The organism is Fibrella aquatica, from assembly GCF_041321135.1.
GTDB classification, from domain to species: Bacteria; Bacteroidota; Bacteroidia; order Cytophagales; family Spirosomataceae; genus Fibrella; species Fibrella aquatica.
This window is the reverse complement of record NZ_JBGGWF010000002.1, coordinates 230,687-288,357: the sequence shown is the minus strand read 5'-3', so window position 1 is coordinate 288,357 and position 57,671 is coordinate 230,687. Positions and strand designations below refer to the sequence as shown.

The window sequence follows — 57,671 nt, the reverse complement described above, 5'->3', positions numbered from 1 at the left end:
TAGCTACAACACAAACAGCGTAGGTATAGGCACGTCGGCGACAACGCCTTCAACTACTACTGACTACAACACGGGTACATCGAACACGTATTCGACACAGACAACAACAACTACCCGACCAGAGCGTACTAAAGACTATAAGAACTTTGCTTATGGTATTTATGCCGGACTGAACTCGACTCGTTTCCGGGGCGAAGACCTTAATGCCGATGATCCAGTTGGTCGTGTAGGTTACCAAGCTGGTTTCTTTGTGCGGGGCGGTGGTCGTTTATACGGACAGATTGGTGCTGAGTACTTCGCATCGAGTTCGAATTACTTCCGTCCGGGCGATGGTCAGTCGGTTGAAGCCATTCGTGACCAGATCAACATCCAGTACATTCAGGTTCCTGTTTACATCGGTTACAAGCTAACTGAGTCAGATCGTGGTATTTCGGCCATTCGCGTGCAGGTTGGTGCTGAGTATGCTAACCGTATCAGCTCAAACAGCGGTCAATTTGACTTGAGTAATTCTGAGATTAAGAGTGGTTCATTTAATGCGCTCGGTCAATTAGGTTTCGATATCGGTCCATTCCTGATTGATTTAACCTATCACCATGGCTTGAGCGATGCCGTTCGGATCGATACATTCCAGGGCTCAACGCGCCGGATTCTGAGCGCTAGCGTTGGATTCAAATTCTAGAAATTGTCTGTATTACAGACAACTAGATTCTTATTGATAGTGCATAAAGGTCGTTCTCTCAAAGAGCGACCTTTATTATTTCTATAGAGTCAGTAGATAACTCTACAAACATTCTGGCAAATCTGTAGGTTGTCAAAGTAGTAGTAAGCTTACCAACTCAACAACGTTATGAAAAAGCAAGTACGGGCTATTGCGCTGGTAGCCTTCTCAATCGGGGCCAGCGCGCTTTGCGCCACAAACGCTGTAGCACAGCGCTATGATGACAACAGAACCGATGATCGCCGTCGGATGGAAGAACAGTATGACCGCCGCGACGACAAACGCGATGAGCGCTCGCGGGAAAACGACGTCGATATGCGCATCGAGAGACGTCGGGAGTTTAACACCCGCAAGATGGATGAGCCACGCTATGATAATGACTATCGTGGCCGCTCTTCGCGCCAGTCGTATCGGTTAGAAGATCTGAGCAAGGCCTACGACGAAGGTTTTGATGATGGACAAAAATCGTTCGAGAAACAGCAGAAGGAAGAGCGTCGTGAAGACTATAAAAACTTCACATTCGGCATCTACGCCGGGGCCAACTCGACGCGCTTTCAGGGCGAAACCATCGATACTGACGGCAATGGCTCGGCTTTGGCGGGTCGGTTAGGCTATCAGGCTGGTTTCTTTGTGCGGGGCGGCGGCCGTCTTTTCGGTCAGATTGGTGCTGAATACCAGACGTCGAGTTCTGAATTTTTCCGTCCAGGCGATGGGGCCTCTATTGAAGACATTCGTTCGAATATCGACCAGAAGTACCTGCACGTACCTGCCTACGTAGGTATCAAACTGGCGCAGTCAGAACGGGGTGTGTCGGGCATTCGTTTACAAGTTGGTGCTGAGTTGGCTACTCCACTGGGTGGCAACAACAGCGTATTGAACCTGCAACGCAGCGATTTCAACGATGCAACATTGAATGGTCTGGCCAACATTGGTTTCGATGCAGGTCCGTTACTGATCGACTTCGTGTATCACCACGGTTTCCAGAACGTACTCCGCGACAATACGTCAGGTTCGCAACGTCGGGTACTAGGCGTTAACTTAGGATTTAAGTTTTAATCGGGTAATAGCCAAAAACGGCTTTTCGGGTTGCACTACGTGAAACCTGAAACTAAAAAGGGTGGTTCATCAGGCAGACAAGTCAGATGGATCACCCTTTTTGCATGAATACACTCTTCCCCATTTTCGTCAAACTCGACCAACTGCAAACATTGATTGTGGGTGGCGGCTACGTTGGCCTGGAAAAGCTAACCGCTGTGCTAGCCAATTCACCTGAAGCACCTGTCACCCTTATTGCGCCCGAAATAAGGGCCGAAATTCATGAACTTGCCCAACAACATCCGGCCGTTACCCTCGTATTAGGTACGTACCAACCTGACTACCTGACGGACAAAGACATTGTCATTGTAGGTACCAATGATAAAGCGGTCAACCGGCAGGTACAGATTGATTGTAAAGCCCGAAAAATTCTGGTAAACGTGGCCGATACACCACCACTTTGCGATTTTTACCTAAGTTCGGTCGTAAAAAAAGGCGATCTGAAAATCGCCATTTCTACCAACGGAAAGTCGCCAACCTTTGCCAAACGTCTGCGCGAAGTACTTGAAGAGATGCTTCCCGAATCACTTCAGGAAACCCTTGATAACCTGACGGCCATTCGTAAACAACTCACCGGCGATTTCCAGGCCAAAATGGACCGCCTCAATGAGATTACGAAGGTGTTGAAGTAAGTTTTGGGTTTGATGTTTAGTGTTTGATGTGCGCTGCTGGTTAACCATTTGGCAGCCAAGCAGCGCACATCAAACACTAAACATCAAACCCAAAACTCTAATTTACCTGCGTATAAGACTCCACCATTCGTTTGATTGTGGTCCAACGGCGACGGGAGATAGAGAGGCGCTCACCGGTTGTCAGCAACACATAGGGGCCAGTTTCGTCACGCTCTACCCCAACAATATAGCGGGCATTAACCAGGCAATTCCGGTGTAGCCGCAGGAAAAATTGGGTGGGTAATTTAGGCTCATAAAATTTCAGTGTACGAGGCATAAGCATCCGCTTCCCCTCTTTCCAGTTCAACCAGGTATAGTTTGTCTCAGACTGGAGATAAACCAGGTTGGCTACAGAAAAAGTCTGTTGACCGCACTCCCGCTGATACAGACGCAGCGAAGGCCATTCGTCTGAACCAGTTCGATTAGTAGCACTTAAAACAGGGATAGATGATGCCATAGTAGTTTTCAATGTTATGAGTTAGTTAAATAGATGTATCAAATCTATAAAAAACTATAACTGAAAACTACTGTAACTGCCGCAGTTGTAGGCTATTGAGAACTATCCGTATGTAAACGAACCTTGTTTGTATGCCAAAAGCAGCCGTTCAGAACGAGAGCCAGTTAGGAATAACCGGTGACTTATTACCCAGTACGACAAAATAGATAAGAGCGGCCAGCAGGGTATAACCTATAGCAAGCCACTTTTTTTTCTGGGTAAAGAGTACTGCATTATGGTAATAATCGTAGACCATCGAAGCGCTTAGGCCAGCCACCATCATGAAGAAAGAAAGAATACCCAAGTCGGTTCGGTAGAAACGTAGGCTCGCCATAATGGGTGCCCCGGCCAACAGGTAGAGCAGCCAGCAACCAAAACCGGCCCTGTACAGATAGACACTGAGCCGAGGGTCGTTTTTTAGGTCGAATAAGTCATTTGAAACTTTTTCGGACATGCGCTTTGTCTGTTTAACAGATTGAAGATACGTTCTTTTTACGATTGTGTCAAAACCGTTACTCATGAACAGCACAGATGCTACACCCGTAGCCCCCACCTATAACACAATGACGGTCGATTTAGTCCGCGTTGATGATGCCTTTCATTTCGCCGCTACCGGTGCCTCGAGCGTTACCCTCGACATTGATGGTTCAGTCGACATTGGCGGTCATAATGCCGGCGCACGGCCCATGGAGATGCTTTTGATGGGCTTGGCCGGTTGCAGTGCCATTGATGTGATCGTGATTCTGAATAAGCAAAAGCAGGTGATCGATGACTTCAACATTCAGGTACGTGGCGAACGTGAGGCCGGAGCGATGCCTTCTCCTTTCAAAACCATTCACATCGAATATCGACTAAAAGGTGAGCTCGACGAAGCCAAAGTGCGCCGCGCCATTGACTTATCGATGGATAAATACTGCTCGGCCACCGCTCAGTTACGCCCCAGTGCCGACATTACTTGGTCGTTGGTACTTAACTAGTTTGTGGTTTGTTGTGTGAGGTTTGTGGTTGCGCTGCAAATCCACAAGTATCTGGGCATGGCAGCGCAACCACAAACCTCACACAACAAACCACAAACCATTTTCTGGTCCAGAATTTGTAGTTTACAATCCGTAACAAACCAAACTTACTACCATGAAAAATATGCTGATGGGCCTTGCCCTGATTGCCACACTCTCTACGGTTGCTTTCGCCGGCAGCAAGGATAAGGCTAAGAAAGAGAAGAAAGCCAAAACAGAGAACTGCGAAAAAAAGTGTGAGAAAGGCACCAGTGGCCCCTCATGCTGCATGAAAAAAGCGCAGGCCTGATTTACGGACAAATCGAGTCTGAGAGGCTCATTACATCATTTGCAAGCCGTGCAAATGATGTAATGAGCCTTTTGCGTTGGTTTTTGCTAACTTTCAAGCCCCTTTAGAGTTCATTTCCTAAGCACATTAATCTACCTATGGCCAAGCGCAAAACCACCGCGGCGGCGGACAATACCCCAACACTTCCTGAATCGACCTCTGTTGAACAGCCCGTTGACGCACCAACAGGACCCTACTCGCGCTTCACTGATCTTGATATTCACCTGTTTCGCGAAGGAAAGCATGCCCGACTTTACGAAAAATTTGGCTCTCATGTAGTAAACCACAACGGCGTGCAGGGAACGTATTTTGCCGTTTGGGCACCCTCGGCCAAATACGTCTCGGTAATCGGCAGCTTCAATGGCTGGGACCGGGGCAGCGCCTCGATGAACGTTCGCTGGGATTCGTCGGGCATTTGGGAGGTGTTTATTCCCAACATCGGCAATGGCGAAACGTACAAATACTTCATTGTACACGAAGGCGGCCGCGAGATGGAAAAAGGCGATCCGTATGCTCACCTCTGGGAGGTGCCGCCTCTTACTGCCTCTCGTATCTGGGATACGTATTACGAGTGGGACGACCAGGAATGGATGAACACAAGGGCCGAAAAAAATGCCTTGAACAAGCCTGTATCTACCTACGAAGTACACATGGCTTCGTGGAAACGCGACCCATCGAACCCGGAGCGTGAGTTGACTTACGACGAAATTGGGGATACCCTCGTTCCTTACGTGCAGGATATGGGCTTCACTCACGTGGAGTTTATGCCGGTGATGCAGTATCCCTACGCGCCTTCGTGGGGGTATCAGGTAACTGGTTATTACGCACCAAGCAGCCGATTTGGCCACCCGCAGGATTTTATGCGGCTGGTAGAACGGTTGCATAAGGCGGGTATTGGCGTTATTCTTGACTGGGTACCGGCCCACTTTCCCGGCGATGCGCACGGCCTTTACGAATTCGATGGCACGCATTTATATGAACACCCCGATCCCCGGAAAGGCTACCACCCCGACTGGAAATCCTACATCTTCAATTACGGCAGACCTGAGGTACGTTCGTTCCTGCTCAGCAACGCCATGTTCTGGCTCGACCGTTGCCATGCCGATGGACTTCGGGTTGATGCCGTAGCGTCGATGCTGTACCTTGACTATTCGCGTAATGCGGGTGAATGGGAGCCAAACATCTACGGAGGCCGCGAAAACCTGGATGCCGTTTCTCTCTTCAAGGATATCAACGAAGCCATTTACCGCGACTTCCCCGATATTCAGATGATAGCCGAAGAATCAACGGCTTTCCCAGGTGTATCACGCCCTATCTATACGGGTGGTCTGGGCTTCGGTATGAAGTGGATGATGGGCTGGATGAACGATACCCTCCGGTATTTCGAGCACGAGCCAATTAACCGCAAGTACCATCAGAATGAACTGACCTTTAGCACGATATATGGCTTCTCTGAGAATTACGTTCTGCCGTTGTCTCACGATGAAGTGGTGTACGGTAAGCACTCGCTGGTAGGTAAGATGCCCGGCGACGAATGGCAGCGTTTTGCCAACCTTCGCCTTCTGTACACTTATATGTTCACTCATTTCGGCACCAAACTGCTGTTTATGGGTGGTGAATTCGGTCAGACCTCGGAGTGGAATTTTGAGCAGAGCCTCGACTGGCACTTGCTTGACCACGCTCCGCACAAAGGCATGGCTCAGTGTGTAAAAGCCCTGAACCATCTGTACCGATCGGAGCCCGCCATGTATGAGCGCAGCTTCAGCCCCGAAGGCTTTCAGTGGATCGATACCAGCGATCATGAAAACAGCGTGATCACCTACCTGCGCCGGGGTGAGAAACCCGAAGAAACCCTCATCATTGCGCTGAACATGACGCCTGTTCCACGCACCGACTACCGGGTCGGCGTACCGGCCAGAGGATCATACGGCGAAGTGTTCAACTCCGACCGGCTTGATTATTACGGCAGTGGTCTGGCAAACGCAGAGTCGGTGCATACTGACGATGCAGGTATGCATGGGCACCCTTATTCATTGCCGCTGACATTACCCCCACTGGCCGGTATTGTGCTGAAATGGATGCCCGGCACCGAATAGTAGACAAGTAATAACCCTTTTTGCGAAAGCCGCCCGAACTGAGTTCGGGCGGCTTTCGTGTCTTTTGGTGTATTGACATCCCTAAATACAGTATGCAACCGCCTGAAATTACTTCGATAAAAAGTAGCTTTGTTTCTATGGCAGTCTAACGTACCTGATGAAAAAAAACGATCAACATCCAGCCTCTACTGACCCGTCGGCCAATTCACGGCGGTCGTTTCTTAAAACGCTTGGCGTAGCGGCCACGGCTCCCGCTGCGCTCGCCCAATCGGCCAAGGCCGCGCCAACTACGCAGTACCTGAACCTGATAAAAAGCCACGCCAGTTCGTCGGCCAACAGCAAAGTCAGAATGGCGTTGATCGGCACCGGCGGCATGGGTATTGGCGACATGCAAACCGCCTTAACGATCGACGGCGTTGAGATGGTGGCGGCCTGTGACCTGTATGATGGGCGCTTGCGTAGAGCCAAAGAGTTGTGGGGCAATGACCTGACCGTCACCCGCGACTACCGCACCCTGCTCGACCGTACCGACATCGATGCCGTAATTAACGCTACCACCGACCATTGGCATGAAAAAATATCGTCGGACGCCATGCGCAAAGGAAAGCACGTGTATTGCGAGAAGCCGATGGTGCAGAAGGTCGAAGACGGCCATACGCTCATTAAGGTAGCCAACGAAACGGGCAAGGTTTTTCAGGTCGGCAGTCAGTTTGCGTCGTCGATCATTATCGCTAAAGCCAAAGAGTTGCTGAAAGCCGGGGATATTGGTGACCTGGTTTTTGTAGAGGCTATTTATGACCGGCACAGCGCGATGGGAGCCTGGCAGTATTCGATTCCACCCGACGCCTCTCCCCAAACCGTTGACTGGGATACGTACTTGGGCAGCGCGCCCAAGCGTTCGTGGGACCCGCTCCGATTTTTCCGCTGGCGCAATTATCAGGACTACGGCACCGGCATTGCAGGTGACCTATACGTGCATCTACTTACGACGCTGCACACGGTGACGGGCTCGCTCGGGCCAAATCGCGTGTATTCGAGCGGGGGCACACGCTATTGGAAAGACGGTCGCGACGTACCTGACATTCAATTAAGTATCTACGACTACCCCAAAACAGCCGAACACCCTGAGTTCAACCTCACCACACGCTCTAACTTTGTCGATGGTGGCGGTGGTAATTATCTGGTCCGGCTCGTAGGCACCGAAGGCGACCTGTCGATAGGCTGGGATAGCCTGACGGTACACCGAAATAAATTCCCGAAAGCACCCGGCATGTCGATCGATAATTTCCCGAAAGATCAGAAAGAACTGTTCATTGCCGATTACAACAAGCTATACCCGTCAATTCCGGAAATGGATGGGCCGAAGGAGTTCAAGTACACCGTACCCAAAGACTATAAAGGCGATCGGTACGAACACTTCGTTAACTTCTTCAATTCGGTCCGCGACAAAAAACCAAACATCGAAGACGCCACCTTCGGCCTCCGCGCCTGTGGACCAACGCAGTGCGGTAACATGAGCCTGTTCCAGAAAAAAGTTATGACCTGGGATCCCGTCAAGATGAAAATCGGCAACGCTGTATAACAGCGGTCGCACAAGCATTAGCGTCTGTTTAGGTAGGGAGTATCGTCAGATCCCCGACCTGACGATTTTTTGGGTCCCCGACCCGATTAGAGGCTACTCAACGCTTGAAGAGCAAGCAAGTAGTGATCCACCTGCGGTGGTTGAGTGTACTGTAGCGGGGCCGGGGACCCCTATAACTGTCAGGTCGGGGACCTGACAACACATTACCTAATTTTAGCCTTTACTTACCTAAAAAATGCTCCAAAGCAGGCAGTAGAAGCTCGCTCTGGGGCATTTTTTTGAATAAAACAGTCTCATTACTGTGCAAATAAAATCCGTCTTTAGTCGCCTCCTGCTCTTGCTGCTGCTGCCAGCCACCCAGTTACTGGCGCAATCAACGCCAATGAGCCAATTACGCGTTCAGGGCAACCAGTTCGTCACCGCTGATGGCCAACCAATTGTTTTTAGGGGTCTGAACGCCAGCGACCCTGACAAACTGGAACGAAATGGCCATTGGGACAAAGCGTATTTCGAAGAAATGAAACGCTGGGGTGCTACGCTGGTTCGCTTGCCGGTGCATCCCGCCGCCTGGCGCAGTCGAGGTAGCGCGCAGTATTTACAACTGCTCGACAAAGGGGTGGCCTGGGCGGGTGAGCTGGGCCTATACGTGGTCATCGATTGGCACAGCATCGGCAATCTGAAGAACGAGATGTACCAAAGCACTAATTACGAAACCACCCACAAGGAATCGTTCGAGTTCTGGCGTACCATGTCAGATCATTACAAGGGAAACACCACCGTTGCCTTTTTCGAGTTGTTCAACGAACCAACCGTCATGAACGGGAAACTGGGTACGTGTAGCTGGGCCGAGTGGAAAGCGCTAATGGAAGAAACCATCACCATCATCAGGGCCAACGGCAGCAAAGCCATTCCGCTGGTGGCGGGTTTCAACTGGGCGTATGATTTGAAAGAGGTGGCTCAAAACCCCATCAACGCCGAAGGCATTGGGTACGTTAGCCACCCCTACCCCATGAAGCGCCCTAAACCGTGGGAGGCCCAGTGGACGGCCGATTGGGGATTTGTTGCCAAAAAATACCCGCTTATGCTGACTGAGATTGGTTTCTGCGGACCCGACGATAAGGGCGCTCACGTGCCAGTCATCAGCGATGAATCGTACGGCGATGCTATTACGAATTACTGCACCACCAACGGCATCTCGTACATCGTCTGGGTGTTTGATCCACAATGGGCACCCATGCTTTTCAGCGACTGGAACTTCACCCCTACCCGTCAGGGGCGATACTTCAAACAGGCCATGCAAGCCCCACTAAGAAAGCAATAGTTCACGTAAAAGCGACAACTTATCTGCAATTCAACACTTTATACCCCTATGTCTTACAAAAAAATTACGGTTGGTCTGGTTGGCTTTGGCCTGTCGGGTCGCTATTTCCATGCGCCTTTCTTATCCGTTCACCCAGGATTTGACGTGACGACGGTGGTGACCAGCCGACCCAATGAGGTAACAGCTTTCAACCCTGCCATCGCCACCGTTGCAACAGCCGACGAATTACTCGCCGACGATTCTATCCAACTGATTTTTATCTGCTCGCCCAACGAAACCCATTTCCACTACGCCCTATCTGCGCTGGAACGAAATAAGCATGTGGTGATCGAAAAACCATTTGCCCTTACCGAAGCAGAAACCAATCAGGTGCTGGAACTGGCCGCCTCGCGCAACCTGGTAGCAACGGCCTACCACAACCGCCGCTGGGATGCCGATTTCCTGACCGTCAACCAGCTCATTGCCGACAACAAACTGGGGGCCGTACTTGATTACGAAGCAAGGTATGATCGATTTGTGCCGGTCGACAGCCGGAGTACGTCCTGGAAAGAACTTCCGGGCAACGGGCGGGGCAGTTTGTTCAACCTGGGTCCTCATCTCGTTGATCAGGCGTTACACCTGTTTGGCACCCCAACTACCGTTTCGGCCGATATCAGGATCATTCGGCCCAACAGCCAGATTGAAGACTGGTTCTCGATCCGGCTCGGTTATGCCGATAAAGAAGTCACGCTGAAATCAAGCCTGATGGCCCACCAAAACCATCGCCGGTTTACCATTCACGGCACTGCTGGTTCGTTTAGCAAGGGGGGACTGGATGTGCAGGAGCCTACGCTCAAGCTAGGTACGTTGCCCAACACGCCCAATTGGGGGTATGAACCCCTGGAAAACCGGGGTCTGCTCACCACCAACGATCAAACAGAACTCGTTGACAGTTTACCCGGTAACTACGCCGCTTTTTACGCCGCGCTCTACGAATCCATTGCGAACGGAGCCGAGCTGGCCGTAAAACCCCATGAAATACAGGCAGCTACCCGCGTCATTGCACTCGCCCAGCAAAGCAGCCGCGAAGGTCGAACACTGTCTTTTTGAGATTGCCACATCGTGATGGGCCTGTTGTCAGTATGATCGGGGCCAGTAGTTCTTTGACAACCATACCCTACTACAAACACCCCCGATGCAGCATAATCGCCGCCATTTTCTACAACAATTGGGCTTCGGAGCCCTCGGCCTCACCGTTGCCACTACGGGCTGGGCCAACTCAGGTACGTTGGCCGAAAGCCTGCTATCCCCTTCACGCAGCCTAAAACTGCCGCGCAGCCTGCCCACAGCGCAGGGAGTTGCTCCGGAAGGCCTGGTCAATTTTGTGAATGCGATTGAAAAGGCGAATCTGAATGTGCATAGCGTCATGGTGGTCAGGCATGGGCAAGTAGTGGGCGAAGGCTGGTGGGCACCCTACGCACCCCAGCTCAAACACACCCTGTACTCTCTAAGCAAGGCATTTACCTCGACGGCCGTGGGCCTGGCCGTTGACGAAGGGCGGTTGACGGTAGACGACAAAGTAATCTCTTTTTTCAAGGATCAATTGCCGGCTACCGTCAGCGATAACCTGGCAGCCATGCGGGTGAAAGACCTGCTGACCATGTCGACGGGGCACGATAAAGAACCCACGCCTGATATGCGGGCCAACGGCAACACCAACTGGATTAAGGTCTTTCTGGCGCACCCTGTCGAGCACAAACCCGGAACGCACTTTGTGTACAACAGCGGGGCCACCTACATGCTGTCGGCTATTGTGCAGAAATTGACCGGACAGCCCTTGATCACGTACCTGCAACCTCGCCTCTTTGGCCCCTTAGGCATTGAGGGCGCCGATTGGGAAGTTGACCCGAACGGCATTAATGTGGGTGGTTGGGGCCTTCGACTGCATACCGAAGATATCGCCAAGTTTGGACAGTTGTATTTACAGAAGGGCGTATGGAATAGCAAACGAATTTTGGCCGAAAGCTGGATTACCGATGCCACCAAATCTCACGTTCAATCGGCGGGTGGGAAACGGAAAGCAGAAGAAAACGACTGGCTACAGGGCTATGGCTACCAATTCTGGCGCTGTCGGCACAACGCCTATCGGGGCGACGGTGCCATGGGCCAATACTGCATCGTTATGCCCGATCAGGATGCCGTGATCGCCATTACATCGGAAACGGGCGATATGCAGGCCGTTATGGATGCTGTGTGGAACCATATCCTCCCTGCTTTTAAGTCAGATAAACTCCCTGCCGACGCGGCTGCAACAGCCGGTATGACCAGAAAGCTGAGTAACCTGGAGCTAACCTACCCACAAAAGGCCGCCACGTCGCCCGTTGTGGCGAAGGTCAGCGGTAAAACCGTGGCCTTCAGCGATAACAGTACTACTATCAGTACGATGTCGCTTACGTTTGGCGGCGATAAATGCGTGGTGAAACTCCGCGATGAGAACGGTGCGCACGAGCTTATCTGTGGTATCAACCGATGGGCAGAAAGCGTATCGACCCTGTCGGCAAAGCCCATCAAACTAGTTGCAACGCCCGTTCCCGGCGAGCGTAAAACCCGCATTGCCGCCACCGGTACCTGGCAGGATGAGAACACGTTTCTGATGACATGGCGATTTATTGAAACGGCTCACTACGATAGTGTCACCTGCCGTTTTAGCCCAACGGGTATGACGGTTGACTTCGAGAGCAGCATTGCTCACCTGAACAAAACGAAAGATGCCCGCCCTACCCTTCAGGGCACAATCAGCTAACGGCTAAGCAATTATAACCAACGTATCATTTATAACAGTCAATGCACGCGAAGCACTACTTTTTTTAGGTAGTTGACTAAACGTTTGACGACCAAATGCATCCAACAGTCATACAAGCCCAAACAAGTAAGGCGATGAATGCATCAGGAAATTTTCGGATAGTGGCTTTTGGCCTGGCTATGAGCCTGGCAGTCGTACTCTCATCATGCGCACAGGGCGGCTATGGTCAGCAGGGCAACAATTACCCGCCCGACTATGGTCAGCAACAGCCTCCCAACCAGCAACCCTACGATCAGGGATATGGTCAGCAGGGCTATGACCAGCCCTACAATCAGCAAGGCTACGGGCAACCCGATTTTTATACGAACCTGGCCCCCCATGGCCAATGGGTAAATACGCCCGAATATGGCCGCGTCTGGATTCCAAACGCCGGTCCCGATTTTCAACCCTACGCCAGCAATGGGCATTGGGTAGTCACCGAGTATGGCAATACCTGGGTATCAGACTATGCCTGGGGCTGGGCTCCTTTCCATTACGGACGCTGGTATCAGGACCGTGTGCGGGGATGGGCCTGGGTACCGGGCAACGACTGGGGTCCGGCCTGGGTTTCGTGGCGGTCGGGCGGCGGCTATTACGGCTGGGCTCCATTGGGCCCCGGCATCAACATTAACGTCAACGTCAATATTCCGGCCAATTACTGGGTGTTTGTCCCTCAGATGTATATCACCAGCCCGCGCCTGATCAGCTATTGCGTGCCCCGGCCGCGAGTGGTGAATATTTACCAGAACACGACGATCATTAACAACGTGTACCGGACCAACAACCGTACCTACGCCTATGGTCCCCGTCGGGATGAGATTGAGCGAGTAACCCGCCAATCGGTACCGGTCTATCGGATCGAGAACCAGGGACGGCCCGGTCGGGATGTGGTTGGCAGTGGCTCAGTCGGTATCTATCGGCCCACAGTGAGTCGCAACAATGGCCGTGGCACTGAGAGCCGCGTTTACGATGCACCGTTTGATAACAGCCGGAATACCAACAATCGGAACGAGCCTTACCGCAGCGGAGCGCGAACGAATAACGCACCGAGCACCAACGTACCCAACACCAACGTGCCAAATACGGGTACGAATAGCAGCAGAGGACGTGGAGGCAGCTACGGAAATTACGGCGAAACTCCACGGTCAACGCCAAATCCATCGCCTCTATCAACACCAAACCCAACACCTGATGTGCGGCCGTCTGCTCCCAGAGAGTCGTCGCGTGGTGGCGGTAGCTATGGCCGCCCTAACTACGAAGCCCAGCCCAATCGGCGGGTCGAGCCGCAACCTACTCAGACTTACCAGCCGCCTACGCAGACCTACCCGGCCCCCAGCCGCCAGGAAGCACCTGTTCAGGTACAACCAAGCCGGGGATCACGTCAGGAGTCGGCACCGCAGCGTGAAAGTGGTCGTGGAGGCAGCACACAGCCACAAGTGCAACCACAGCCTCAGCCACAACGGTCAAGTGCGCCAGAGCAGCGCGCTCAGCCACAGGGAAATTACAACTCCGGCCGGGGCAGTTCGCGCGGTAACAACTAGTTTCAATTCCAGACTTACAATAAAAAAAGCCAGCCCTGTTAACAGGGCTGGCTTTTTTTATTGTAAGTCTGGAATTGCTTACTTCACTGGCCCGGTCTGATGGGCCGCTACCTTCCATTGGTTTCCCTCCAGCGTCAGCACTTCCGTAAACTGGAACGTACCTGTATCGGGGGTGGCACGGGCTGCTGTTCCCTGCGCCATAATCACATTTTCGGCCAGCGCTGCGGTTGAATCAAACCGAACCGTCTGTACATCTGCTTGTGTGGCACTGACCACCATCTGCCGGGCAATGGAATCAATAGCTGTTTTCGATAACTCTTTTTTGGGTGGTTTACCGGCACCAAACGCTTTCTTACCCGCATTGGCCAGGTCTTTGAAAACGGGCAAGTCAGCCGCAATACCACCCACAAATACCAGCACCACCACCACTGCAACAATCAACTCCCGCTTCACTCCACCCGATCTCCGGTCGGTTGAATAGCCTTTAATCGATGACCAGTTATTAATGATATGGAACACCGCGGCCGAGAAAAATAACATACCAAACCAGGCATGGGTGTGATCAATGGTGTGGTTACTCCGCCCAAAATAAATGAGCAATCCCGAAATAGAGAGTACAGCAAATACGGCCGACACCATCAGGCTGACCAGGTTTTTCTTCTTCATAGTTTTAGGTTATGCACAGAGGCAGTGCAATGAGCCTGCAAGGAAGCGTTCTTTAGGTACGTATCCAAAAAGCGTCGCATTTTCAGATAGAAGACGCAACGATTCTAACCCGTTGATTTACTTAGACTTTCGTCGGAAGCGAATCAGTATGAACAGACTACCAACCAACAAAACCAGAACAACCAGGATCATACCGGCCAGATAAACCAAACCCGCCCCTTTTCCAGTAAACGCCAACAGCGCTTTTTGCATCGAACCGTGTGCGCCCACAAGACTCGCTATCCAAACCCGAAGCAATAGCCAACGCTTTTCAACATCGGGAATATACCAGGCAAAAAACGCCATCCCTGCCACACTAGGCATCCCAATTGGCAAGCATTTAATCAGCAAATCGATGAGCACGTGCGGCATTCCGTTTACGTCAATCAACCAGGTTATGACTCCGTAAACAAGTAGCCACAGTAGTTCCGGGCCAATCAATACAGCCAGCCAGCGGGGCAGCAATTGTATATTCATCAGAGGTGTGTTCCAGCCATCAATAGGGAACTACGCGAAAACGGTGTTGCCCGATTGCCAGCCTAAACAGACGATTCAGCGCAAAAAAGTAAACTCAACCGGGGAACTTGTCAAGCAATTTTTGACAGAATGGCCTGCTCTACGACGAAGTCTTAGCAAACGGTTTAACAAATAAACAATTGAGTAACAAAACAAGAGTTGCTTTTCCGGCGTTGAAAACCGACAACCTGTGCTTCTTACCGACTCCGCTTGCGGTCGAATTGCCGATCAGGCCTTTCAAAACCGTACATTTGACCATTCACACACAAGCCTCCGCCACAACCCCCAGTATGAAACCCACGACCGTTTACGACCTGCTGATCGACGCCATGGAAGAACACCTTCCAACAGGCTGGACCATTGCCCGACTTACTGTACAATTCCTTACCAATGGTGAAGATGTTGAGTTTGCTGGCACGTACCTGGATCAGCAAGGCGAACCACAACCCCTGACTACTGATTTCGCCGACGACGTAACCGATGCGGTGCAGAGTCTTTATGCGTCTCGAAAGGCAGAAGGGCAACCCCGCGCCAATACGTTTCAACTCGATCTGACCGCTGCGGGCCAGTATACAACCACCTACGGCTGGGATCAGGAAATTCAGGATGAGGATGACCATTTCAGCAACGGTGGTACCGCCCGTGATTGGAAGGCCATTCGGGAGGCCAAGTATGGTCCCATTACCGACGACGAACAGTAACCCTTACCTTTTTAGTTATACTCAATTAACACTCAACTCAATGGAAAAACTACGCCTTGCCCTCGACTGGACACCCAATACCAATCATACCGGCTTCTTTGTAGCCCGCGAATTGGGCTACTACGCCGACAATGGCATCGAGCTCACCCTGGTTTCGCCCAACGAAGACAACTACCAGACAACGCCCGCCAAGAAACTCGAACTGGGTCAGGTAGACTTTGCCCTAGCTCCTTTCGAGAGCATTATTAGTTTACATACAAAGCCACAGCCATTTCCCGTCAGGGCCATTGCGGCGTTGCTTCAGGAAGATATCAGTGCCATTGTTGCCCTCCGTTCCAGCGGCATTACCCGGCCCAGTCAACTGGATGGGCGTACCTATGCTTCCTACAAGGCCCGCTATGAAGATGAGATTGTCAAGCAAATGATCATCAACGATGGCGGTACTGGAGCCATCAACGTTCAGTATCCCGACAAGCTTGGTATCTGGAACACTCTCCTGACCAATGCGGCCGATTCGACCTGGATTTTCGAGAACTGGGAAGGCGTAGAAGCGGACGGGGCAGGTATTGACTTGATCCGGTTCCGCCTCGCCGATTACCAGATTCCCTACGGCTATTCCCCCGCACTAATCGCCAGCCAGCACGGCATAGACCAGCATCATGACTTATATAGCGCCTTCCTGAGCGCTACTAAAAAAGGCTTTCTGTTTGCGCAGGAAAATACCCAGTCGGCCGTGGCTATCCTGACCAACTATGTGCCGGCCCGAGATGTGAATCACATTGACCTGGAGAAAAGCCAGCAGTATACCTCGGCTCATTATGGCGACCAAGCCAGTTGGGGCAAAATGGATGTCGGTCGCATAAAACGCTTTGTTGACTGGCTGTATGCGCAGGGCCTGGAAAACAAAGAACAGCCTATTGATGCGTTGTTTACCAACGATCTTATTGCCTGATTACGGCTCAAATGAGGTTCGTATATGTGTAATTCGCTCATCTCTCCGTTAGTAGTGAAATGGAAAAAACACCCAATCGGTTTTGGGATCAGCTGGGAAGCCTGCTGGTTCCCAAACGCCGGGCAACTACACCCCGCACGGTTACCAATGAACAACTTTTGGCCGAGCTGATCCGCTGTTTCGATACCTCGCTTGAGCGGGAAAGCATCGGCACCAGTTTGCTTTTTGATGCCCATTACGTCATCATTCTGCACCCTGCCAGCTATGCTGAACGCCTGGCAGCACTGCCCGTCATTGTCAACGAAGCGGTACAAGCCTTTAACGAACGGCTCAAACAACGCAACCGAGAACCAAACCGGATTGTCACAGTGGCCTCGCACTGGCATTTCAAATTCGGTCCGGGCACGGAGTTTGATGGGAAGGCGATCACGCCCACCGATGTAGAAGTGATTGGCTCACTAACGGGACCAACCCTCGAAAATGACAGCCTTGCCGGCCCCAAAGCTGGGGCAGTGAATTTGAAGGCCACCCGAAAGGTGAAAAACACGAACGTCTACGAAAAACTAGACCTTAACTTACCGGCTTTCAGCCACATAGACTTTCGCGAGTCGGGAGCATTTGCGGTTCGTATTGATCCGGCACTGCTGAATCCACCTGTTGAAAAAGCAGCCGATACCCAGCCCGTTTCTCAACCTGTAACTATAGCACCCAGCCCGGTGCGCCCCGATGCGCTGGCCCGCATTGACTGTTACATGGCCGATCAGAACACCGAAGAAACGTATTGGATGAAAGACCGGGAAGTGGTGATTGCCCGCCGGGAACCAGACAATGAACTGTTTACCAATTACATACGACTAACCTCGCCTTATGTATCGAATCCGCATGCGCGTATCCGGCATGACGCGAATAGTGGTCAATTTCAGTTGGCTTCATTCAGTAGGCACGAAACACGCCTGAACGAACAAGTGGTAGCCCGCAGTGAACCCGGTAGTCCGGTATGGGTCGACTTGCCAAACTCGGCACAGATTCTGCTTAACGGAGTGGTAACACTGACTTTCCAAAGTAACCTATAGGCTATGCTTGATTTTTTAACAGCCTTACTACTTAGTGTCTTTGTAGTGATACTGCTGGTCCGCCACTTTCGTAATCTTCCCCGATAAAGAATTAGTCAACACACATACGCTTTCCTGTTTGTGCTGACAGTAACGTAACCAATGACTAAATCTATGCGCATTGCCGGTCAAACTGACGTGGGTCGCGCACGTCGCGATAATCAGGACACGTTCATAAGCCAGCCCCTATGGTCGGCCAATGATGCGTTGCTGGTTGTCATAGACGGAGTGGGTGGCTATGCTGGTGGGGCCGAAGCCGCCGCGCTGGCTAAAGAATCCATTATACAATACATGGCCACTCCTACCGGCGATACCCTGACCATGTTGCGCGAAGCGGTTGTTCATGCCAACAATCAGATTGTCAGGCAGCGGCAGCAGGAGCCGGCACTGGGTCGGATGTGTTGTGTATTGACGGCAGCGGTAGCCGATACGGCCCTGAACAAACTCCTGTATGTGCATGTGGGCGACACCCGACTGTACCGTTTCCGGCAACTGGAACTGGAGAAGCTGACACACGATCATTCGTTGGTGGGCGTTCGGGAAGACGCTCATCAACTCACCGAACGTGAAGCCATGCACCACCCCCGCCGCAACGAAATTCTACGCGACATTGGCTCTGTAACGCACCGGGTCGATGATCCTGATTTTCTGGAATCGGGCGAAACCAGTTTTATGCCCGGCGACGCCCTGCTGCTTTGCAGCGATGGCCTTACCGACATGCTTACCCGGTCAGAAATCTCCGACGTACTCAGTCAGTCGCTGCCCATTGATCAGCAGATCATCGAATTGATTCGTCTGGCTAATGAACGGGGTGGTCAGGACAATATCACCATCGTCATGGCGCAGCACCCGGCAACACTACCAATAACCTTGGCAGAAGCGCCTAAAAAACAGATTCGCACCACGGAGCCACCCCCGAAAAATACTCTGACCACAACAGAAAAGAGCCCACAACGTACCTGGAAATGGGTAGGTCTCGTTTTAGGAGTACTTGTTTTACTGGCACTATATTGGCAGAACTTACCCTCAACCGGCTCTAGCGAACCCATTAGAGCAGCCGATACGGTTACTGCCGATACAGTGGCAACAAGTACTCAACTTATTCGGTCAGATACTGCTGGCGCCACTAATGCACCTCATCAACCCGATACCACCCGCAAAACGCGGTAGACCATGTCAACTGTTAGTTTCAATACAAATTTTCCGGGCTACGACGTACTGGGCGAAATCGGGCGAAGCAACGCTCGTGTGCTGAAAGCTCGGCATCTTGCCAGTGGCGACCTTGTGGCCATCAAACATTTTGCCATCAACACCGACGCCGATACCCTTCGCCGGTTTGAACGCGAATCGGAGATCATGACCCGCATGGCGCACCCCAACATTGTGCGGGTACGCGAAGTACGTCTGGAAGCGGATCTGCCTTATATTGTGCTCGATTACATCGAGGGTGGCAGCGTTCGGCAGTTGCTGACGGAACAGGGTTGCCTTTCCATCGAATTAACCATCCGGCTTGGGCTTCAGATCATCAACGCGTTTCGCCTCATTCATGCTGAAGGCATTATTCATCGCGATGTAAAACCCGAAAATATCCTCTATCACCGGCTGGCAAGTGGTGAACTCCATTTCCTGCTCACCGATTTTGGCGTAGCCCGACTTCACGAGCAACCCGTAACCATGACGGGGCAGTCGCTGATGACCTACGAATATGCAGCTCCTGAACAGTTTGATAACCCACGAAACCTCAACGAATCGGCTGATTATTATGCACTTGGCGTTGTTTTATACGAATGCCTGACTGGCAAAGTCCCATTCGCCATGCGCGGCGAAACAGGCATTGTCACGTTCATGAACGCGGTATTAACCACCGCCCCGCCAACCCCCGTTCTGTCTTCTACCCAACCGATACCCGGTAGCTTAGCTACTTTAATCCGGCAGTTACTGGTTAAAAATCCAACAGAGCGGATTCATAATCCGGACGAAATAAGGCTGGCCCTTAAACAGGCAGAAGTAGAGCAGCTTCATTTTGAGTCAGGGCAGCCGGGGCCTGTTCCGGTTTCGGTATCACGCACGGAAACGTACCGTCCCGCTCTATCACCGGTTAGCCCTCAGTTGACCAATGCGAGCAGTGAACCCCACCAGTCATCGTCTGCCAATCAGCCACCAGCCCGTCGACAATGGCTCCCGATCGCGTTGGTCGTTTTTGCGTTGGTACTGGCCGCTATGGGCGCGTACTGGTACGCCAACCGGGCAACGGAATCAACCGTACTGGAGCCCGATACGATCACTCTCTCGGACCAACAGCAACCCGTCGATTCGCTGTTGACCGGCCCACCCGAGGAAACCATCCTGTCGCCAATGACATCAGATTCAGATTCGGTTGTTTCGTCAATTCCACTACCGGCTACGCCCGAAAAACCACAAACAGAAGCTGAACGACAGCGGTATGAAAAGCAGGTAGTTGAGGCGATGAAACTCCTGGAAGCCGAAACGTTTGGTGGTAAAAGCGGGTTGTTGGGTGGCGTCAGGGGCTTGAACGTGCGGCTACGCAATAACTCTGCCATTACCTTTAAACAAGTAGCTGTTCAGGTGAACTACATTAAAGAAAACGGACAGATACTTAGGTCAAAAACAATGTATTTTAACAACATTGGCCCCAATGCGAGTATCGTCCGCACCGCGCCCGATAGCCAGCGCGGGACGCAGTTTAACGCAGAAGTGCTGCGGGCCGATGCGGCAGACCCAACCAGCCTTACCAATTCTACGCCAGTAACGTACTAACCCCCCTCAATGCCAACCGTTAGTTTCAACACGCATCTTCCCGATTATGAAGTACTGGCCGAATTAGGCCGCGGTAATACGCGCGTTCTGAAAGCCCGGCATCTGCTCACAGGCGACATTGTAGCCATTAAGCAATATGCGTTTGCTACCGACGCCGAAACGCTGGCACGGTTTGAACGTGAATCACAAATCATGACCCAGATCAATCACCCGAATGTTGTGCGGGTGAGGGAGGTACAGCTGGGTGCAGCTATGCCCTATGTGGTCATGGATTTTGTGGAAGGCGGCGATCTGCGCAGCTTACTTCGGCAAACGGGACATCTGGACGTACCCACCACCATTCGGCTGGGCCTGCAACTGACGGAAGCTTTCAGAGCTATGCACCCGCTACACGTCATTCACCGTGATATAAAACCGGAGAACGTGTTATATCGGAGGCTGGTCAGCGGTGAACTTCACTTTTTGCTAACTGACTTCGGCATTGCCAAACTGCGCGCTGATGAAAGTACCCGGACCCGCACCGGACAGTCGCTAATGACCTATGAGTATGCGGCCCCCGAGCAGTTTGACAACCCGCGGCAAGTAGATCAGGCGGCCGATTATTACGCCCTCGGCGCGGTACTGTACGAATGCATTACGGGTCAGGTGCCGTTTGTACTACACCACGAAAATGGTCTGGGCGGCTTCATGAATCAGGTACTCACAGCCCCGGTACCCGCCCCGGTACTCCCGTCAGGACAGCCCCTTCCCCCCAGTTTGGGTACGCTACTGCTGAGCTTACTGACCCGAAACCCAAGCGAACGCCTGCGCGACCCCGATCAGTTGGAACTTCTACTGGAACAAAGCCGGGTTGAACACCTAAGGGCCAACCGGACCGGACAGTCCTTGCCCGTTTCTCGTCACCAAACAGTAGCCGGTCCAATAATTTCCTCGCCAGGAACATCTAACGAGGTTCAGTATCAACAGACCGACGTACCTGAACCGGACAACCAGACGCTGAGCAGCGGTGCATGGTGGGGCATTGGCGGTATTATCCTGGCCATTGGCCTTGCCGCTGGCCTGTATATCTATTCGGATCGGGAAATACCCGAAACGACCAACGACCAGATTGATTCGACCATGCTCATGCGGCCAACCCCCATGCAGGAGGTAGAATCTGTAGTGGATTCAACTACAATCGACGAATCCGCGGAGGAGGAAACCACCGACGAAGCGCCCGTTTCGCAGTCCCCAGCCGATACCGCAACCAGTATGCCTGCCGATTCAGGGGCCACCATGCCACCAGACAGCACCGACTAGGCTTATCTTCGTATCGTCTTTATTTTGACGGAAGTTTTTTTGCCTCAACGTACCCAACCCTCCATGAAATTTCTTAATACAGAACGCGGATACTTATCGGTAGCGACGGTGCTGTTGTTGCTGCTTTTTGTCAGGCTCTATGTCAACCGGCACCCCATGCTCGAAGCTGCCGGACAGGACTATACGTCGGGCCTCAAGCTGAATCTGGAGCCGGGCTTGCGCGCAGAATCAATAAAACGCCTGCTTCGTCAGGGAAACTACCTCTCCGACCCGCGGGACATTGACCTTGTTGCGGATTCGTTGCGGGCCAAGCTCACGCAAAACGGCACGCCCGACAACCTGGGAGCCATCAACAAAAGAGCCTTTGCTATTCATACCCCGGTAAATTGGAAAAGTCATATTGGTGGAAATGATTTCCAAAGCCGACTCCGGGTATCGAGACAACAGATTGGCTTCGATTCTGTATTGTATAACCAGGAGCTAACCAGGCCCAATACGTACCCATCGGTGGCCGGAACAGGTGGCCTGCAGATGGCGGGGCAGGTGATGGACAATTCGCCGACGGCCAAACCTATGGCGAGTGTGCTGGTGCAACTCAAAAAGCACCGTCCCAACCGCGACCCGGCCCAGGAAGCCCCCGGCGACCTTAGCTATACCCGTACCGACGCCAACGGCCGGTTTGCGTTTGCCGGTCTCCAGCCCGAAGGAGCCTACAGCGTGTTACCCCTGAAACCCGGTTTTGAGTTTGGCAGTCGACGGGGCACCGCCAAACTTGGCCAATCCATTGACTACACATTCACAGCTCGCCCGCACACCCTTCGTATGATTGGGCCGCTGGCCTATGGTCAATTAAAAACCGACCGCGCATTTACCGTACGTACCCCCCTGACATTCAGGCTTTCATTCGCCTTGCAGGCAGGGCTGTTTCTGCTGGCATTCTGGCTCGTTCATCTGATCTGGAGCGTCCGACGTTTCCAGCCCGACCCCATGTTACTGCCTATTCTGATGCTGTTGACGGGCATTTCAGTACTAACGCTGCTAGCCATCCAGGATCCGTTGCAGGACACGTTCTATGGCGGACAGGCGGTAATCGGGGTTGGCCTTGGCCTGTTGGGACTGATGATCGTATCGCAACTCAACATTGGCAAATTCTACACCCGCTGGTGGTTCGATCCACTGCCAAATCTACGCCGCAAGTCCACCTTCCGCCTTACCGGCTGGACCTGGCTATTACTTGCTTTTGGACTTGCCGGGCTTACGCTCGCCTTTGGAACGGGGCCCGAAGGTAGCGGCGTTCGGGTGAATCTACAGGTAGGTGGCCTCCTTTTTCAACCAAGTGAACTGACCAAATACCTGATGCTACTGTTTTTAGCGGGCTTTTTTGCGGCTAATGAAGAGCAACTCCGCACCTTGCCCGACCTGCGCTGGCGACTGCGTATAAGCGTAGGCGTTTTCGTTGGTACGGGCATACTTATGGGCCTTTACCTGCTACTGGGCGACATGGGTCCGGCACTTGTGATCGGCTTCACCTTTTTACTCTTTTATACCATTGCCCGCCAAACACTAGGCATCACCCTCATTTCCGGACTGCTGTATAGCGCGGCTCTCTGGCTACTTCCCGGCCTGCCGGCCACATTGGTAGGTTTGTTGGGCGCAGTAGCGCTACTTATCTGGCACGGTCAGGCTCGCACAACCACCAGCACTGGCTGGCTGGCGCTACTGGCCGAAGGACCTGTTCTGCTGGTACTTGTTCTCGCGGCGTTCGCATTTGGCGATCAAATACCCGTGGTAGGCGACCGGCTAGCCGATCGCAAAGCCATGTGGCTCAGTCCATGGAATAACGACGTATATGGCGGAGACCACCTCGCCCACAGTTTCTGGACGCTGGCCACCGGCGGCTGGACCGGGCATGGCTTGGGAAAAGGGTATGCCACCGCTATGCCCGCCGCCCATACCGACATGATTCTGCCCAGTTTGGCTGAAGAACTGGGTTGGCTGGGGCTGGTTGCGGTTTGTCTACTCCTGTTCATGTTGCTCCACCGAATTTTGCTGCACGCCCGACGGGCCGGACAACCATTTAGTTTTTACCTCTGCGCGGGTATTGCGCTGGCTACGGGCGTTCAGTTTCTGCTCATTGCCGGTGGGTCGCTTGGGCTGGTGCCGCTCACGGGTATATCGGTTCCTTTCCTGAGCTACGGAAACGTATCGCTCATTATAAATCTCACGGCTATGGGCGTGGTATTTTCGGTAGCCAACCGCCCCGGACAGGCCGTACAGCATACCTATCTGGATACACATTATGATCCCGTTCTGGCCACAGGCATTGCCGGATTCCTGATTGGCTCACTCGTTCTGGTAGCGCGCGCCGGTGAGGTATCGCTGCTAAACTGGGCCGATTACATTGTGCGCCCTACGCGCGTACTCAGCCGCGACGGCTTGCCCGTGTATAGCTACAACCCACGCATCAACCGCATCACCGACGCATTAGCCGCCGGTACACTCTATGACCGAAGCGGGCGCGTCCTGGCCACCAGTTCACCCGATTCGGTGAGGCGCAATTTACCCCAGCTACAACAGGCCGGACTAGACAGAAACAGCATCACTAAACTTACAACCAGACGATTGAAGCGATTTTATCCGTTTGGCGAACACCTGTTTTATATGGTGGGTGATGCCAATACCCGGCTATTCTGGGGGCAACAAAACGGCTATTTTGCCGAAGCTGCTCACCTTAGCGACTTGCGTGGTTTCGATAATCACCCCCGCCAAAATACCCTGCTGACAAGCCGCTACCGGGCCGATCGCTTCACGCCGGCTGTAGAGCGGGCGCTGACACTGCCGCTCTACGATTACCGAGAACTGGCCCCGGCGGTTCGTTCAGGTATTGATGGGCGGGTGGTAGACGAACACAAGAACCGGAACCGGGACTTGCACCTGAGCGTGGATGCAGCGTTGCAGGTAGCCCTTCAGAACGCGCTGGCGAGGTCGGAGTACAACGACAAACGGTTATCGGTAGCCGTGTTAGATTCTCGGTCGGGTGATTTACTGGCCTCGGCCATGTACCCGTTGCCCAATCTGCAACGGCCCGACGAATTGGCCATGCCTGACCGGGAGCGCATGCAACTCCCCTACCTGACTACCGAACGAGACCCGGCCTTAACGTACCCAACCGCACCCGGTTCAACAGCCAAGATCATGACTGCCACCGCCGGACTAAACAAACTGGGTATGGCGGGGGCCGATGTCAAGTTTGCTATCAGCTGTGGCGAAATCATCAGGCGGGGCAAAACCGAAAGTGAACCCTGCGGCGGCAACGTGGATATGCGACAAGCCATTGTGCGATCGAGCAACGTGTATTTCATCCGCCTCGCCAATGAATATACCCTCGACAACGAAATGGCAAAGCTTTACCTGGCCACGGGTATGAACGTCGACTACGTAGGTGGCTACTCCTTTGCCGACACCCGCACCGCCACCGACGAAGCCCGCATCCTGAAACACTGGCGCGACTCTTCGTTTGTGATCCGGCGCAACCTCTACAAAAGTCTGGTGTATCCGCGCCGCTACCGGGGCGAATTTTCAGGCCTCGCCTGGGGACAGGGGCAGCTCACTACCACCCCGGCCGGCCTGGCCCGTATGGCGGGAGCCGTAGCCAATCGGGGCGTAATGCAACCGTCGCGTTATGTATTGCGGCGGGCTGGCAAAACCGTACCGATTGCTAAAGGTGTTACCCTGACCCAACAGCCCGCTGCCGACTTGCTTCGCGATTTCATGATCGAACAGTCGAACCCCGGCGGGCGGGCCAAAATCAGTATTAGCAAAGTGGCGGGTAAAACCGGTACACCAGAACGGATTGTCATGGGCGAGAAACAGAACGACGGCTGGTACGTCTTCTTTGCACCCACCCCCAACGGCCGCTCTCACACGGTCACCTGCGTGCGCATCGAGTTGGGTAAATCCTCCGCCGACGCTGTTAAATTAGCGAACACACTCATTGCCCCCATCCTGAAAGAACGAGGATATCTGGGTAGCTTTTAACAGTAAACAGTTATCAATTACAAGTTACCAGCGCTGCCAAGGAACAACAAGTCGCTAAATTCACCTCTTTAGAGTTTATAACTGTCACTGTTAATTGATAACTGTTAACTGATAACTGTTAACTGACAAATATGGCTTTCATCGATAATCTAAAACAGCTTTTTGGACTGGGAACGTACCCAGCCAACGACCAGTCGTCGGCCGCTGAAGCAGCAGGCAAAGTACCGGTCGCTCCTGTGCCTGTTGCCAACACACCGGCTTCCAGTCTGTCAGGTATGCCTACTACGCCCCGGCAGCGCGAAAACATGTACCGGTTTATCGTAGAAAAACTGGCGGTTTACGCCAGCGAAACCAACGGACTGCCCATAGGCCTTACACTTTGGGTACGTTGCGCAGACACCGCCGAAGAAGAACGGATGGCAGTGGCCCTGTATGCTACCCAACCCGGTCATTTTCAGGCCGAATTGAGCCGACATCTGGCCGATCAGTACATTAGTCTGGCACCCGACTGGACGTTTAACTGGCAGTTTATCCGCGATGACTTCCCCAACACTTGCACCTATCAACAGGGTAATCTAGGGCTGGAAGTTACCCATCAGTCAGCGGGAAAGCCGTTAAAAATTCGTATTCGTACCCTCACCGGTCAAACAAGCCAGACCCTGTATGTACTCGACCCAACCCAGCAAACCGAATTTCGGATTGGGCGCGGCCGAACGGTAGAAACAGCATCGGGCAGGGTCAGAACAAACGACATCGCATTTATCGACCCTGGTGAACCGGGTTACGACGCCGTGCGGGGAGAGCCCAATCAGAGCGTCAGTCGGCAGCACGCTACCATCCGCTACGATGCAGCCAACCGGCGCTACCGCCTCACTGCCGATGCAGGAGGACTACCCGCCAACGGCAACAAAACCAAAATTCTTCGTGCCGATGACACCATTGAACGCGCCGACTTACCCGGCGTTGGCTACGCCATTGCCGCGGGCGATCAGATTGAGTTAGGCGGCGAAGCCAACCTGCTACTGGAAGCCATCTGATTGCTCACCTTACTACGCGCTCACCCATCCCCTATCTTTGCGCCACCATGCGCGACGCCCTCAATCAACTCGATACGGCTTTATTTCTTTTCCTGAATCACCTGCACACCCCTTGGCTCGATGGGCTGATGGTGCTTTTCACCGAGCGCAACACCTGGATTCCGTTCTACCTACTTCTGGTTGTTTGGCTGGGCTGGCGATTCGGCTGGCGGGCTACAGGGCTTGTACTCACCTTGGTGCTGGCCGTACTCATCAGCGATCAGGTTTGTTCGGCGGTGCTTAAACCACTTACGTTACGGTTGCGGCCCTGTCATGAACCAGCCCTGCAAGCCCTTATAAATCCAGTATTACCATGTGGCGGGTTATATGGTTTCGCTTCGTCGCACGCGGCCAATACCTTCACCCTGGCCATGAGTTTATGGCTGCTTTTCGGGGAACGCTACCGCCAATTCGGCTGGCTATTTCTGTGGGCATTACTGGTGTCGTACAGTCGTATCTACGTAGGCGCTCATTATCCGCTCGATGTGCTGGCGGGTGCCGGTATAGGTACGTTGGCGGCGGTGGTTGCTGTATCTTTGTATCACACGCTGGCGGGAGCGGCTTATCCACCCCGCCGCTAACCCATACCGACTGATGTCGTTCGTTTCACTCCACATTCGCTACCAATCGGCCGGGATGATCCCCGCCCCTTATACCCATTTCTACGAACTGACAGCCCGCCCCGCCGGCATGAACGGCCTACACGTCGACTTCGCCATTACCTATACCGACCGCGAAGAGCTTGACGAAGAAGACATTGTGGGTGAAGGCTTTACCCTAACCGACGATTTTTCGTGGTCGGGTCAGTTGGGTAAAGACTGGCTACCGGTCGTGCATCAGATCGTGGCCAATACCAAACTTAACCCGTTTGATGAAACAGCCTTGGGCGAGAAAGACGATTTCCTCGAAGTGACCATTGATACGGGTTACGATGATCCCGTTCTGGGAACCCCCAAACAGGCTGAGCCTTTTTTATACGCCATTCAGGAATTGATTCAGGCGATTTATGAAGCCAGTGGAAAGGAAAAACCGTTTGAGATGAGTTACCTGAGCTTTCAGCGCAGCGGCGATTCAGAGGTGCACTTACAGGCGGAATTCACTACTCGCACGGTGAAGCTCATTACCGTTCAGGATGGTCAGGAAGAGCATCGTACGCTTCCCTGGGAACAGCTTCGGACGCTGATGAGCGTTGTTTTTGCGCACGACTTCATTCCCGGCGAAGGCACGGCCAAACCACCCAAACGCGATGGTCACTACCTCGACGTGGGAGGCGACGAATGGTACGACATCGGTTCGCTGGATGAAGTACACGAAGCCCTGGCCGAGTTATTGGACTGAGCTTTTTCGACGGGATTAAGGAGAATGTCGCCTTGCTTCGCGCTGTAGGCCCTTCGACTCCGCTTAGGGTGACAAGCTAACACAAGCTGTTTGACTGAACATGGTGATGATCGATGTCAACCTGAGCGGAGTCGAAGGGTTACAATCGCGAAGCTTGAAACGCGGAAACAAAGCGAAATCAACGTTTCTCGCCACAGGCAAGCCAAAATGGCGAATTCCCCCGCCTAACGTACCCAGCAACCGGAACGTACCTGATTGGCGCGGAATGAACATCCTGTTGCTTCCATCAGCCCGGCTTGCCGTAAAGCCATAGGCCAGTCTGTCCACTGGCGGGCGGGAATGTTGGCTAGCAGCCCGAAAAAGCGGAGCATGAGCCACATATAAGCTTGTTGCCAGTAAGTTTGGGGACGGGCAAAATCCGTAACGATCAGTTGGCCACCGGGAGCAAGATGGTCAAGTAACGTGGGTAACATTTGTCCCTGCAACGTGTGAAACGGATACAGATCCAGCACAAAAGGCAACAGGATGGCATCGAACTGTATAGTCTCCGGTAGGTCAGCCTCAGTACCCTTCTGAAAAGAAACAGGATCGTCGGGTTGGGTACGTTGTCGGGCCTTAGTCAGCATTGACCCTGATGCTTCGACAAACAGCACACTCGAGGGTTGCCTACTCAGCAAATCAGGTAAGGTAACGCCTGTTCCACCTCCCAACATCAGCACGCGGCTCCCCGAACGTACTTGACCGATACCCCACTGTTGCGCCCGTATTAGCGACCGGCCGAAGAAGAGCCGAGCCAGCGAATCGTAGAAGGGGGCAACCGCATCAAAAGTCATTGGTTATCAAGCCCCTACCGTTTCCCCAACTCGATTACCTGCATATCGCTGATCCGTTTATCGTCGAGCGTAAACCGGACGCAGGTACGTTGTAGATGAAAACCGGTTTTCCCCGCCGCTCCCGGATTTATATACAACATGTTGGCCAGTTTGGGGTCACGAACCACTTTCAGAATGTGCGAGTGGCCACAGATGAATATATCAGGCGTATTAAGTTGAAGCTCAGGCCGAACGGTAGGGTTGTAACGCGGGGGTGAACCACCGATGTGGGTAATCCAGACGGTGAATCCTTCCAGCTCAAACCGGAGGTTGGCCGGGTAATCGCGCTCTGAATCAATATTGCCACTAACGATACGTAATGGCCTAAAATCGGCCAGTTGCCGAGCTACCTCAGGCGCTCCCACATCGCCCGCATGCCATACCTCATCGCAATCGGCAAAATGGCTAAATACCGCCGGATCAAGGTAACTGTGCGTGTCAGAAATAAGGCCGATTCGAGTCATGTTTAGTTTGTGATCTGTAGTTCGTGGTTTGTAGTTGCGCTGCTATTCCTACGAAGTGGTTAATCAGCAACGCAACTACAAACCACGAATTACAAACCACAAACCACCCTAGTTCATCTCCGCCCGCATCCTCTTTTTATCGAGTTTGCCAACGCTGGTTTTTGGAATTTCGGTAACGAACAAAATACGGTCAGGTACATACCACTTGTTTAACTCACCGTTGTCGACACGCATTTGTAAGGCCGCTTTTATGGTTTCTGGCTGAAGTTTGTCTTTATAGTCCGGTTTAGGAACAATGATAGCGTGCGGCCGTTCGCCCCATTTCTCGTCGGGCAACCCAATAACTGCTACTTCGGCCACACCCTCGATCTGCGAGAGTAAATCCTCAATTTCGAGCGATGATACCCACTCACCTCCCGTTTTTATCACATCTTTGGTGCGGTCGGCAATGTGTACCCAATGATCAGGCGTAATGCTGGCCACATCGCCGGTGTGTAGCCAACCATCGCGCCAGAGTTCATCGCCTCGGTCGGGCTCCTGCCAGTAGCCCTGCGTCAACCAGGGGCCACGTGCTACTACTTCGCCAACGGCTTCGCCATCGTGTGGCCTAAAATTCCCAAGATCGTCCATCAGTCGTAGCTCTATGAAAGGGGCAATTCGACCGGCCTGTGTGATCAACGGTACCTGATCAAGGGCGGCAAGCTGTCGTTCGTGGTCGTTCAGGTACGTTATGGCCATAACCGGTGCCGTCTCTGACATACCATACCCCTGATACACCTGAATCCCCATGTTCATGGCTGCCGTGGCCAGGCCTTTGGTCAGAGCCGAGCCGCCAATGATAACTTTCCAGCGACTTAACTGCTCGCGGAACTGAACGGCGGCCGGGCTGCTCACCAGCATGTTCAGAATAGTGGGCACGCAGTGAGAGAAGGTGACCCCTTCTGTAAGAATCAGTTTCAGCAACATTGCCGGCTCGTACTTGCCGGGGTATACCTGCCGAGCCGATAGCATAGTGGCCAGATATGGAAAGCCCCAGGCATGGACATGGAACATCGGCGTGATGGGCATGTATACATCGGTGCTCGACTGAAACGAAACCGCCTGATATCCGCACACATACATACCCAAACCCAACGTATGCATCACCAACTGACGATGAGAGAAATAGACGCCTTTGGGGTGACCCGTTGTTCCGGTTGTATAAAACGTAGTGGCCATGGCGTTTTCATCGAAATCAGGAAAATCGTATGACGGCGATGACGCACTAAGCAACGTTTCGTATTCCCCGGCGGTAGTGGCGGGCGGTGCATAGCCGGACACATTTATCTGTTTAGTGGCGACATCGTAGACTGAATCGCTAAGTACGATCACGGTTTCTACGCTCGTCAACTGCGATCTGATTCCCTCAAAAAGAGGAAGAAAATCTTCATGCACCAGCACAACCTTATCAACGGCGTGATTCATGGTGTACAGAATCTGAAAAGGCGACAACCGTACATTAATCGTATGCAGTACCGCTCCCAGACACGGTACGGCAAAAAATGACTCGAGATACCGATGACTATCCCAATCCATCACAGCAACCGTATCGCCCGCTTTGACGCCTAGTTTTGTCAGCACATTGGCCAACTGCCGCACCCGCTGATTAAACGTGGTGTAGGTCATCCTGAACAGGTCTCGATAGACAATCTCCCGGTTAGGCTCGTACCGGTCTGACTGGTGTAATAGATTTTTGATGAGCATGGGTGGCTCATGGGCCGATGTAACCCGGGGAATTAAGCGGACAGACATAGTGAATGGATGTTTAGCGAGTTAATGAGTGCCTGTAAGGATCGATTTTTTTGGTGGACAAAAGTAAATCTTTTTTGAGGGGCTCAGCGACCATGTATAACAATATCATATACAGATAGTACAATTTCAATTTTTTGCACCAAAAATGGGCCGTTTTATGAATGTTAATCTATAGACATTATATACATATTTGTTTACGCATTTTTCCCAGTAGATAAATCCATATAAAATATTTAAGCCGTATGTAAACCAAATTTAGTTCATACAGAAATTATGGCCTCAAATTTGAGTAGTAATACAACGTACACATTAACATTCATTCGACTGAATCATGAAAAACGTACACTTCTCCATGGCGGGAACTGCACTGGCAGTTCTATGTCTCTTCAGCTGCTCAACGGATCAGCAACAAACAGATTTAGCTCCTACCCAGGCGAGGTATCCGGTAGAGACAGCCTACCCGCTTCAGGCAGGCACCCTCAAAAAAGCCACGTTTCGGGGCGAACCAGTCACCTACCGTCTTATAAATGGTGAGGCCGTTTTCCAGGGAGATATAATCTTACCAGCCAACGAGTTAGCCGATCCGGAACGGACTACAGAAGGCACAGGACGGACGCTGAAAAGCTTGCGTTGGGCAGGAAAGATTGTCTACTACACCATTAACCCTAACCTACCCGATCAGGCACGGGTAACGGATGCCATAGCGCATTGGGAAGCCAACACACCCATTCGTTTTGTGCCGCGTACAACGCAGTATAACTATGTTACCTTCCAGCCGGGTGCCGGTTGTTCAGCCTACGTTGGCCGGGTAGGTGGTCAGCAGTTTATTACCCTGTCGAGCTGGTGTACCACCGGCAACACCATTCACGAAATCGGACACACAGTTGGCCTCTACCACGAACATAGCCGGGCCGACCGCGACAACTCGGTAACCGTATTGACCCAGAACATCATGCCGGGCTACGAAAATGACTTCAAAACATACGTTCAGATGAACCGCGATGGTTTTGATCATGTCGGCGGATTCGACTTTAATTCGGTTATGCTGTATAACTCGTGGGGATTCTCCGCAAACGGTGAGCCTACATTGGTCAAGAAAGACGGCTCAACCTTCACGGCTCAACGCGATTACCTGTCGCCACTCGATATAGCCACCGTGCAAACGATGTATCCCTGACAGGTAGTGCTGGTGGAGGATAGGTTTAACATAGAAACGTTGAGCACACAGCGTTTTTCGTGACAATAAAGCTGACTAGTATTCTATTTCAGCTCTGTGTGCTCAGCATCTCTGTGTTAAACCTATTCTGCTTTGTTATCTCAGATGCTGTACTGGTTGATGAACCGGCGAGGCAACTTTAAACGTTGCCCTTTAGACGTTGACCTCTACCTAGTATCATGCCCGTATCCGATTCCGGTTCTTCTCCCGCACCGCACGATCCATTTGCTTCATTGCGAATTCCAGATTTCCGCAATTTCATCCTCAATTCCTTTTTCATTACCGTCACCCTGCTCATTCAGGAGGTTATTCTGGGTTACGAACTCTATAAAATTACCCGCGACCCACTCGCACTTGGACTGGTAGGTTTGGCCGAGGCAATTCCGTTTATTGCCTTATCACTGTTTGGTGGTCATTTGGCCGATCGGCGCGACAAAAAGCGTATTCTGCAAATCAGCCTTGGTGTTATCATGCTAAGCTCGGTGATTTTATATGCTGCTTTCCAGCCGGCAGTGGTGAGTCAATTCTCTCAAACCGTTCGGCTAGCGGTTATATATGGCGTACTGATGCTGATTGGCACGGCCCGGGGGTTTTATTCACCCGCCAGTTCGTCGCTAAAACCGTTTTTGGTGCCCCGCGAACTCTACGCCAACTCATCGACCTGGAGTAGTTCGTTCTGGCAAGCCGGTGCTATTGTTGGACCAGGCATAGCCGGCTTACTCTACGCCGCGATCGGCTTTGAAAATACATTGCTGACGGCCATTTTTCTGTACGGCCTTTGCTTTATCTTCCTGTCTCTGATCAAGCGCCACCCGGTTGTAGCCAACCATGATATGACAGACGTTGGTTTTTGGGATAGCTTGAAAGAAGGATTTACGTTTGTGTTTGGCAACCGAATTGTCCTATACGCCATATCGCTGGATCTTTTCTCAGTGCTGTTTGGCGGCGTGGTAGCCATTTTGCCCATCTTCGCCGAAGACATTCTTAAAGTGGGCGCTCAGGGGTTGGGGGTATTGCGATCTGCCCCTGCCATTGGGGCTGTGTTGACCATGCTATTCATGGCTAAATTTCCACCTACCCACAACGCCTGGCGTAATATGTTGCTCTCGATTACCGGATTTGGCGTGGCTACTATCATTTTTGCCCTCTCCACCAACTTCTACCTGTCGTTGGTTATGTTGGCGCTAACCGGTGCCTTCGACAGTGTAAGTGTCATCATTCGACAAACCATTCTGCAAATTTTTCCGCCCGATCACCTGCGTGGCCGGGTGGCAGCGGTCAATGGTATCTTCGTTAGTTCGTCTAATGAAATCGGGGCATTCGAGTCTGGACTGGCCGCGCGTATATTGGGTACCGTTAGATCAGTATTGGCGGGTGGTGTAGTAACTATTGCGGTGGTTGGCTACATCTACACCCGCTCAAAAGACCTCTTCAAAGTAAAGATCAACTAGTTTAACCTTCCGAATACGCCACCTGATGGTCGCTTAGAAAACGTTTGATCACGTCGACATGGATACAAGCCCCCACGTTCAGGAAGGGGTAGTTAGAAACACGGGCCTTGCGCCCGTTCACCATCACATCGCGGCCCTCAATATCGAAGCCCAGGTGGAGGTGACGCGTTTCGGCCTGCATACCATATACCAGTCCGTTCATATCGAATAATGGTCCGCCACTCTGGCCCCGCAGGCCGGGCGTGCTCAGTTCAATGCCGGTAACATTCGTACCATTGTCAGAGAGCAGCCGGGTAATGATCCCATCGATGGGAAATTTAGGCGTTGTATCGCGTCCTTCACTCATCCATTCAATGTCGTCGTTTTGAGCGTTATACCGATAGTTGGTGAACTCGGGAAACGGGTAGCCAAGTCGACAAAGCGAACGCCCCGGCCGGGCGCGGGTACTATCGCGTAGAAATGTAGCGTGCCCTTTATATAGTGTGCGATTATACCCGATAAACCGAATCAGGGCCAGATCCTGCGTGGGGTGCAGGTCTACCTTTAGCTCGGTGAATTGATCAACGCAGTTCATAAACGTATTGCGCACCCGAATAACAGTTTCTCCTTTAAAACCGTACTTTTCTTCCAATTTCTGGAGCAGGTGCGCGTAGTTTTTGTCGCGTTGAAATTGCCGGAGTTCGGCCCGGAACGAGTTGAACTGCCCAAAGATCGAGTCAGACTGAACAATCAGTTCGGCTACATGCTTACAGGTGATGGCGCAGGCCTCGTTGTTGACAAAGAACAGCGTGGCAGAACCGGGAATAACTTCATTGTGGCCGTAGAGGCGGAGAATGGAATGAATGGGTCGGGTAAATGGATCAACAATGTCAATCGCGTCTGCAAACATAGGTAGTGGGCTAAGGCGCAAAAATAGCGCTCAAAGTCGGAAGAAGTCCTAGTCTTATAGCTTCGTTACCACCACATCAATACGCCTATTCTGTTGCCGCCCCTCCTCAGTATCGTTCTCCGCGGCTGGTTTTTCAGCTCCAAACCCCCGTGTAGTAATCCGGTCAGGATCTATACCCGCCGACGTAAGGGCTGTACGCACAGCGTCGGCGCGGTCGAGCGAAAGCTTTTTGTTGGTTGTCGCGTTGCCCGTGTTATCTGTATGCCCCTGAATGTTAATCTGTAACGACGGGTAGGCTTTCATAATCTCGATGAGATCATTCACATTCGGTTTCGATGACGTAGTTATACGTGTCGAATTGGTCTCGAACGTCAGGTTTTCAAACGTGAACGTACGAGGCACCGGTCGGGTTTTGCCACCCAGAAATTGGGCTAAATTGGCGTTGAAGGTATTTCGGGCCACATTGATACGGCGTCCACCCGGCAGATCCAGTTGGCTTTTCTCTTCGTCGGAGGGCTCTGCGCCCAGGGGCCCGGTCGGCAACGTACCTGCGGGTGTACCATTAGCGGCCTCCACGTTAGCCCTCGTTGTAGCCGAGGTATCTTCCTGAGCATCTGACTCTGTTCGGGCTGTGGTATCAGTATAAACACCTTCAGTGCCGGATTGTGGTTGTCGACACTTTTGAACAATCAAAAACAGAATCAGCGCACCCACGGCAATCATGGCCCAACGCAGCCAGTTCACGTTTTGTCTTTCACGCTCAACCAACGGACTTCGTGGCAGGTCAGGGTTGGAGGGCGTACTCATAAACGTAGTTACTCCCTGAGCGTCGCCGGTATCGGGTACGCCCAGTTTATCGAAACCCAGCGAAGTACCCAGTCCGACTAATCCGGCTGGTATCCCCGCCCGAATGGGCGCTATTTGCCCCGCCACCAGCGTACTCAGGTTCACATCAGTCATACCACTTTCGAGTACCTGACGGCCCAGCATACCTTCCAGCACGGCCCCCACCAGGTTCATCAAACTCAGCGCCGACGTTCGGTTGACGTGACTGTGCCGGGCAATATCGGTGGCGACTCGGTCGGTTTGGTTAGGCAGTATCCGATCAATGAACCGGCCGCCCCCGGCAACAGCATCACCAATTTCGGCAGCACTATCGCTTACCTGTGAAATATCAAGGGGTGTTGCCGTCTGGGTATAGCTGATATTTTGCAAAAAATCAATGATTTCACTGGCATCAGACGCGTCCCGGGTACGCTGAGCCAAGCCACCAAGCACGATCGGAATAATCGACTTGATAGCCGCATCTGTGTTGGCAGGTGATTCGCCGAGCCGGGTGCCCAATTGGTCAACTACGGAAGGTGTAAATTGATCAGAAAGATAGGTAAGCAGATTTACAGCCATAATTCAGTTAGATAACGTGAGTGTAGGCTATCAACACGGAGAAAAGGGGGAATGTTGGTTTTTGTTAGGCTGCAGAACAGTCAACTACCCTCTTTCCCCGGCGCTGCTTACAACCGGTTTTGGCAACATTCAGCCAATAGCTCTGGCTATCAAATGGCCATACGGTTCATCGGAGATGATGGTTTGACGAACAAAATCGTCTACTTCAACCGGTTCATTCATGAGAACACGGGCGTTGAAGAAAGCCCAGAATACTTCGTCAGACGGATTATAACATTGTTGCAAACGAGCCAGATCCTGGATACTTGCTTTCAACGTTGAAGCCACATCGTGCTGGTTTTGTTGAGTAAACATAGCTGTATGATTTAGAGGGTAGCAGGTCATTAACGGGCTCATAGTGAGAAGGTTTATTAAAATTACGAATACGCCGAATTTTATCAGACTACGCTACTATCCAGTCTTTTTGGTGATTCACTACGCACCTGTCGGCCGTCAAAGGCGACTAACCGATCGCTGGAAATTTGTCGACTGAGCTTGTAGTAGGCAAAAACTACCTTTCTTTTACCACCGAAAACAAACTACTCATGATCAAGTCATCAGGCACACTCGTCTGCTTTTTTACAGTCCTTCTTCTTTTGGCTGTCACCACCAGCCCCTCAATCGCAAAACCTAGGCCAAAAAAACTGGTGAAGGTCTGGCAATCAGATTCCACCCTTCGCGTACCTGAATCGGCGCTGTACGACAGTGGCTCGGGCATCATTTACGTGTCGAATATCGATGGCAAGCCCGATGAACTCGACGGAAACGGATTTATCAGCCAAATGACCCTCGATGGTACAATCACTAATCTGCGCTGGGCAACGGGCCTCAACGCGCCCAAGGGCATGGCACTTTACCGGGGAAAACTCTACGTAACAGATGTGTACCGGCTGGTGGAAATCAACACGGCTACCGGACAGGTTGAGAACACCTATGATGCCATTGATCCGAAAAATTCATTCCTTAACGATGTAACAGTTACCAAAGACGGTACTATTTATGTGACGGATAATCGTTTCGACAAAATCTACCGGCTTAAAGAAGGTAATTGGAGCGTATTTATGTCGGGCGATCAACTTCAGAAACCCAACGGCATTCTAGCGGAAGGGAACAGTTCGTTGCTGATTGGCAGCACCAAAACCGGCGCTCTGCGTCGGCTCGATCTGGCTACTAAAACAATGACCACCCTGGCCGATGGAATGGGCAACACCGACGGTATTGCCGCTGACGGAACGGGCGGACACTTCGTCTCTGACTGGAACGGACAGGTATTCTATGTGGGTAAAGATGGCGTAAAACAAAACCTGCTCGATTCGCGGGCGGCCAAAATTAACGCAGCAGACATTTGGTATATTAAGCGTGGAAAGCTGTTGCTGGTACCAACGTTCATTAAAAACAGCTTGGTTGCCTATCGGGTAAAATAACACGAACTCGTTTCAACTCGCACTAAAAAGCCCGGTCTGCATACTGTAAACCGGGCTTTTTAGTGCGAGTTGAAACCGTATAAAAGGATGTTTTCTGTTTTTAACGAACTTTAATTTTCCCGGCATGCAACGTTGAGTCCCCGTTTTTTCATCTTTTGAGTAGTCTTGCCTGAGACTAGATTAACAAAATCGATAGCCCACTTTTGCAACCATTAAACCCGGCAATCCGGCCGTTCGTGTAAGATCAGGTACTATGCAGTACATAGTACCTTTGCTTTACAGCATCAATAACGGCAACAGCCTCCTTTCTCATGCGGTTACTCATTCTACTCATCGTCATAAGCTGCTTTACCATAACCCTGGCACAGGCTCAGCAACCTGTACGCGGCAGCATCACCGGTCAATGCCTGGATCAGACCGACAAGGCCCTTCCCTTCTCAACCATGCTGTTGCTGAAAGCAGGCGATTCAACCCTGGTAAAAGGTGCCATTGCCGACGCCGAAGGAACGTACCTGTTCGACAACATTGCCATCGGTACCTATCGACTGGCGGCGCAACAGGTGGGATATGCAAAAAGCTATTCCGCTCCTTTCGTCATCGATGCCGACCACCTGACAATCACAATGCCGGTGCTGAAACTCACGGAAGAGCAAAAGAAGCTAGCCGAAGTGACGGTTGTTGCCAAACGACCTTTCATTGAACAGCAAGTTGACCGTATGGTGGTAAACGTGGAAAACAGTGCGGTAGCGGCGGGCAATACGTTGCTGGAAGTCTTGGAAAAAGCACCGGGCGTTACCGTCGATCAGCAAAACGAAGAAATAAAAGTGCGGGGCAAAGGCGGCGTCATTGTTGAAATCGATGGCAAACGGTCGTACCTCTCCACGCAGGAACTGATGAACCTGCTTCGAAATACGCCGAGCGATAACGTGGAAAAGCTGGAGGTGATCACTAACCCTTCGGCTAAATATGACGCGGCCGGTAATTCAGGCATCATTAATATCCGCTTTAAAAAGAACAAGAATTTTGGCACTAACGGAACGATTACCCTGGGCGCGGGGCAAACCCTTCAGCCCAACGGTCGCGGTAGGGCATCAACCTCGCTGAACCTGAATCACCGCGAAGGAAAAGTCAATATGTTTGGCACCTATAGCTTCGGCCAATACAACAACTTCAACCGGAACGACATTTACCGCAGCATTCCGTTCAACGGAACCGTTACCTACTTCGATCAGCACAGCCGCCGATTCAGCAGCAGCCAAAACCATAATTTTAAGGTTGGCTCTGATTGGTCGGTTACCAAAAAAACCACGTTAGGCGTGCTGTTCAGCGGTTTTGCCGAATCCTGGGATCAGCCCAACTCGCAGAGCAACACCGATATTCTGGATGAGCAACTGGCTGTCACCCGCCGCTTCGCTACCAATGGCGTTGCCGCCAATAAACTGACTAACCTCAATTACAACCTCAACGCTAAGCACCTCTTCAACGAAAATGGCCGGGAGTTGAGCGCCGATGTTGACTATGTCACCTACGATGGCCGCTCGCGCAACGTCCTGGGCACCCAGTATTTTACCCCCGATAGAACGCCAACTGGTCAACCCGATTCGGTGCGTAACATCATGCCGTCGTCCATCAGCATTTTGGTTGGCAAACTCGATTATGCGCACCCGATTGGCAAGGGTAAAATGGAGGCCGGACTGAAAACAAGCCGCGTAGAGTCGGATAATAACCTGACGTTTGAAACGAAGTCAGACGTTTGGTCGGCTGACCTTACCCGGTCGAACCGGTTCATTTATACGGAAAGCATTTCGGCAGCCTATGTGAACTACAGCACCCAACTCAGCAAAAAAACACAGATTCAGACCGGTCTTCGGCTGGAACATACCAATTCAGTGGGCAACTCGGTTACGCTCAACGACGTGCGGGAACGTACCTACACTAACCTGTTTCCGAGCCTCTTCCTCACCCAACAACTTGACACCAATAACGCAGTTTCGTTCAACTACAGCCGCCGTATCGACCGTCCTAATTACCAGACACTGAACCCGTTCGTTTTCTTTCTCGACCCGTTCACTTACCAGCAGGGCAATCCGAATCTGCGGCCGCAGTTCACCAATTCAGTGCAGGTTACCCACACCTACAAACAGACGTTTATTACTACACTCGCCTACAGCCGCATCTCCGACGCCATTATCAGCGAAGTACCCCGCCAGATTCCGGCCGAGAATAAAACGTTCGTCACCAGCGAAAACATCGATCATCAGGATAACATCAACCTGACCATCAGCTTTCCGGTAAAGGTCACCAACTGGTGGCAGATGCAGACCAACCTGTCGGGCTTCTACAACAATTACAAAACGTTCTACAACGATCAGTTGCTCACCCTGCAACAAACCTCGTGGAACGTGTATACGAGCCAAAACCTGACGCTGAATAAGACCACGTCGATGGAAATAAGCGGATATTATAATGGAGCTGGCGTTTACGGATTTTACCGGTTCAGGCCACAGGGAGCGCTTTCAGTTGGTATTCAAAAGCAGCTATGGGAGAAAAAGGGACGCCTGAGCCTGAACATGAACGACCTGTTCTGGACTAACCGGTTCATTGGTGTCGCCCAGTTTCAGGACATCGACTTCTCGGTCAAATCATTCTGGCAAAGCCGCGTCATTCGGGCCTCCTTCACCTACCGATTTGGCAATCAGAACGTGAAAGCCGCCCGTCAGCGCAACACCGGTGCCGACGATCTGAAAACACGCATGCAATCGGGTAGCTAAAACAGACACCAATCCTGCTCTCGGGGAGCAGGCACCAATCTTTGATTAGTTTAGGTTAAGTAAACTAAAAAGCCAGTCCCACCATGAGGACTGGCTTTTTCATTGACTGATAATCAACGAACTATCAAAAATTGCATGCCTATTTTGTAGCATCACTCTACTGGATGCTTGGTAATTAATGACTGACCGTTGAAATCGTCAGATTTGGATGTTCGTAAGCAATACGAATAGGAAGCTTAGCGTTCAACGCATTCTCATTTAGAATACGAAGTCGATTCGTTGTTGGCAGGAACACATAGTCTTTTTCGACGTGCAATAGCTCATCGCCTGATATAACGCTTATGGTACGGATGTCAGTACCAATTGGTAAAGCTACCTCTCTGGCAGATGCTGTATTACCAGGTTGAATTAACAAAGTGAGCATCTGCTTACGTGGTTGCTCATTGTTAACGGCAAAATGCCTTGCTCTGAAGCGTAATGCAGTTTGTTGATCCGGCAACGAATCTCTTTCAGAAAAGGTGACAGACCCACCGAATGAGTACGTATGCCCACAATACAGAAAAGCAAACAGGATGGTGAATGAGCGCGCGTATTTCATAGTGGCATGAGAGGGTTTAGTCTTTTTGTAACGAATACACAGCAAGTGTTATTAGCTCCTTGTCTACATATTGTAGCTAATAGCCTACCCTATAGCTGCATAGTCCCAAATCGATTAAAAGCGCCAACGCCTCAATAAAGACTGGTTTTTCTATGCATTGGCGAACAAGTCGATTAAAAAGAATATATACTATATCAACTTAGAATAGTTGAGTGAACTTTGCAGGATACTGTATCACTCAACGCATGAAATCGATTTATGTCGCGCTCACCAGCCTATTCTGGCTGGTAATGATTTCTGGCTGTAAGCAGCCTGAGACTCCCAACCTCGGTATACTCACACCAACCCGCGACAATAACCTGGCCCTGGGAAACCCCTCGGGCGCAGGCACGTCGGATGTAAACAATTACCTTATCGACAAAGGAATGTTCGTAGTTGGCTACAATGCCGGTCGCAGCACGCCAAACTGGGTAAGCTGGCATCTATCGACCGCCTGGAAAGGGAGTGCAGCCCGGTATAGCGGCAATTTCATTCCCGAAACCAACCTGCCTGTCGGCGCCTATCAGGTACGTCATGCCGACTATACCAACTCCGGTTTCGACCGGGGGCATCTCTGTCCATCCGATGACCGTGATTCCACGGCTACTGAAAATCGAGTGACTTTTACCCTCTCGAACATTGTGCCACAGGCCCCGCGATTTAATCAGCAGAGTTGGCGATTGCTGGAAGACTACACCCGTTCATTGCTGGCAACAGGCAACGAGTGCTATATCATTGCAGGCAGTAGTGGACAGGGAGGAATCGGCAACAACGGAACCGCGTCGATGCTGTCTGATGGCCGATTAACCATTCCGGCTGCTCTGTGGAAAGTCATCGTAGTCTTACCCACAGGCAACAACGATCTGAATCGGATAAACGGCCAAACCCGCATTATTGCCGTATGGATGCCAAACACAAACGCCACCGGCGACGCGAAATGGTCGGACTATCGGGTGAGTATTGATCAGATCGAGCAGCGCACGGGATACAACCTGCTATCGAACGTACCCACCGCCATTCAACAGGTAATAGAAGCCACTGTTGATCAGACGGCGATTCAGTCTGTATACCTAACGGTGCAGTAACCAACCCAATGTGCCATCTTGTCAGCCCCGTTGGCTTTGGCAGTTGATTTGCGAGTACCTTTACAATCTGAATTAGCGAGAAATACGACCTGTTTGTATGGAAAATAAAGACATTGTGGACGAGTCTGTGTCACAACCTGACAACTCAACCGAGCCCATTACCACCGCAGACCATGAGGCCGAAGTAAATAACGGCGGCACGCCGGAAAATGAGACTGCCGACGAAACGCCTGAACCTGCTGAAGCGATTGGCTCTGAACTGGCGGTAATGAAAGATAAATACCTGCGTTTATATGCTGACTTTGAAAATTTCCGTCGGCGTACGGCAAAGGAGAAACTAGACCTTATCTCAACGGCAAGCGAAGGCTTGATGGTGAATCTGTTACCCGTTGTCGATGATTTTGAACGGGCCATGCAAGCGCTTGACTCCACCACCGACGTTGCCGCGGCCAAAGAAGGAATTAACCTCATTTACAGCAAATTCACGAAAGTGCTGGAGGGAAAAGGGCTTAAACCAATGGCCAGCAAAGGCGAAGTTTTCAATGCTGACCTGCACGAATCAGTAACCCAATTCCCGGCTCCCACCGAAGACCTAAAAGGCAAGGTGATCGACGAAATTGAAAAAGGATACCTCCTCAACGAAAAGGTAATCCGCTACGCAAAAGTGATTATAGGAGCATAGATCAATTAAGAGTTAAGAATTAAGAATTAAGAGCGGTCCGCCGCTGCGGTTAAGAGTTGCTCTGCTCAATTTCAATAGTCTTGACCAAAGGCGACTCTTAACCGCAGCGGCGAACCGCTCTTAATTCTTAACTCTTAATTCTTAATTTTTAAGAGATGGCAACGAAACGCGATTATTACGAGATTTTGGGGATCGATAAGAAAGCCTCAGCGGACGAGATTAAAAAGGCGTACCGCAAGATGGCGATCAAACATCACCCGGATAAAAACCCTGACGACCCTACCGCCGAAGAAAAATTCAAGGAGGCGGCGGAGGCCTACGATGTGCTGAGCGACGATAATAAACGGGCTCGGTACGATCAGTTTGGTCATGCCGGACTGGGAGGCGCAGCAGGCGGCGGCTACGGAGCCGGTGGTCAGTCGATGGACGATATTTTCAGTCAGTTTGGCGACATATTCGGTGATGAGTCTCCTTTCGGCTCGTTCTTCGGTGGTGGTCGTGGCGGCGGCGGTGGCCAGCAGCGGCAGCGCGTACGGCGCGGCTCTGACCTGCGCATCAAGCTGAAACTCGACCTTCAGGAAATTGCCAACGGCGTTGAGAAGAAAATTAAGGTAAAACGCCATGTAGCCTGCCAAACCTGTGGCGGCAACGGCTCTAAAAACGGGACGGCAGTACAAACCTGCCAAACCTGCCAGGGCTCGGGCCAAACCCGGAAGGTGGTGAACACCATGCTCGGGCAAATGGTCTCTACGGCGACCTGTTCTACCTGTAATGGAGAAGGCAAAATGGTAACAGACCGTTGCGACGTTTGCCACGGTGAAGGACGTGTTTTGCAGGAGGATGTTATTCCGATCAAAATTCCGGCGGGTGTAGCCGAAGGAATCCAGCTATCAGTTGGTGGTAAAGGGAACGTACCCCCCAGAGGCGGTGTGGCCGGCGACCTGCTGATTGTGGTTGAAGAAGAAGAAGACGAAGACCTAAAACGCGACGGTACCAACGTGGTCTTTGACCTGTACGTTAACTTCGTAGATGCAGCCCTGGGCACAAGCGTAGAGGTCCCCACCATTGACGGACGAGCCCGAATCACGCTGGAGGCTGGCACGCAAAGTGGTAAAATCCTCCGCCTGAAAGGAAAAGGCATTAAAGATTTGAACGGCTACGGACGTGGCGACCAGTTAATTCATGTCAACGTCTGGACACCTAAGATATTGAGCTCAGAAGAGCGGGCTATTCTCGAACGGCTACGTTCATCGCCCAACTTTTATCCCCGACCAAACAAAAGCGATAAAGGTTTCTTCGACAAAATGAAAGATTTCTTTCATGGTTGACCTATCTTTTCCAACTACATGGCCACTACTGGTCATGTAGTTGGAACATTAAATTAGGCACGGGCAGCCCTGACAAGGCAGTATCAAATGGGCAGGTACAACCGAAACGTAGCGCCCTGACCGGGCCGACCATCGGCCGTGATTACACCTCCATGATTTACGGCGACCTTATCGCAAATAGACAGGCCTATACCGGTTCCCGCATACTTAGCCTTGCTATGCAACCGCTGAAAAACCTGAAAAATGCGGCCGGCATATTTCTGATCAAACCCAATTCCGTTGTCTGATACAACAAGCTGATGATAAGCACTCGCCTGCCGGGCAGGCTTGATAGACTCTGGTAGTTGTGAGGCCGTAACCAAAGAGGAACGTATCTTAATTACAGGCGAATGATCTGGTTTTCGAAATTTAAGGGCGTTGCTAATCAGATTTTGGAACAACTGACCCAACTGCGACGCATCCCCCACTACCGTTGGTAAGTGGCCTACGTCTAATACAGCCCCCGTTTCCTGAATCACCATGTCCAGATCGCTGATAACCAGGTTAATTACCTCATTCAGCGAAACGGCACCCTGAGAGTCTTGCCAGATAGAGATTCGCGAAAAAGCCAGTAAATCCCGAATCAGTGTAGACATTCGACTTGCGGCCATATGCATCCGCTGAAGGTAGTCGACCCCTTCACCCAGTGCCTCGCCATACTGCTCGCTCAACAATCCACTAAACTGTTGAATTTTGCGTAGAGGTTCCTGCAAATCATGACTGGCGATGTAGGCAAACTGCTGCAGATTATCATTAGACCGACGCAACAAATCGGTCGATCCCACTAGCTCTTCGTTGGAGACCAGCAGTTCCTCATTAATTGAGGCTAGTTCTTCATTGGCCGCTTCCAGTTCTTCAGTGCGTTGCTGCACCTTTACTTCCAGTTCAGCCGAGAGCATACGGTATTGCATTTCACTCTGTGCCAGTTTTTGCCGGGTTTTCACTTCCTGACTTACGTCGACAGCCGTTTCCAGAATGGCGTATACGCTGCCATCCAGGTGTCGCAAGGGTTTGAACGTATAATCAAAATAATAAGTCTGTAACAAGCCATCCACATATAAGTCGGCCCGGCCTGCTTTGGCCGCATACGTTTCACCTGTTGTGAACAAATTATCGAGTAACGGCAGAAAATGCTGATCCTTCAGTTCGGGTAGTGCCTCTGCTAGCGGTTTACCGATAACCGATAGTCCTTTTCCCCATACATTGATCATGGCTTCATTGGCTACGTCGATGATCAGGTCGGGACCTACAAACAAACAGGTAGCCACGGGAGCCTCCTCGACTAATGACCGAAAACGGGCTTCACTTTCTTCAATTTTCTGTCGGCTCAACACCTGCTGCGTCACATCGGAGGCAACGACCAGTACGCCTCCTAACTCACCATTGAGTGCAAGCATAGGCTGATAGGTCATGTCTACGTAGATAGTCTCGGGCTTACCAAAACGAACCAGGTCCACTACCACCTCCTCGGCCAGATAGGGAGTACCGGTGCGGATTACCTCTCGAAGGAGAAGATCAAAGCCCTGACCCACCAACTCCGGCAATGCACTCAACAAAGGTTTGCCAATCAGTTCGTCGGGATTGCGACCCACCAATTGGCCATAAAAGTGATTGGCCATGGTGAACGTCAACTCAGGATCTTTAATGACGGCAATCGCAACCGGTGCCTGCTCAAACGAATCGAGCACCTGACGCTGAACATGTTCAAACTGCTGTTTCGCTACAATGGCCTCCGTAACATCCTGTACAATGCCACTGAACCGGATGATTTGGTTTTGACTATTCCGAATAGTTTTGCCCTTGGCCTCAATCCAGCGAATAGCTTCGTTGGGATGGAGCGTGCGAAAAATGACGTGGTGCTTTATGTCACTAGCAGGATTCAGCGCGGTTTTATTGGCCCGATCTACCCGCTCCCGATCGTCTGCATGTACCTGTTGTAGTAAAATTGACCCTGTTACTTGCGCATCAGCCGCCAGACCGAACAACTGCTTACAGACAACCGACCACTGGGAGTTTCCAGTAATCAGATCATAATCCCAGGTTCCAACGCCAGCTGCGTCCAGAGCAAAGGTTAAGCGCTCGTTTTCAGATATACTGTCTTGCTCGAAGGGCGTAGGTTTGCCACTCATGTATGACGCTCGTGTGGTGTGGTTGTGTTCTACTCAGTACTATGCAATCGTATAACTTATGTATCGGATCACTAGTTTAAAATGATTAAATGGTCGGCTCGTTATTGGGAGGTACTAGATAACAGACTCTGTAACACAACCCGGTCAACAACGTGTTTCCCGCTAAACGGGATGAGTTGTAGATGCGGAATATCATTAACCAGACGATGCAGGTATTGCTCAACGTCGGGGAGGTGGCTAATATAGTCATCATCAAGGCCATATACGTATTCTACCGACATGCCAGCTACTGTCTCTGGTCGCAGCACATCGCTTAGGCCGTTCGGGAAAAAGCCAGCCCAAAGTACCAGGCGTTTGGCCCGAAGCAACTCACTCTTTTCAAGCCATCGACAAACGGTTGAAGCCCCCTGCGAAAAGCCCATCAACGTTATCTCGAATCTATCGAGTGAACGGTCAGCCAGCACGGTGGCCAGCACCTGATCGAGGTACGCCACATAATCGACCACTTCATGATCACGCTCTTCGCGAGTAATCCAGGAGGCACCTACCTTACCGGCCTGTTGATCGGTATAGAAACGCGACAGGCCTTCCGGGGCAATGACAAGGGTTTCTTCATCGGCTACCACATCGAACCGGCGAATAAAGTGTTGGGCCAACTGACCGTACCCATGCAGCACCACCCAGACTCGGCGAGTCTTCTCCGATAACGTACCCAGCGTATAGTACCGTGCTGTACGCTGAACCGGTATGTGATGTTCTTCAATCATGCTTTCCGATCGAACCGCGACGATTGGCGATCCTGCTTTTAGTCTCGTAATACGTTTTATCAGCCACATACAGTGTCCGTTCAATCTGCGCGTGTACAACGCCATCGGCATCAAGCCACTCAAGCGGCAGCACGCGTTCGGTTTGCCCCTTGGCAGCCACATCGGCCCGAATACCGTCGATCAAATCGCTACTTAGAACGTACCGGGAATAGAGAGTTGATCGACCCGGTTTGCGGAAGCGAATGGTGGCAGCTTTGTCCCACACCACAAATTCGCGCCCTAGCACCTGATACAGCATGAGCATGTAAAACGGATCGGCGGCAGAAAACAGGCTCCCGCCAAAAATCGTCCCGACATAGTTATAGGTCCAGATGTTGCGGCGCAGGCGCAGGTGCACCTCCTGCCAATCGCTCGACCAGAATAGGATTTTGCCTCCTGTACCGAAATACATGGGGTACCAGTTCATGAAGGTTCTGAACCGCCAAGTTTTACCCGATTCGGTGCGGTCTGTTTGTAGAAACGCAGGTTTCATTAAGTGGTTATTTGTTGAGGTAGCTGACGAATAGCATCCGATACTACTGTCAGTCAACCAACAAATTTACCGGGTTAATCGCGCAATTACTTCCATGCATGCACGAGCATTGTGGTACGGGCACTTCCAGAAGCCGATTTTGTCTTCTGAAGTCATGGGCTGATAATCATCCAAAACGCCCCATTGCCACTCGCCACCCTGCTTATCAAGTAGGTGTTTCTGAATAAACTGCCAACTGGCTACAGAGTATTCGTAAAAAGCTTTGTCGCCTGTGAGTTGCCAGGCATTCAGGAAACCGATCATTGCTTCGGCACTGACCCACCACTCGCGATGAGTGTCATAGTGGTTCGTGGCCCGGTCTAGTTCATGAAACAGACTGCCATCGGGTTGAAGGCCTGCTGTTGTCGCTTTTGCCATAGATACTGCCAGTCGACGAAATTCGTCGATTAAGGCTTCATCGTGAAGTACTTCAGCGGCTTCAAGCAAGAGCCACGCGGCTTCAATGTCGTGACCGAAAGACACCAGATTGGCCGTGGGTTGCCAGTCTTCACTGAAGAAAAGACGCATCTGCTGCGTTTCCGGATCGAGAATGTGGGTTTGGAACGTACCCAGCAGCGCGCGGATCTGCGTAGCTAACCCGGCATCGGGCCAGGCTCGGTACAGGTTCGCGTAGCCTTCCAGAATATGAAGGTGGGTATTCATCGTTTTGGGGTCGTTCCGGTCTTTTTCGCTGAGCCGCAGATCCGTCAGCCACTCACCTTCCCTGCTGAACGCTTCTAAGTACCCACCCCGCTCTGCGTCGAAACTGTGTGTTTCAATCCAGCGATACAACCCCTGACTGATTGACAGTGCGTCTGGTTCACCTGTAAGCTGGTAGTATTCGCTCAGGCCATAAATCCCGAACGCCAGCGCGTAAATCTGCTTGCGCGTACTCAGCGGTTCGCCTTCCGGTGAAACTGACCAATATACACCCCCGTGTTCCTGATCAATAAAATGGGTAATAAAATACCCAAACGCCCGATCGGCAACGGCCCGGTATTCAGGGTTTCTTCCATGCCGGGCCGCCGCCGAAAATGTCCAGAGTATACGGGCGTTGAGAACGGCTCCTTTAGGGGCATTCGAATCAACCTGCCCGTCTCCGGTCAGCCGCCCAATAAAGCCACCCCGTTCATGATCGAGGCTATTGGTCAACCAGAACGACAGAATTGACGTCAGTTCTGAAGCCATTTCCTGTTTGTATTGAGCGGGGTCGAGGCGGGTCATCGGGTTTATTTTTAGTACATCATATTACTCGCTACACCCCCTTCAACCTGCTGACACGCTTTATTTTTATCAATCAAAGCATTCAGACGTTCAACGGAAGCAGCTGAGCGGAACCCATCGGCAGGTGTGTTTACTACGTAATCGAGCAGTTGATCGAGGGTTGAAGTAGCTACGTGCATGCGAGTGTCTGACGAGGCGTAGTAGATAAAAACGGTACCATCATCATCCAGAATCCATCCGTTGGCGAAGGTTACGTTCGAGACATCACCAACGCGCTCTTCGCCTTCCGGGGCAATGAAATAGCCCGCTGGTTTGTGCGTCACCCGGGTCAAATCGGCTAAATCAGTCAGAAACAGATAGAGCACATACCGCAGGCCAGCGGCGGTATTGCGCACACCGTGGGCCAGGTGCAGCCAGCCTATCTCCGTTTTGATCGGTGCCGGTCCCTGTCCATTTTTTACTTCATAAACGGTGTGGTAGTGCTTCTCATCAACGATAAACTCCTTCTCGATGACCGCATTTTCCATCGAATCAGCATAGCCAAAGCCGATGCCGCCGCCAGTGCCCGCTTCGATGAAGCCATCCTGCGGACGAGTGTAAAACGCATACTTTCCATCAACAAATTCGGGATGAAGCACCACGTTCCGTTGTTGCGGCGAGGGCGTTTTCAGATCGGGCAGCCGTTCCCAGGTTAGCATATCGCGGGTGCGGGCCAGCCCACATTGCGCCAGCGCCGACGATTCGTCACCAGGTTTGGCGTTGGGGTCTTTGCGCTCGGTACAGAACAGGCCATATAGCCAGCCGTCTTCATGTTGCACCACCCGCATATCATACACATTGCCGTCGGGTAGGTCGGTTTCGGGCATAGTAATGGGCCGATCCCAGAACCGAAAATTATCCACGCCATTTGGACTTTCGGCCACGGCGAAAAACGATTTCCGGTCCATACCTTCCACGCGTGTGACCAGCAGGTATTTGCCATTGAGTTTAATGGCTCCGGCGTTGAAAGCGGCGTTAATACCAAACCGCTCCATTAAGTAGGGGTTCGTTTCGGGATTCAGATCATACCGCCAAAACAGAGGGGCGTGCTCTGCCGTAAGCACCGGGTACGTGTACCGATCATAAATCCCGTTGCCAAGTGGCCGCTTAGCATTGCCGCGGTTGATCAACTCAAAATGGGCCTCTTCCAACAGGGCAAGACGTTTTTGGAAAACAGAATTCATAGGTTGTTGACCTTACCCCCAACCCCTCTCCGTTAGAGAGGGGAGCCACTTCCGAGTAGCTCCGCCACCTGGCATCGCCTTTTGTGTGGTACACCCCCCTCCTTAACGGGGAGGGGCTGGGGGTGGGGTAGTTTAATGAGTGAATACTACTTTTTTAACAACTTCGGGGGCATCGGTTGGCAGGTTATTCCACCATGTACGTTTCAGGATGATGATGCAAACGGCCAGAATACCAACCGTTACCGTTAGTTCTGCATACATTCTGATGACCAGATACATCGGCAACATGGTCAGACAACATTGGGCAATAATGCCGATAACCACGTTGAACATATCGAGCCGGAAGTTTTTGTTTCCCTCGAACGATGGATCTTCGGCCACCACTTTATCGTGGATTGGCCCCCAGAAACCCCATGGGCGAATGGTTTTGTAGAATGACTTCAGCGTGTCTTCGCTGGTGGCGGGCGTTAGTAATGAACCCGCGATACAACCCGCCAGCGACAGGCCGAAAAGCACCGGGAAATAATACAGTTCCAGCGTTTCTTTAAATATCGACGGTAGAATAAGCGCAGGAACGATACCGGCGAGCATCCCCCAGAAAAAGCCACTTGCGTTGAATCGCCACCAATGCCATTTCAGCACGTTGGCGGCAACGTACCCGCCATACAACGCCGACACGATCCATTGCAAAATGCTATTCACATCTTTGGCGAAGAAACCCATCAGAATACCCACACCTGCCACCAGCAAACCAGACCCGTAATTCATCGTTGAAATACGACTGTTCGACGCCTCTGGCTCGACGTATTTGAGGTAAATATCATTCACCATGTAGGCCTGCGCGGCATTGAGTGTACCGGCAAACGTACCCATGAAGGCAGCCAGTAATCCCGCCAGCAGCAGACCCATCAGGCCTGCCGGCACGAACTGAAGAATGGCTGAGGGGAGAATTTTCTCAAAATCGATACCAGTTGCTGACCGAAGGTCGAGCTGATCGTAATGTAGTAGGGCCAGCACGGTAAAACCCATGATCATAGCGTAGCGAACCGGAAGTAACACGATCGACACGAAACCGCTCATTTTGGCGGCATCCTGCGGCGATTTAGTTGAGAGTACTTTCTGCATGTCGTAGTTTGGCGCCGGGCCGGCCAAACTGGCCAGAATGCCTTTAAAAACCATCATCATGAAGAAAATACCAAACAGCGAATAGCCATCCGATTTAATTTTAGCATTCACTTCATCAATCATACCGGTCCAGTCGAGGTCGTTCAGTTCCCAACTGAAAAAGGGCGTATACCACCCTTGGGGTACTGTCAGCGCCTGTGTACTCAGGTTGTTCATGGCAATCCAGGCGATTACCACGGCGGCAATACTCATGATCACGTATTTCAGCACGTCGCCGATTACAATACTGGTCATACCGCCTAAAATAGCATAAAACACAGCTACGGCCGTGAAAATGACACCGTAAAAATGGGGTACATACTCGGCCGGAATAGTGAAGGGAACGTAGGCCGAAATACTGCTGTAAGGAATGAATATCTCGACAAACTTCCCGAGGCCAACAAAGCCGTAGGCCAGAAAACCAAGGCAGCTTAGGAGCGCAAACACTACCACAATCGTATGCGAGGCCATCACGCCTTTCCCTGTGGTGCCAAACCGCGTGCCGATCCATTCGGCACCGGTGGTAACATTGGATCGACGAAGCCAGACCGACAGGTACATCATCATGAAAATCTGGTTAAATACCGGCCAGAGCCAGGGTATCCAGAGGCTTTTCATGCCGTAGACAAACGCGAGTGACACCATCCACATCGTGCCCGAAATGTCGAACATATCAGAAGCGTTCGACAGGCCGAGCATGTACCAGGGTAGCGTTTTGCCTCCCAGCATGTAGGCTTCCTTGTCTTTGGAAGCCCGTTTTTTCAGTACTAAGCCCATCACAATAACGGCAACCAGATAGGCGACGATAATGCAGATATCGAGGGCAGAGAGTTTCACAGATCAGAGGGTTTTAAGGGAGTAGAGATATTGGATGTCGGCTGTCGGATATCCGATTTATAGGCCGGTTACCCCGATGCATGCGAGCAACAAAACTAGGAATGACAGCACCCTGGTGCATAGTACATTTTTATCTTTAAGTCGACCAAAAAAGCGTTATCAATATAATAGTCAACCTTTTTTTCAGGTCTGATTCTTATTTTACAGTATTTTTTTCGCTCACAGCTATACTATTCCTTTTGCATAGACGTCAAATCGATATAATAGTTATAATACTTTTTTAACAACTCAATACGTCTATATTTACTTTCTTTGCTCCTCTAGCACTTCCAGTCACCCTAATATGATGAGTACGATATACCGTGAAATTACCCCACTCACTCAGAACGACTGCTTTACCCTTTTTCACCGAACGGATAAAGTATTTGATTTTCCATTGCACAATCACGATGAGTACGAGCTCAATTTCCTGGCCAATACGAAGGGGGTGAAACGAATCATGGGCGATCATACGGCGCTGACCGACGACCTTGATCTGGTCTTGGTGGGTAGTAACCTCCCCCACGGCTGGTTCGACCCAACTAAAAGTTGTACGGGCGTTCGGGAGGTAACAATTCAGTTTCACCGAAACCTGTTTGATGAGAAATTTCTGAGGCGCAATCAGCTTAGCTTTATACGGGCTCTGCTGGATCGGTCGGCAAAGGGGATACTTTTTTCGCAGGAAACAGCCGCCACCATTCGTCCAAGACTAGAGGCGTTGACGCAGAAAAACGGCTTTGATTCGGTGCTGGAACTGATGTCGATCCTGCATGACCTGTCTACATCGCGCAATATGCGGACGCTGTCGAACACGGCCTTCACCAACGAACAGATAAACTACAATAGCCGCCGGATTGAAAAAGCGTTTGCCTTCATGCACGAAAGCTATGACAAGGACATAGCCCTGGCCGATGTAGCTAATCTGGTGAATATGAGCGAGGTGTCGTTTAGCCGGTTTATCAAGAAACGGACAGGGAAAACGTTTATCGAGAGCCTGAACGAGATCCGGCTGGGTCAGGCCTCACGCTTGCTAATCGACACTACGAATACGATTACGGAGGTTGCCTATAAATGTGGGTTCAACAACATCTCCTATTTCAACCGGGTATTCCGCAGCAAAAATGGATGTACCCCCCGCGAGTTTCGCCAGAATTATTCAGGCACACGGGTATTTATTTGAGTTTGATATTATAAGCCACACATCGCTTTTTTTGCTCCAGATAGCCATTTATTGGATAGAAAGCTGGTTACGGACCTACTTATCCTCCAATAGCGAAAGCAGCGCATCTAATTCTGAATCTGAAATGGAATCCCGATCAGCTTTGTCGTAGATGAATGATAGAGTTATATGCTCATCTATAATTTTGACATAAGTAATCACTTGGGCACCGCCCGACTTTCCCGTTCGTTTTGAACTGATCTTGAGTCTAACCTTGTAAAAATTACCACCAAGTGATTGACCTGACACAGGATTATCGATCAGTTCATTGGCTAAACGTACTAAATCAGCTTTAAGAGAGGGGTATTTTTTAGCCAATCGTTTCACCTGTTTATCAAAGATTGACAGTGTGAAAATCTTATAACTCATCAAGCAGATTAGCTAGTGGTCTGGCTTGTTTGGTTCCTTTCTCTATAGCGCTGAGTTCCTGAATCGCTTCTTTCAATTCAGCAATAAGTTGTCCTTGTGTAGGTTCTTCAACCTCAAGTTTTGCTAAATCGGCATAACGCTTCTTTAGCTGTTTCCAATCTTGCAACGGAATGAAAACGCCGGTAGGATTCCCTTTACTATCGTGGATTACCTGTAGACTCATCTATTATAGCTTTTCTCAAATATCGACAATATTGACAAAGTCAGCAAAAATTAATTCTCGGATTTCATCTTGAGAAACGGCGTATATGCATGAGCCTGTAATGTGGTCTGAGTCTACCCAGATAGAATACGCATTACAGGCTCAGCTAAACAATATAGTGGGAAAACTACACTAACTTGTCTTTCAAGAACTTAGTGGTGCGTTCCCAGGCTAGCTTGGCGGCGGCTTCATTGTAGCGGGTTGGGGCCGTGTCGTTGTTAAAAGCGTGTTGGGCTCCTTCGTAGATGTACAATTCGTAGGGCACATTGGCGGCTTTCAAAGCAGCTTCGTAGGCCGGAATGCCCGCGTTGACGCGCTCATCCAGCCCACCGTAATGCAATTGAACAGCGGCTTTGATTTTGGGTACGTCGGCGGCTTCGGGCTGGCGGCCGTAGAACGGTACCGCCGCTTTCAGATCGGGGGCATGAATAGCCAGTTGGTTCGACATGGCACCACCCCAGCAGAAACCCACACAACCTACTTTTCCGGTACTGTCTGGATGTGATTTGAGGTATTCAACTGCCTTTACAAAATTGTTGCGGGTGACGGTGGCATCCAGTTTACCAAACAGTTCCCTCATTTTGGTCTCATCGGTTGGCGTTCCTCCAGCCGCCGACAGCGCATCGGGAGCTACGGCTAGAAAACCAGCCAACGCCAGCCGACGGGTTACGTCTTCGATGTGTGGATTCAGCCCCCTGTTTTCGTGAATGACTACCACTGCCGGGTACTTGCCCGCCGCTGCCGGACGAGCCAGATAGCCTTTCATAGTGGTGTCGGCACCGGGGTACGTGATCGACTCAGTTTTGATCCGATCATCGTGCTGCGGAACGGTTGCCGCTTCGGCATAATTGACTTCCAGTAAGGGCAAAACGGTCATGGCCGCCGCCATGCTACCCGTTAGTTTAGCCAAACGTTTCAAGAAATCGTCGCGTTTGAGCGGCTTGTGCGTGTATTCGTCGAATAGATTGATGATGCGCTGATCCATAGCGGGTCCCGGTTAGTTTTTCAGTAAAGAAGTTGTGACTGGCAATGTACTCAGTGGCAACGAAATAGATGCGTTGACAGTCTTTTAGTTGCCGGGTTTCCATCGTAGTCGAGCCACGATACCGTCCATGGTGCTGACCAGTACCTCGTTATTCGCCAGAGGCCATACCCGGTTTAGCATGGCGTTGGAAAGCTTATGCGCCCAAGCTACCTGCCGCTTTTGCCGGTCAACAACGTAGAGCACACCGTCATCTGTAGGTACGTAGATGGTGTTGCCCTGCTCGGTGACGGGTGACGGACTGATTTCGTAGCCGTATTTACAGTTCACGAACCACTCAACCTTCGGTGAATCACTCCGGGTCGACAGCGCCCATAGCGTGTCGTTCATGCATTTGACGTACATCAGCAACTGATCGGCCGATAATCCGCTGGATTCAAAGCCTTTGAACTGGTTCGATTTCCAGATTTCAGCGCCTGTTTTGGCATCGAGCGCCGTGACGGTTCGGTCGGGCGTTTGCAGGAACAAGCGGCCGTTGGTGAGTAATGGCGTACCGGCGGCAGGCGAAAAATTGCGACCCTTTCCGTTGGTCCACGTCCAGGCTAGTTGGCCGGTCTTTTTGGTCAGGGCGTAAAAAGTCGACCCCCACGAGCCAACGTACACCCGTTCTTTATCGACCACCGGCACCGATTCAACGAACTCCTTAACACCGGTGAACGTCCACTTCTCGGATCCGTTTTTAAGCGACAACGCCCGGAACGTACCTGACGAACTACCGATAAACACGGTATTCCCGTCGATCAGTGGGCTGGCAACAACAGGGCCACCTGTGATTACTTTCCAGAGCAAAGTACCTGTCTTTTTGTCGAGACAATAGATTGCCCCATCGGTCGAGGCAACGACCACCCGGTTTTTCTGCATGGCGGGCGTTGAATACACTTTACCCCGCGTACCAAACCGCCAGTTTACCGTGCCGTCGAGGAGGTTCAACGCCACAATTTGCCCGTTGGTGTTTGGGTAAATAGCCTGTTTTTTGTCGGCGACCATGCCCGCTCCAACGTCACTGCTGTCCTGCTTTTGCCACACAGCTTTGGCCCCGGCAAATTGCTCGTTAATGGCGTAGGAAGGCCGGTCGGTCTGGGTGCTTTTACCATCGGCTTTACTGAACTGATGATTTTTGAGCACAATGGTTCGCCAAGGTGCGGCCGTTTTGCCCTCCTCAGCCCCTACGGCAGGCCTTCTGACGGCGAAATACATAGAGTCGTTGCGCATCGTGACGAGGTTGTACCCACCGACTGCATCTTTTGCCCGCAGATTGGACCGGCCCATTGTTGCCGGAATACCCTCGAAATCCATGGCTTTATTGGCGTGACCATGTCCACAGAAAGCAGCCTGTATGTTTGTCTTTTTCAGTTCATCGATAAGCAGATACCAGTTTGCCAGTCCGGGGTCGAGCGGGTAGTGGTTCATGAAAATAACCGGCTTGTCTGACCCCGCCAGTTTGGCCACTTCGTCCCGAAGCCACAGCACATCTTCCCTCGCCACTAGTCCCGGCGACATTCGCATATTGGGTCCACTGCCACAGCCTATGAATCGGTATTTGCCTGCATCGAACACAAACCGCTCGGCACCAAACACTTTCCGAAAGCTATTGCAGCCATTCTCCGACCATTTTGTGTCGTGGTTACCGGGAAAAATGTACCATTTCAGGGTCAGTTTGTCGATGATCTGTTTAGCGGCCAGAAATTCGGTTTCGCTGCCGAAATCCGTCACATCGCCCGTAAATACCACAAAGTCGAGGTCGGCGGCCATGGCGTTGATGTCGGCCACGGTACGGCGCAAGTCTTCGGCCGCCGTTTCGGGAGCGCCCACATGGGTATCGGTCACAAAGGCAAAGCGGATGGGTTTCTCGGGAGAAGTTGACTGAGCGATGGCCGACAGGCCACTCCACAGCAACAGGACAAGCAGGATGAGTCGTTTTTTCATTTCGTTGCAAATAGGCTCTCAAAGATGGTGGATCTCGCGCGGGTTTTCAGCAGAAATCCAGCAGCGAGTTTGTCAATCGAATCACGAATAGCCATATTTGGTAACAACAACACTCACGATGATGAAAAACAATCTTCTTGTAGGTCTGATAAGCGGCTTATTCCTTTTTGGGTGCAATTCAGAGCCTGCGCCCGATCCGGCGCTGTATGACAGATTCCACGGCAAGTATCAAGTAGTAAGTTCAATCAGCAACGAGGCCATTGACGTCAATCTTGACGGAAAGACCTCAGTTGATCTGCTACAGGAAATTCCGACGCTTATTGATTCTGATTTATTGATCCTTGTGAGTAACGACTCGGGCACCCGGTTGCTGTCTGACTTTCTGATCGTTCAAGCCTGGCCTGAACAGTATTTTTGGCCGGATGGCCGTAATCAGGCCTGGAACGGAGAACCCGTCGCTTACGATCACAGAATGACTATCAATTATGCCATTCAGGGATCAACCCGGACCTTTTCATTTTCACCCGATTATATGACCATAATTGTTAACCCCAGCACCAATGATGATCAGTCAGTACACTGGAAAAGGCCCGAATCAGTGATGGTA

51 protein-coding genes (2 of these 51 running past the window's edge) are annotated in these 57,671 nt (G+C 51.5%); 30 read left to right on the top strand and 21 right to left on the bottom strand.

Annotation, left to right across the window (positions count from 1 at the left end):
- The 3 genes from ACAW87_RS05105 to ACAW87_RS05095 form a co-directional block, all read left to right on the top strand.
- Positions 1 to 679, top strand: the 3' portion of a protein-coding gene (locus tag ACAW87_RS05105) for a porin family protein (RefSeq protein ID WP_441656224.1). The gene continues 398 nt to the left of window position 1, outside the view; 679 of the gene's 1,077 nt are visible here — the last part of the coding sequence; the start codon falls outside the window, past its left edge; it ends in the stop codon at positions 677 to 679.
- Between the two features lie 168 nt (positions 680 to 847).
- Complete coding sequence (locus ACAW87_RS05100) at positions 848 to 1,774, top strand: hypothetical protein (protein ID WP_370722080.1); 927 nt, start codon at positions 848 to 850, stop codon at positions 1,772 to 1,774.
- A 104-nt stretch (positions 1,775 to 1,878) separates the two neighbouring features.
- Positions 1,879 to 2,445: a precorrin-2 dehydrogenase/sirohydrochlorin ferrochelatase family protein gene (locus ACAW87_RS05095; protein WP_370722079.1), complete on the top strand. Its 567-nt coding sequence runs from the start codon at positions 1,879 to 1,881 to the stop codon at positions 2,443 to 2,445.
- A gap of 97 nt (positions 2,446 to 2,542) precedes the next feature.
- On the opposite strand, the gene ACAW87_RS05090 is transcribed toward ACAW87_RS05095, so the two are convergent.
- Positions 2,543 to 2,941, bottom strand: coding sequence for a LytR/AlgR family response regulator transcription factor (locus ACAW87_RS05090; RefSeq protein WP_370722078.1), 399 nt, complete (start codon positions 2,939 to 2,941; stop codon positions 2,543 to 2,545).
- Positions 2,942 to 3,089: 148 nt separating this feature from the next.
- A complete protein-coding gene (locus ACAW87_RS05085; protein ID WP_370722077.1) occupies positions 3,090 to 3,434 on the bottom strand; it encodes a hypothetical protein in 345 nt (114 codons plus the stop codon).
- 64 nt (positions 3,435 to 3,498) lie between these two features.
- Between ACAW87_RS05085 and ACAW87_RS05080 the strand changes: the two genes are divergently transcribed.
- From ACAW87_RS05080 to ACAW87_RS05045, 8 genes are all read left to right on the top strand, one after another.
- Positions 3,499 to 3,957 carry an OsmC family protein gene (locus ACAW87_RS05080; protein WP_370722076.1) on the top strand — a complete coding sequence of 153 codons (459 nt, stop codon included), beginning with the start codon at positions 3,499 to 3,501 and terminating at the stop codon, positions 3,955 to 3,957.
- A 154-nt stretch (positions 3,958 to 4,111) separates the two neighbouring features.
- Complete coding sequence (locus ACAW87_RS05075; protein WP_370722075.1) at positions 4,112 to 4,285, top strand: hypothetical protein; 174 nt, start codon at positions 4,112 to 4,114, stop codon at positions 4,283 to 4,285.
- A gap of 137 nt (positions 4,286 to 4,422) precedes the next feature.
- Positions 4,423 to 6,420, top strand: a complete 1,998-nt coding sequence (gene glgB, locus ACAW87_RS05070; protein ID WP_370722074.1) for a 1,4-alpha-glucan branching protein GlgB — start codon at positions 4,423 to 4,425, stop codon at positions 6,418 to 6,420.
- 157 nt (positions 6,421 to 6,577) lie between these two features.
- The gene (locus tag ACAW87_RS05065; protein WP_370722073.1) at positions 6,578 to 8,002 is read left to right on the top strand and encodes a Gfo/Idh/MocA family protein; all 1,425 of its coding nucleotides are present in this window, start codon (positions 6,578 to 6,580) and stop codon (positions 8,000 to 8,002) included.
- 301 nt (positions 8,003 to 8,303) lie between these two features.
- Positions 8,304 to 9,323, top strand: a complete 1,020-nt coding sequence (locus ACAW87_RS05060) for a glycoside hydrolase family 5 protein (protein WP_370722072.1) — start codon at positions 8,304 to 8,306, stop codon at positions 9,321 to 9,323.
- A gap of 48 nt (positions 9,324 to 9,371) precedes the next feature.
- On the top strand, positions 9,372 to 10,412 hold the full coding sequence (locus tag ACAW87_RS05055) for a Gfo/Idh/MocA family oxidoreductase (protein ID WP_370722071.1): 1,041 nt from the start codon (positions 9,372 to 9,374) through the stop codon (positions 10,410 to 10,412).
- A gap of 85 nt (positions 10,413 to 10,497) precedes the next feature.
- Entirely contained in the window at positions 10,498 to 12,105 is a 1,608-nt protein-coding gene (locus ACAW87_RS05050; RefSeq protein WP_370722070.1) for a serine hydrolase domain-containing protein, read from the top strand.
- A 95-nt stretch (positions 12,106 to 12,200) separates the two neighbouring features.
- Complete coding sequence (locus tag ACAW87_RS05045) at positions 12,201 to 13,685, top strand: DUF6600 domain-containing protein (RefSeq protein WP_370722069.1); 1,485 nt, start codon at positions 12,201 to 12,203, stop codon at positions 13,683 to 13,685.
- Positions 13,686 to 13,763: 78 nt separating this feature from the next.
- On the opposite strand, the gene ACAW87_RS05040 is transcribed toward ACAW87_RS05045, so the two are convergent.
- Together ACAW87_RS05040 and ACAW87_RS05035 are read right to left on the bottom strand one after the other, a co-directional pair.
- On the bottom strand, positions 13,764 to 14,351 hold the full coding sequence (locus ACAW87_RS05040; RefSeq protein WP_370722068.1) for a DUF4405 domain-containing protein: 588 nt from the start codon (positions 14,349 to 14,351) through the stop codon (positions 13,764 to 13,766).
- A gap of 117 nt (positions 14,352 to 14,468) precedes the next feature.
- Positions 14,469 to 14,867, bottom strand: a complete 399-nt coding sequence (locus ACAW87_RS05035) for a hypothetical protein (protein WP_370722067.1) — start codon at positions 14,865 to 14,867, stop codon at positions 14,469 to 14,471.
- Between the two features lie 329 nt (positions 14,868 to 15,196).
- Between ACAW87_RS05035 and ACAW87_RS05030 the strand changes: the two genes are divergently transcribed.
- The 10 genes from ACAW87_RS05030 (at position 15,197) to ACAW87_RS04985 (ending at position 28,200) form a co-directional block, all read left to right on the top strand.
- A complete protein-coding gene (locus ACAW87_RS05030; RefSeq protein WP_370722066.1) occupies positions 15,197 to 15,607 on the top strand; it encodes a hypothetical protein in 411 nt (136 codons plus the stop codon).
- 40 nt (positions 15,608 to 15,647) lie between these two features.
- Positions 15,648 to 16,559, top strand: a complete 912-nt coding sequence (locus ACAW87_RS05025; RefSeq protein ID WP_370722065.1) for an ABC transporter substrate-binding protein — start codon at positions 15,648 to 15,650, stop codon at positions 16,557 to 16,559.
- Between the two features lie 59 nt (positions 16,560 to 16,618).
- Complete coding sequence (locus ACAW87_RS05020) at positions 16,619 to 17,632, top strand: FHA domain-containing protein (RefSeq protein WP_370722064.1); 1,014 nt, start codon at positions 16,619 to 16,621, stop codon at positions 17,630 to 17,632.
- Positions 17,633 to 17,773: 141 nt separating this feature from the next.
- The gene (locus tag ACAW87_RS05015) at positions 17,774 to 18,841 is read left to right on the top strand and encodes a PP2C family protein-serine/threonine phosphatase (RefSeq protein ID WP_370722063.1); all 1,068 of its coding nucleotides are present in this window, start codon (positions 17,774 to 17,776) and stop codon (positions 18,839 to 18,841) included.
- 3 nt (positions 18,842 to 18,844) lie between these two features.
- On the top strand, positions 18,845 to 20,449 hold the full coding sequence (locus tag ACAW87_RS05010) for a serine/threonine-protein kinase (protein ID WP_370722062.1): 1,605 nt from the start codon (positions 18,845 to 18,847) through the stop codon (positions 20,447 to 20,449).
- 9 nt (positions 20,450 to 20,458) lie between these two features.
- On the top strand, positions 20,459 to 21,748 hold the full coding sequence (locus tag ACAW87_RS05005) for a serine/threonine-protein kinase (protein WP_370722061.1): 1,290 nt from the start codon (positions 20,459 to 20,461) through the stop codon (positions 21,746 to 21,748).
- 63 nt (positions 21,749 to 21,811) lie between these two features.
- On the top strand, positions 21,812 to 25,786 hold the full coding sequence (locus ACAW87_RS05000) for an FtsW/RodA/SpoVE family cell cycle protein (RefSeq protein WP_370722060.1): 3,975 nt from the start codon (positions 21,812 to 21,814) through the stop codon (positions 25,784 to 25,786).
- Between the two features lie 131 nt (positions 25,787 to 25,917).
- Positions 25,918 to 26,823, top strand: a complete 906-nt coding sequence (locus ACAW87_RS04995; RefSeq protein WP_370722059.1) for an FHA domain-containing protein — start codon at positions 25,918 to 25,920, stop codon at positions 26,821 to 26,823.
- A 47-nt stretch (positions 26,824 to 26,870) separates the two neighbouring features.
- Positions 26,871 to 27,443, top strand: coding sequence for a phosphatase PAP2 family protein (locus ACAW87_RS04990; protein WP_370722058.1), 573 nt, complete (start codon positions 26,871 to 26,873; stop codon positions 27,441 to 27,443).
- Between the two features lie 13 nt (positions 27,444 to 27,456).
- Positions 27,457 to 28,200 carry a hypothetical protein gene (locus ACAW87_RS04985; RefSeq protein WP_370722057.1) on the top strand — a complete coding sequence of 248 codons (744 nt, stop codon included), beginning with the start codon at positions 27,457 to 27,459 and terminating at the stop codon, positions 28,198 to 28,200.
- Between the two features lie 224 nt (positions 28,201 to 28,424).
- Here ACAW87_RS04985 and ACAW87_RS04980 read toward each other — a convergent pair whose 3' ends face one another.
- The 3 genes from ACAW87_RS04980 to ACAW87_RS04970 all read right to left on the bottom strand — a co-directional run bounded on the left by ACAW87_RS04980 (position 28,425) and on the right by ACAW87_RS04970 (position 31,327).
- Positions 28,425 to 29,033 carry a class I SAM-dependent methyltransferase gene (locus tag ACAW87_RS04980; RefSeq protein WP_370722056.1) on the bottom strand — a complete coding sequence of 203 codons (609 nt, stop codon included), beginning with the start codon at positions 29,031 to 29,033 and terminating at the stop codon, positions 28,425 to 28,427.
- A 14-nt stretch (positions 29,034 to 29,047) separates the two neighbouring features.
- Positions 29,048 to 29,536 carry a metallophosphoesterase family protein gene (locus ACAW87_RS04975; protein ID WP_370722055.1) on the bottom strand — a complete coding sequence of 163 codons (489 nt, stop codon included), beginning with the start codon at positions 29,534 to 29,536 and terminating at the stop codon, positions 29,048 to 29,050.
- 108 nt (positions 29,537 to 29,644) lie between these two features.
- Entirely contained in the window at positions 29,645 to 31,327 is a 1,683-nt protein-coding gene (locus ACAW87_RS04970) for a fatty acid--CoA ligase (protein WP_370722054.1), read from the bottom strand.
- A 331-nt stretch (positions 31,328 to 31,658) separates the two neighbouring features.
- Between ACAW87_RS04970 and ACAW87_RS04965 the strand changes: the two genes are divergently transcribed.
- Together ACAW87_RS04965 and ACAW87_RS04960 are read left to right on the top strand one after the other, a co-directional pair.
- Positions 31,659 to 32,504, top strand: coding sequence for a M12 family metallopeptidase (locus ACAW87_RS04965; RefSeq protein WP_370722053.1), 846 nt, complete (start codon positions 31,659 to 31,661; stop codon positions 32,502 to 32,504).
- 218 nt (positions 32,505 to 32,722) lie between these two features.
- A complete protein-coding gene (locus tag ACAW87_RS04960) occupies positions 32,723 to 33,994 on the top strand; it encodes an MFS transporter (RefSeq protein WP_370722052.1) in 1,272 nt (423 codons plus the stop codon).
- 1 nt (position 33,995) lies between these two features.
- Here the strand turns inward: ACAW87_RS04960 and ACAW87_RS04955 are convergent, their stop codons facing one another.
- The 3 genes from ACAW87_RS04955 to ACAW87_RS04945 form a co-directional block, all read right to left on the bottom strand.
- Positions 33,996 to 34,883, bottom strand: a complete 888-nt coding sequence (locus ACAW87_RS04955) for a S1 family peptidase (protein ID WP_370722051.1) — start codon at positions 34,881 to 34,883, stop codon at positions 33,996 to 33,998.
- Between the two features lie 54 nt (positions 34,884 to 34,937).
- Positions 34,938 to 36,287 (bottom strand): OmpA family protein, encoded by a 1,350-nt coding sequence (locus tag ACAW87_RS04950; RefSeq protein ID WP_370722050.1) that lies wholly within the window; start codon positions 36,285 to 36,287, stop codon positions 34,938 to 34,940.
- Between the two features lie 129 nt (positions 36,288 to 36,416).
- Complete coding sequence (locus ACAW87_RS04945; RefSeq protein ID WP_370722049.1) at positions 36,417 to 36,641, bottom strand: hypothetical protein; 225 nt, start codon at positions 36,639 to 36,641, stop codon at positions 36,417 to 36,419.
- 230 nt (positions 36,642 to 36,871) lie between these two features.
- Between ACAW87_RS04945 and ACAW87_RS04940 the strand changes: the two genes are divergently transcribed.
- Together ACAW87_RS04940 and ACAW87_RS04935 are read left to right on the top strand one after the other, a co-directional pair.
- Entirely contained in the window at positions 36,872 to 37,750 is an 879-nt protein-coding gene (locus tag ACAW87_RS04940; RefSeq protein ID WP_370722048.1) for an SMP-30/gluconolactonase/LRE family protein, read from the top strand.
- Between the two features lie 311 nt (positions 37,751 to 38,061).
- Positions 38,062 to 40,521, top strand: a complete 2,460-nt coding sequence (locus ACAW87_RS04935) for an outer membrane beta-barrel protein (protein WP_370722047.1) — start codon at positions 38,062 to 38,064, stop codon at positions 40,519 to 40,521.
- Positions 40,522 to 40,696: 175 nt separating this feature from the next.
- Here the strand turns inward: ACAW87_RS04935 and ACAW87_RS04930 are convergent, their stop codons facing one another.
- Positions 40,697 to 41,119 carry a hypothetical protein gene (locus tag ACAW87_RS04930; RefSeq protein ID WP_370722046.1) on the bottom strand — a complete coding sequence of 141 codons (423 nt, stop codon included), beginning with the start codon at positions 41,117 to 41,119 and terminating at the stop codon, positions 40,697 to 40,699.
- A gap of 245 nt (positions 41,120 to 41,364) precedes the next feature.
- Between ACAW87_RS04930 and ACAW87_RS04925 the strand changes: the two genes are divergently transcribed.
- The 3 genes from ACAW87_RS04925 (at position 41,365) to dnaJ (ending at position 44,253) form a co-directional block, all read left to right on the top strand.
- A complete protein-coding gene (locus tag ACAW87_RS04925) occupies positions 41,365 to 42,243 on the top strand; it encodes a DNA/RNA non-specific endonuclease (protein ID WP_370722045.1) in 879 nt (292 codons plus the stop codon).
- A gap of 97 nt (positions 42,244 to 42,340) precedes the next feature.
- Complete coding sequence (locus tag ACAW87_RS04920; protein ID WP_370722044.1) at positions 42,341 to 42,925, top strand: nucleotide exchange factor GrpE; 585 nt, start codon at positions 42,341 to 42,343, stop codon at positions 42,923 to 42,925.
- Positions 42,926 to 43,080: 155 nt separating this feature from the next.
- The gene (gene dnaJ / locus ACAW87_RS04915) at positions 43,081 to 44,253 is read left to right on the top strand and encodes a molecular chaperone DnaJ (RefSeq protein WP_370722043.1); all 1,173 of its coding nucleotides are present in this window, start codon (positions 43,081 to 43,083) and stop codon (positions 44,251 to 44,253) included.
- Between the two features lie 83 nt (positions 44,254 to 44,336).
- Here dnaJ and ACAW87_RS04910 read toward each other — a convergent pair whose 3' ends face one another.
- The 6 genes from ACAW87_RS04910 to ACAW87_RS04885 form a co-directional block, all read right to left on the bottom strand.
- On the bottom strand, positions 44,337 to 46,421 hold the full coding sequence (locus ACAW87_RS04910) for a PAS domain-containing sensor histidine kinase (protein ID WP_370722042.1): 2,085 nt from the start codon (positions 46,419 to 46,421) through the stop codon (positions 44,337 to 44,339).
- Between the two features lie 101 nt (positions 46,422 to 46,522).
- Entirely contained in the window at positions 46,523 to 47,188 is a 666-nt protein-coding gene (locus ACAW87_RS04905) for an alpha/beta hydrolase (protein WP_370722041.1), read from the bottom strand.
- Complete coding sequence (locus tag ACAW87_RS04900; protein ID WP_370722040.1) at positions 47,181 to 47,720, bottom strand: DUF4442 domain-containing protein; 540 nt, start codon at positions 47,718 to 47,720, stop codon at positions 47,181 to 47,183. The genes ACAW87_RS04905 and ACAW87_RS04900 overlap by 8 nt, the downstream gene beginning before the upstream one ends.
- 66 nt (positions 47,721 to 47,786) lie before the next feature.
- Entirely contained in the window at positions 47,787 to 48,983 is a 1,197-nt protein-coding gene (locus tag ACAW87_RS04895) for an AGE family epimerase/isomerase (RefSeq protein ID WP_370722039.1), read from the bottom strand.
- An 11-nt stretch (positions 48,984 to 48,994) separates the two neighbouring features.
- A complete protein-coding gene (locus ACAW87_RS04890; RefSeq protein ID WP_370722038.1) occupies positions 48,995 to 50,206 on the bottom strand; it encodes a glycoside hydrolase family 130 protein in 1,212 nt (403 codons plus the stop codon).
- Between the two features lie 132 nt (positions 50,207 to 50,338).
- Complete coding sequence (locus ACAW87_RS04885; RefSeq protein WP_370722037.1) at positions 50,339 to 52,207, bottom strand: sodium:solute symporter family protein; 1,869 nt, start codon at positions 52,205 to 52,207, stop codon at positions 50,339 to 50,341.
- A 343-nt stretch (positions 52,208 to 52,550) separates the two neighbouring features.
- Between ACAW87_RS04885 and ACAW87_RS04880 the strand changes: the two genes are divergently transcribed.
- Positions 52,551 to 53,426, top strand: a complete 876-nt coding sequence (locus ACAW87_RS04880; RefSeq protein ID WP_370722036.1) for an AraC family transcriptional regulator — start codon at positions 52,551 to 52,553, stop codon at positions 53,424 to 53,426.
- Positions 53,427 to 53,501: 75 nt separating this feature from the next.
- Here the strand turns inward: ACAW87_RS04880 and ACAW87_RS04875 are convergent, their stop codons facing one another.
- The 4 genes from ACAW87_RS04875 to ACAW87_RS04860 all read right to left on the bottom strand — a co-directional run bounded on the left by ACAW87_RS04875 (position 53,502) and on the right by ACAW87_RS04860 (position 57,064).
- The gene (locus tag ACAW87_RS04875) at positions 53,502 to 53,834 is read right to left on the bottom strand and encodes a type II toxin-antitoxin system RelE/ParE family toxin (RefSeq protein WP_370722035.1); all 333 of its coding nucleotides are present in this window, start codon (positions 53,832 to 53,834) and stop codon (positions 53,502 to 53,504) included.
- The gene (locus tag ACAW87_RS04870) at positions 53,824 to 54,057 is read right to left on the bottom strand and encodes a hypothetical protein (RefSeq protein WP_370722034.1); all 234 of its coding nucleotides are present in this window, start codon (positions 54,055 to 54,057) and stop codon (positions 53,824 to 53,826) included. The genes ACAW87_RS04875 and ACAW87_RS04870 overlap by 11 nt, the downstream gene beginning before the upstream one ends.
- Before the next feature lie 166 nt (positions 54,058 to 54,223).
- Positions 54,224 to 55,081, bottom strand: coding sequence for a dienelactone hydrolase family protein (locus ACAW87_RS04865; RefSeq protein WP_370722033.1), 858 nt, complete (start codon positions 55,079 to 55,081; stop codon positions 54,224 to 54,226).
- Positions 55,082 to 55,165: 84 nt separating this feature from the next.
- Positions 55,166 to 57,064, bottom strand: coding sequence for an outer membrane protein assembly factor BamB family protein (locus ACAW87_RS04860; RefSeq protein WP_370722032.1), 1,899 nt, complete (start codon positions 57,062 to 57,064; stop codon positions 55,166 to 55,168).
- A 118-nt stretch (positions 57,065 to 57,182) separates the two neighbouring features.
- Here ACAW87_RS04860 and ACAW87_RS04855 point away from each other — a divergent pair, with 118 nt between their 5' ends.
- Positions 57,183 to 57,671: the 5' portion of a hypothetical protein gene (locus ACAW87_RS04855; protein WP_370722031.1), read on the top strand. 111 nt of this gene lie beyond the right edge of the window; 489 of the gene's 600 nt are visible here — the first part of the coding sequence; it begins with the start codon at positions 57,183 to 57,185; the stop codon falls past the right edge of the window.

What these genes read in the sequence shown, in the direction of transcription:
- ACAW87_RS05090 (WP_370722078.1), bottom strand. Translation starts at nt 2,941, where the DNA reads ATGGCATCATCTATCCCTGTTTTAAGTGCTACTAATCGAACTGGTTCA.
- ACAW87_RS04875 (WP_370722035.1), bottom strand. Translation starts at nt 53,834, where the DNA reads ATGAGTTATAAGATTTTCACACTGTCAATCTTTGATAAACAGGTGAAA.
- ACAW87_RS04930 (WP_370722046.1), bottom strand. Translation starts at nt 41,119, where the DNA reads ATGAAATACGCGCGCTCATTCACCATCCTGTTTGCTTTTCTGTATTGT.
- ACAW87_RS04940 (WP_370722048.1), top strand. Translation starts at nt 36,872, where the DNA reads ATGATCAAGTCATCAGGCACACTCGTCTGCTTTTTTACAGTCCTTCTT.
- ACAW87_RS05055 (WP_370722071.1), top strand. Translation starts at nt 9,372, where the DNA reads ATGTCTTACAAAAAAATTACGGTTGGTCTGGTTGGCTTTGGCCTGTCG.
- ACAW87_RS04935 (WP_370722047.1), top strand. Translation starts at nt 38,062, where the DNA reads ATGCGGTTACTCATTCTACTCATCGTCATAAGCTGCTTTACCATAACC.
- ACAW87_RS05095 (WP_370722079.1), top strand. Translation starts at nt 1,879, where the DNA reads ATGAATACACTCTTCCCCATTTTCGTCAAACTCGACCAACTGCAAACA.
- ACAW87_RS05050 (WP_370722070.1), top strand. Translation starts at nt 10,498, where the DNA reads ATGCAGCATAATCGCCGCCATTTTCTACAACAATTGGGCTTCGGAGCC.
- ACAW87_RS04900 (WP_370722040.1), bottom strand. Translation starts at nt 47,720, where the DNA reads ATGAAACCTGCGTTTCTACAAACAGACCGCACCGAATCGGGTAAAACT.
- ACAW87_RS04950 (WP_370722050.1), bottom strand. Translation starts at nt 36,287, where the DNA reads ATGGCTGTAAATCTGCTTACCTATCTTTCTGATCAATTTACACCTTCC.
- ACAW87_RS05080 (WP_370722076.1), top strand. Translation starts at nt 3,499, where the DNA reads ATGAACAGCACAGATGCTACACCCGTAGCCCCCACCTATAACACAATG.
- ACAW87_RS05015 (WP_370722063.1), top strand. Translation starts at nt 17,774, where the DNA reads ATGACTAAATCTATGCGCATTGCCGGTCAAACTGACGTGGGTCGCGCA.
- ACAW87_RS04955 (WP_370722051.1), bottom strand. Translation starts at nt 34,883, where the DNA reads ATGTTTGCAGACGCGATTGACATTGTTGATCCATTTACCCGACCCATT.
- ACAW87_RS04995 (WP_370722059.1), top strand. Translation starts at nt 25,918, where the DNA reads ATGGCTTTCATCGATAATCTAAAACAGCTTTTTGGACTGGGAACGTAC.
- ACAW87_RS04985 (WP_370722057.1), top strand. Translation starts at nt 27,457, where the DNA reads ATGTCGTTCGTTTCACTCCACATTCGCTACCAATCGGCCGGGATGATC.
- ACAW87_RS05085 (WP_370722077.1), bottom strand. Translation starts at nt 3,434, where the DNA reads ATGTCCGAAAAAGTTTCAAATGACTTATTCGACCTAAAAAACGACCCT.
- ACAW87_RS04905 (WP_370722041.1), bottom strand. Translation starts at nt 47,188, where the DNA reads ATGATTGAAGAACATCACATACCGGTTCAGCGTACAGCACGGTACTAT.
- ACAW87_RS05065 (WP_370722073.1), top strand. Translation starts at nt 6,578, where the DNA reads ATGAAAAAAAACGATCAACATCCAGCCTCTACTGACCCGTCGGCCAAT.
- ACAW87_RS05020 (WP_370722064.1), top strand. Translation starts at nt 16,619, where the DNA reads ATGGAAAAAACACCCAATCGGTTTTGGGATCAGCTGGGAAGCCTGCTG.
- ACAW87_RS05000 (WP_370722060.1), top strand. Translation starts at nt 21,812, where the DNA reads ATGAAATTTCTTAATACAGAACGCGGATACTTATCGGTAGCGACGGTG.
- ACAW87_RS04890 (WP_370722038.1), bottom strand. Translation starts at nt 50,206, where the DNA reads ATGAATTCTGTTTTCCAAAAACGTCTTGCCCTGTTGGAAGAGGCCCAT.
- ACAW87_RS04870 (WP_370722034.1), bottom strand. Translation starts at nt 54,057, where the DNA reads ATGAGTCTACAGGTAATCCACGATAGTAAAGGGAATCCTACCGGCGTT.
- ACAW87_RS04970 (WP_370722054.1), bottom strand. Translation starts at nt 31,327, where the DNA reads ATGTCTGTCCGCTTAATTCCCCGGGTTACATCGGCCCATGAGCCACCC.
- ACAW87_RS04975 (WP_370722055.1), bottom strand. Translation starts at nt 29,536, where the DNA reads ATGACTCGAATCGGCCTTATTTCTGACACGCACAGTTACCTTGATCCG.
- ACAW87_RS05025 (WP_370722065.1), top strand. Translation starts at nt 15,648, where the DNA reads ATGGAAAAACTACGCCTTGCCCTCGACTGGACACCCAATACCAATCAT.
- ACAW87_RS04945 (WP_370722049.1), bottom strand. Translation starts at nt 36,641, where the DNA reads ATGTTTACTCAACAAAACCAGCACGATGTGGCTTCAACGTTGAAAGCA.
- ACAW87_RS04980 (WP_370722056.1), bottom strand. Translation starts at nt 29,033, where the DNA reads ATGACTTTTGATGCGGTTGCCCCCTTCTACGATTCGCTGGCTCGGCTC.
- ACAW87_RS04990 (WP_370722058.1), top strand. Translation starts at nt 26,871, where the DNA reads ATGCGCGACGCCCTCAATCAACTCGATACGGCTTTATTTCTTTTCCTG.
- ACAW87_RS05030 (WP_370722066.1), top strand. Translation starts at nt 15,197, where the DNA reads ATGAAACCCACGACCGTTTACGACCTGCTGATCGACGCCATGGAAGAA.
- ACAW87_RS05010 (WP_370722062.1), top strand. Translation starts at nt 18,845, where the DNA reads ATGTCAACTGTTAGTTTCAATACAAATTTTCCGGGCTACGACGTACTG.
- ACAW87_RS04895 (WP_370722039.1), bottom strand. Translation starts at nt 48,983, where the DNA reads ATGACCCGCCTCGACCCCGCTCAATACAAACAGGAAATGGCTTCAGAA.
- ACAW87_RS04865 (WP_370722033.1), bottom strand. Translation starts at nt 55,081, where the DNA reads ATGGATCAGCGCATCATCAATCTATTCGACGAATACACGCACAAGCCG.
- ACAW87_RS04910 (WP_370722042.1), bottom strand. Translation starts at nt 46,421, where the DNA reads ATGAGTGGCAAACCTACGCCCTTCGAGCAAGACAGTATATCTGAAAAC.
- glgB (WP_370722074.1), top strand. Translation starts at nt 4,423, where the DNA reads ATGGCCAAGCGCAAAACCACCGCGGCGGCGGACAATACCCCAACACTT.
- ACAW87_RS05100 (WP_370722080.1), top strand. Translation starts at nt 848, where the DNA reads ATGAAAAAGCAAGTACGGGCTATTGCGCTGGTAGCCTTCTCAATCGGG.
- dnaJ (WP_370722043.1), top strand. Translation starts at nt 43,081, where the DNA reads ATGGCAACGAAACGCGATTATTACGAGATTTTGGGGATCGATAAGAAA.
- ACAW87_RS05045 (WP_370722069.1), top strand. Translation starts at nt 12,201, where the DNA reads ATGCATCCAACAGTCATACAAGCCCAAACAAGTAAGGCGATGAATGCA.
- ACAW87_RS04960 (WP_370722052.1), top strand. Translation starts at nt 32,723, where the DNA reads ATGCCCGTATCCGATTCCGGTTCTTCTCCCGCACCGCACGATCCATTT.
- ACAW87_RS05035 (WP_370722067.1), bottom strand. Translation starts at nt 14,867, where the DNA reads ATGAATATACAATTGCTGCCCCGCTGGCTGGCTGTATTGATTGGCCCG.
- ACAW87_RS04880 (WP_370722036.1), top strand. Translation starts at nt 52,551, where the DNA reads ATGATGAGTACGATATACCGTGAAATTACCCCACTCACTCAGAACGAC.
- ACAW87_RS04860 (WP_370722032.1), bottom strand. Translation starts at nt 57,064, where the DNA reads ATGAAAAAACGACTCATCCTGCTTGTCCTGTTGCTGTGGAGTGGCCTG.
- ACAW87_RS05005 (WP_370722061.1), top strand. Translation starts at nt 20,459, where the DNA reads ATGCCAACCGTTAGTTTCAACACGCATCTTCCCGATTATGAAGTACTG.
- ACAW87_RS04925 (WP_370722045.1), top strand. Translation starts at nt 41,365, where the DNA reads ATGAAATCGATTTATGTCGCGCTCACCAGCCTATTCTGGCTGGTAATG.
- ACAW87_RS04920 (WP_370722044.1), top strand. Translation starts at nt 42,341, where the DNA reads ATGGAAAATAAAGACATTGTGGACGAGTCTGTGTCACAACCTGACAAC.
- ACAW87_RS05075 (WP_370722075.1), top strand. Translation starts at nt 4,112, where the DNA reads ATGAAAAATATGCTGATGGGCCTTGCCCTGATTGCCACACTCTCTACG.
- ACAW87_RS04965 (WP_370722053.1), top strand. Translation starts at nt 31,659, where the DNA reads ATGAAAAACGTACACTTCTCCATGGCGGGAACTGCACTGGCAGTTCTA.
- ACAW87_RS05040 (WP_370722068.1), bottom strand. Translation starts at nt 14,351, where the DNA reads ATGAAGAAGAAAAACCTGGTCAGCCTGATGGTGTCGGCCGTATTTGCT.